Annotated in this window: 52 protein-coding genes and 1 pseudogene (2 of these 53 cut by a window edge); 42 read left to right on the plus strand and 11 right to left on the minus strand. The window is 70.7% G+C overall.

The window, feature by feature from the left end:
- On the minus strand, window positions 1–1994 hold the 5' portion of the coding sequence (locus ACZ3II_RS35265) for a DEAD/DEAH box helicase (RefSeq protein WP_465523924.1). Its footprint begins 973 nt before the window's first position; the window shows 1994 of its 2967 coding nt (coding positions 1–1994); it begins with the start codon at window positions 1992–1994; its stop codon lies beyond the left edge, outside the window.
- Window positions 1995–2097: 103 nt separating this feature from the next.
- On the opposite strand from ACZ3II_RS35265, the gene mqnC reads away from it, so the two are divergent.
- The 21 genes from mqnC to ACZ3II_RS35370 all read left to right on the plus strand — a co-directional run bounded on the left by mqnC (window position 2098) and on the right by ACZ3II_RS35370 (window position 25349).
- On the plus strand, window positions 2098–3336 hold the full coding sequence (gene mqnC / locus ACZ3II_RS35270; RefSeq protein ID WP_465523574.1) for a cyclic dehypoxanthinyl futalosine synthase: 1239 nt from the start codon (window positions 2098–2100) through the stop codon (window positions 3334–3336).
- 315 nt (window positions 3337–3651) lie between these two features.
- Window positions 3652–4347: a demethylmenaquinone methyltransferase gene (locus tag ACZ3II_RS35275; protein WP_465523576.1), complete on the plus strand. Its 696-nt coding sequence runs from the start codon at window positions 3652–3654 to the stop codon at window positions 4345–4347.
- Between the two features lie 49 nt (window positions 4348–4396).
- Window positions 4397–4657, plus strand: coding sequence for a hypothetical protein (locus tag ACZ3II_RS35280; protein ID WP_465523578.1), 261 nt, complete (start codon window positions 4397–4399; stop codon window positions 4655–4657).
- 119 nt (window positions 4658–4776) lie between these two features.
- Window positions 4777–6069, plus strand: a complete 1293-nt coding sequence (locus tag ACZ3II_RS35285; protein WP_465523580.1) for a geranylgeranyl reductase family protein — start codon at window positions 4777–4779, stop codon at window positions 6067–6069.
- Between the two features lie 94 nt (window positions 6070–6163).
- Window positions 6164–6529: an NADH-quinone oxidoreductase subunit A gene (locus ACZ3II_RS35290; RefSeq protein WP_465523582.1), complete on the plus strand. Its 366-nt coding sequence runs from the start codon at window positions 6164–6166 to the stop codon at window positions 6527–6529.
- A gap of 6 nt (window positions 6530–6535) precedes the next feature.
- On the plus strand, window positions 6536–7207 hold the full coding sequence (locus ACZ3II_RS35295; RefSeq protein WP_043522791.1) for a NuoB/complex I 20 kDa subunit family protein: 672 nt from the start codon (window positions 6536–6538) through the stop codon (window positions 7205–7207).
- Complete coding sequence (locus ACZ3II_RS35300; protein ID WP_465523585.1) at window positions 7204–7911, plus strand: NADH-quinone oxidoreductase subunit C; 708 nt, start codon at window positions 7204–7206, stop codon at window positions 7909–7911. The genes ACZ3II_RS35295 and ACZ3II_RS35300 overlap by 4 nt, the downstream gene beginning before the upstream one ends.
- Complete coding sequence (locus ACZ3II_RS35305; protein ID WP_465523587.1) at window positions 7908–9233, plus strand: NADH-quinone oxidoreductase subunit D; 1326 nt, start codon at window positions 7908–7910, stop codon at window positions 9231–9233. The genes ACZ3II_RS35300 and ACZ3II_RS35305 overlap by 4 nt, the downstream gene beginning before the upstream one ends.
- Window positions 9230–10387, plus strand: coding sequence for an NADH-quinone oxidoreductase subunit NuoE (gene nuoE, locus ACZ3II_RS35310; RefSeq protein WP_465523589.1), 1158 nt, complete (start codon window positions 9230–9232; stop codon window positions 10385–10387). The genes ACZ3II_RS35305 and nuoE overlap by 4 nt, the downstream gene beginning before the upstream one ends.
- Window positions 10384–11700, plus strand: coding sequence for an NADH-quinone oxidoreductase subunit NuoF (gene nuoF, locus ACZ3II_RS35315; RefSeq protein WP_465523591.1), 1317 nt, complete (start codon window positions 10384–10386; stop codon window positions 11698–11700). Before nuoE ends, nuoF begins: the two co-directional genes overlap by 4 nt.
- Entirely contained in the window at window positions 11700–14195 is a 2496-nt protein-coding gene (locus ACZ3II_RS35320; RefSeq protein ID WP_465523593.1) for an NADH-quinone oxidoreductase subunit G, read from the plus strand. Before nuoF ends, ACZ3II_RS35320 begins: the two co-directional genes overlap by 1 nt.
- 11 nt (window positions 14196–14206) lie before the next feature.
- On the plus strand, window positions 14207–15568 hold the full coding sequence (nuoH, locus tag ACZ3II_RS35325; protein WP_465523926.1) for an NADH-quinone oxidoreductase subunit NuoH: 1362 nt from the start codon (window positions 14207–14209) through the stop codon (window positions 15566–15568).
- 1 nt (window position 15569) lies between these two features.
- The gene (gene nuoI, locus ACZ3II_RS35330; protein WP_465523595.1) at window positions 15570–16130 is read left to right on the plus strand and encodes an NADH-quinone oxidoreductase subunit NuoI; all 561 of its coding nucleotides are present in this window, start codon (window positions 15570–15572) and stop codon (window positions 16128–16130) included.
- Complete coding sequence (locus tag ACZ3II_RS35335) at window positions 16127–16870, plus strand: NADH-quinone oxidoreductase subunit J (protein ID WP_465523597.1); 744 nt, start codon at window positions 16127–16129, stop codon at window positions 16868–16870. The genes nuoI and ACZ3II_RS35335 overlap by 4 nt, the downstream gene beginning before the upstream one ends.
- Window positions 16867–17166, plus strand: coding sequence for an NADH-quinone oxidoreductase subunit NuoK (gene nuoK, locus ACZ3II_RS35340; RefSeq protein WP_364703333.1), 300 nt, complete (start codon window positions 16867–16869; stop codon window positions 17164–17166). The genes ACZ3II_RS35335 and nuoK overlap by 4 nt, the downstream gene beginning before the upstream one ends.
- A gap of 11 nt (window positions 17167–17177) precedes the next feature.
- Complete coding sequence (gene nuoL, locus ACZ3II_RS35345; protein ID WP_465523600.1) at window positions 17178–19100, plus strand: NADH-quinone oxidoreductase subunit L; 1923 nt, start codon at window positions 17178–17180, stop codon at window positions 19098–19100.
- Entirely contained in the window at window positions 19097–20638 is a 1542-nt protein-coding gene (locus ACZ3II_RS35350) for an NADH-quinone oxidoreductase subunit M (RefSeq protein ID WP_465523602.1), read from the plus strand. The genes nuoL and ACZ3II_RS35350 overlap by 4 nt, the downstream gene beginning before the upstream one ends.
- Window positions 20639–20640: 2 nt before the next feature.
- Window positions 20641–22173: an NADH-quinone oxidoreductase subunit NuoN gene (gene nuoN, locus ACZ3II_RS35355; protein WP_465523604.1), complete on the plus strand. Its 1533-nt coding sequence runs from the start codon at window positions 20641–20643 to the stop codon at window positions 22171–22173.
- A 218-nt stretch (window positions 22174–22391) separates the two neighbouring features.
- Complete coding sequence (locus ACZ3II_RS35360) at window positions 22392–23420, plus strand: polyprenyl synthetase family protein (protein WP_465523928.1); 1029 nt, start codon at window positions 22392–22394, stop codon at window positions 23418–23420.
- A gap of 348 nt (window positions 23421–23768) precedes the next feature.
- Entirely contained in the window at window positions 23769–24563 is a 795-nt protein-coding gene (locus ACZ3II_RS35365; protein WP_043522768.1) for an IclR family transcriptional regulator, read from the plus strand.
- A gap of 126 nt (window positions 24564–24689) precedes the next feature.
- Window positions 24690–25349 carry an anti-sigma factor family protein gene (locus ACZ3II_RS35370; RefSeq protein ID WP_465523606.1) on the plus strand — a complete coding sequence of 220 codons (660 nt, stop codon included), beginning with the start codon at window positions 24690–24692 and terminating at the stop codon, window positions 25347–25349.
- Between the two features lie 3 nt (window positions 25350–25352).
- Here the strand turns inward: ACZ3II_RS35370 and rarD are convergent, their stop codons facing one another.
- From rarD to ACZ3II_RS35385, 3 genes are all read right to left on the minus strand, one after another.
- Window positions 25353–26276, minus strand: a complete 924-nt coding sequence (gene rarD / locus ACZ3II_RS35375; RefSeq protein ID WP_465523608.1) for an EamA family transporter RarD — start codon at window positions 26274–26276, stop codon at window positions 25353–25355.
- 112 nt (window positions 26277–26388) lie between these two features.
- Window positions 26389–26766, minus strand: coding sequence for a phage holin family protein (locus ACZ3II_RS35380; RefSeq protein ID WP_465523610.1), 378 nt, complete (start codon window positions 26764–26766; stop codon window positions 26389–26391).
- 168 nt (window positions 26767–26934) lie between these two features.
- Complete coding sequence (locus ACZ3II_RS35385; RefSeq protein WP_465523612.1) at window positions 26935–28704, minus strand: type VII secretion protein EccE; 1770 nt, start codon at window positions 28702–28704, stop codon at window positions 26935–26937.
- A 275-nt stretch (window positions 28705–28979) separates the two neighbouring features.
- On the opposite strand from ACZ3II_RS35385, the gene ACZ3II_RS35390 reads away from it, so the two are divergent.
- The 5 genes and pseudogenes from ACZ3II_RS35390 to ACZ3II_RS35410 all read left to right on the plus strand — a co-directional run bounded on the left by ACZ3II_RS35390 (window position 28980) and on the right by ACZ3II_RS35410 (window position 33918).
- Window positions 28980–29306: a WXG100 family type VII secretion target gene (locus tag ACZ3II_RS35390; protein ID WP_465523614.1), complete on the plus strand. Its 327-nt coding sequence runs from the start codon at window positions 28980–28982 to the stop codon at window positions 29304–29306.
- Window positions 29307–29323: 17 nt separating this feature from the next.
- The gene (locus tag ACZ3II_RS35395) at window positions 29324–29617 is read left to right on the plus strand and encodes a WXG100 family type VII secretion target (protein WP_465523616.1); all 294 of its coding nucleotides are present in this window, start codon (window positions 29324–29326) and stop codon (window positions 29615–29617) included.
- 237 nt (window positions 29618–29854) lie between these two features.
- Window positions 29855–30254, plus strand: a pseudogene (locus ACZ3II_RS35400) (SseB family protein); the annotation flags it as partial.
- 2108 nt (window positions 30255–32362) lie between these two features.
- Window positions 32363–33553 (plus strand): SseB family protein, encoded by a 1191-nt coding sequence (locus tag ACZ3II_RS35405; RefSeq protein WP_465523930.1) that lies wholly within the window; start codon window positions 32363–32365, stop codon window positions 33551–33553.
- A complete protein-coding gene (locus ACZ3II_RS35410) occupies window positions 33553–33918 on the plus strand; it encodes a hypothetical protein (protein WP_465523618.1) in 366 nt (121 codons plus the stop codon). The genes ACZ3II_RS35405 and ACZ3II_RS35410 overlap by 1 nt, the downstream gene beginning before the upstream one ends.
- Before the next feature lie 230 nt (window positions 33919–34148).
- On the opposite strand, the gene ACZ3II_RS35415 is transcribed toward ACZ3II_RS35410, so the two are convergent.
- The 3 genes from ACZ3II_RS35415 to acs form a co-directional block, all read right to left on the minus strand.
- Window positions 34149–35075 carry an alpha/beta fold hydrolase gene (locus tag ACZ3II_RS35415; RefSeq protein WP_465523620.1) on the minus strand — a complete coding sequence of 309 codons (927 nt, stop codon included), beginning with the start codon at window positions 35073–35075 and terminating at the stop codon, window positions 34149–34151.
- Window positions 35076–35144: 69 nt separating this feature from the next.
- The gene (locus ACZ3II_RS35420) at window positions 35145–35510 is read right to left on the minus strand and encodes a hypothetical protein (protein ID WP_465523622.1); all 366 of its coding nucleotides are present in this window, start codon (window positions 35508–35510) and stop codon (window positions 35145–35147) included.
- A gap of 79 nt (window positions 35511–35589) precedes the next feature.
- Window positions 35590–37551, minus strand: coding sequence for an acetate--CoA ligase (acs, locus tag ACZ3II_RS35425; protein ID WP_465523624.1), 1962 nt, complete (start codon window positions 37549–37551; stop codon window positions 35590–35592).
- 223 nt (window positions 37552–37774) lie between these two features.
- Here acs and ACZ3II_RS35430 point away from each other — a divergent pair, with 223 nt between their 5' ends.
- Complete coding sequence (locus tag ACZ3II_RS35430) at window positions 37775–38506, plus strand: Fic family protein (RefSeq protein WP_465523626.1); 732 nt, start codon at window positions 37775–37777, stop codon at window positions 38504–38506.
- Between the two features lie 19 nt (window positions 38507–38525).
- Window positions 38526–39002, plus strand: a complete 477-nt coding sequence (locus tag ACZ3II_RS35435; RefSeq protein ID WP_465523628.1) for a PH domain-containing protein — start codon at window positions 38526–38528, stop codon at window positions 39000–39002.
- Between the two features lie 276 nt (window positions 39003–39278).
- Here the strand turns inward: ACZ3II_RS35435 and ACZ3II_RS35440 are convergent, their stop codons facing one another.
- Both ACZ3II_RS35440 and ACZ3II_RS35445 read right to left on the minus strand, forming a co-directional pair.
- Window positions 39279–40079 (minus strand): HAD family hydrolase, encoded by an 801-nt coding sequence (locus tag ACZ3II_RS35440; RefSeq protein WP_465523630.1) that lies wholly within the window; start codon window positions 40077–40079, stop codon window positions 39279–39281.
- Between the two features lie 319 nt (window positions 40080–40398).
- Window positions 40399–40755, minus strand: coding sequence for an STAS domain-containing protein (locus ACZ3II_RS35445; RefSeq protein ID WP_465523632.1), 357 nt, complete (start codon window positions 40753–40755; stop codon window positions 40399–40401).
- A gap of 230 nt (window positions 40756–40985) precedes the next feature.
- Here ACZ3II_RS35445 and ssd point away from each other — a divergent pair, with 230 nt between their 5' ends.
- The 8 genes from ssd to ACZ3II_RS35485 all read left to right on the plus strand — a co-directional run bounded on the left by ssd (window position 40986) and on the right by ACZ3II_RS35485 (window position 46266).
- Window positions 40986–42038: a septum site-determining protein Ssd gene (gene ssd, locus ACZ3II_RS35450; protein WP_465523932.1), complete on the plus strand. Its 1053-nt coding sequence runs from the start codon at window positions 40986–40988 to the stop codon at window positions 42036–42038.
- Window positions 42035–43258 carry a TadA family conjugal transfer-associated ATPase gene (locus ACZ3II_RS35455; protein WP_465523634.1) on the plus strand — a complete coding sequence of 408 codons (1224 nt, stop codon included), beginning with the start codon at window positions 42035–42037 and terminating at the stop codon, window positions 43256–43258. Before ssd ends, ACZ3II_RS35455 begins: the two co-directional genes overlap by 4 nt.
- Entirely contained in the window at window positions 43246–43992 is a 747-nt protein-coding gene (locus tag ACZ3II_RS35460; RefSeq protein ID WP_465523636.1) for a hypothetical protein, read from the plus strand. The genes ACZ3II_RS35455 and ACZ3II_RS35460 overlap by 13 nt, the downstream gene beginning before the upstream one ends.
- The gene (locus tag ACZ3II_RS35465; RefSeq protein ID WP_465523638.1) at window positions 43989–44225 is read left to right on the plus strand and encodes a hypothetical protein; all 237 of its coding nucleotides are present in this window, start codon (window positions 43989–43991) and stop codon (window positions 44223–44225) included. Before ACZ3II_RS35460 ends, ACZ3II_RS35465 begins: the two co-directional genes overlap by 4 nt.
- Entirely contained in the window at window positions 44222–44923 is a 702-nt protein-coding gene (locus ACZ3II_RS35470; protein ID WP_465523640.1) for a type II secretion system F family protein, read from the plus strand. The genes ACZ3II_RS35465 and ACZ3II_RS35470 overlap by 4 nt, the downstream gene beginning before the upstream one ends.
- 280 nt (window positions 44924–45203) lie before the next feature.
- Entirely contained in the window at window positions 45204–45389 is a 186-nt protein-coding gene (locus ACZ3II_RS35475) for a DUF4244 domain-containing protein (RefSeq protein ID WP_465523642.1), read from the plus strand.
- A gap of 38 nt (window positions 45390–45427) precedes the next feature.
- The gene (locus tag ACZ3II_RS35480) at window positions 45428–45793 is read left to right on the plus strand and encodes a TadE family type IV pilus minor pilin (protein WP_465523644.1); all 366 of its coding nucleotides are present in this window, start codon (window positions 45428–45430) and stop codon (window positions 45791–45793) included.
- A 128-nt stretch (window positions 45794–45921) separates the two neighbouring features.
- Window positions 45922–46266, plus strand: coding sequence for an Rv3654c family TadE-like protein (locus ACZ3II_RS35485; RefSeq protein ID WP_465523646.1), 345 nt, complete (start codon window positions 45922–45924; stop codon window positions 46264–46266).
- 170 nt (window positions 46267–46436) lie between these two features.
- Here the strand turns inward: ACZ3II_RS35485 and ACZ3II_RS35490 are convergent, their stop codons facing one another.
- Together ACZ3II_RS35490 and ACZ3II_RS35495 are read right to left on the minus strand one after the other, a co-directional pair.
- Window positions 46437–47582, minus strand: a complete 1146-nt coding sequence (locus ACZ3II_RS35490; protein ID WP_465523648.1) for an acyltransferase family protein — start codon at window positions 47580–47582, stop codon at window positions 46437–46439.
- A gap of 68 nt (window positions 47583–47650) precedes the next feature.
- Window positions 47651–49984 (minus strand): DEAD/DEAH box helicase, encoded by a 2334-nt coding sequence (locus tag ACZ3II_RS35495; RefSeq protein ID WP_465523650.1) that lies wholly within the window; start codon window positions 49982–49984, stop codon window positions 47651–47653.
- Between the two features lie 112 nt (window positions 49985–50096).
- On the opposite strand from ACZ3II_RS35495, the gene ACZ3II_RS35500 reads away from it, so the two are divergent.
- The 6 genes from ACZ3II_RS35500 to topA form a co-directional block, all read left to right on the plus strand.
- The gene (locus ACZ3II_RS35500; RefSeq protein ID WP_465523652.1) at window positions 50097–50453 is read left to right on the plus strand and encodes an STAS domain-containing protein; all 357 of its coding nucleotides are present in this window, start codon (window positions 50097–50099) and stop codon (window positions 50451–50453) included.
- Window positions 50450–50890, plus strand: a complete 441-nt coding sequence (locus tag ACZ3II_RS35505; protein WP_043522733.1) for an ATP-binding protein — start codon at window positions 50450–50452, stop codon at window positions 50888–50890. Before ACZ3II_RS35500 ends, ACZ3II_RS35505 begins: the two co-directional genes overlap by 4 nt.
- A gap of 317 nt (window positions 50891–51207) precedes the next feature.
- Window positions 51208–53622: a sodium-translocating pyrophosphatase gene (locus tag ACZ3II_RS35510; RefSeq protein ID WP_465523654.1), complete on the plus strand. Its 2415-nt coding sequence runs from the start codon at window positions 51208–51210 to the stop codon at window positions 53620–53622.
- 102 nt (window positions 53623–53724) lie between these two features.
- Complete coding sequence (locus ACZ3II_RS35515) at window positions 53725–54255, plus strand: hypothetical protein (protein ID WP_465523656.1); 531 nt, start codon at window positions 53725–53727, stop codon at window positions 54253–54255.
- Complete coding sequence (locus ACZ3II_RS35520) at window positions 54246–55058, plus strand: hypothetical protein (protein ID WP_465523658.1); 813 nt, start codon at window positions 54246–54248, stop codon at window positions 55056–55058. Before ACZ3II_RS35515 ends, ACZ3II_RS35520 begins: the two co-directional genes overlap by 10 nt.
- Window positions 55059–55252: 194 nt before the next feature.
- Window positions 55253–57671 carry the 5' portion of a type I DNA topoisomerase gene (topA, locus tag ACZ3II_RS35525; RefSeq protein WP_465523660.1) on the plus strand. Its footprint extends 419 nt past the window's final position, so 2419 of the gene's 2838 nt are visible here — the first part of the coding sequence; the start codon lies at window positions 55253–55255; the stop codon falls past the right edge of the window.

The raw sequence follows: 57671 nt of genomic DNA on the forward strand, positions 1-57671 counted from the left end.
CGGGTCCGGGCCGGGATGGCCCGGACCGCCTGGGACTGCCGGGTCCCACTGTTCTTGATGGCTTGCGCCTCGTCGCACACCACCCGGGTCCAGGTCACGGTGCGGAGTGTCTCGAGATCACGCAGCGCGGTGCCGTAGGTGGTGACCACCAGGTCGGCCCCGGCCACCGCCTCGTCGAACTCCTCCCCGCGCCGCCGCGTGCCGCCGTGGTGCACGTAGACCCGCAGTCCCGGAGCGAACCGGGCGGCCTCCTTGAACCAGTTGCTGACCAGCGACATCGGGCAGATCAGCAGCGTCTTCGAGGGCTGGTCGGTGAGCAGCAGCGACAGGGTCTGTGCGGTCTTCCCGAGGCCCATGTCATCGGCGAGGATCCCGCCCAGCCCGAGCCGGCCGAGGAAGTTCAACCACGACAGACCCCTTTCCTGGTACGGCCGGAGCGAACCCTGGAATCCCTCGGGCGTCGGCAACGGCGTGAGCCGCTCGGCGGCCTGCCCGGACAGCAGATCGCCGAGATCACCGTCGGCGTCGACCTCGACCAGCGGCAGATCCTCCTCGCCGCCGTCGACCACCTGCTGCAGGATCTCGCCCGCGGTGATCTCGCCCTCGCGTCGCCGGCTGACCGCCTTGAGCGCCGCCTTCAACTGCCGGTCGTCCAGTTCCACCCACTGCCCGCGCACCCGGACCAGCGGAATCTTCGCCCGGGCCAGCTCGGCCAGCTCCTCGGCGCTCACCGCGCCGTCGCCGATCACCAGGTCGATCCGGAACTCGACCAGCTGCTCCAGGCCGAACCCGGAGTCCGCCATCGCCCGGGACGCCCCGGCCTTCGACTTCGGCTTCGACCGGGTGGTCAGTTTCAGTCCGACCGCCTTGCGGCCGGCCCACGCCGGCAGCTGCACCCCGAACCCGGCGGCCTGCAGCAACGGCGCCGTCTGCCGCAGGAACTCGTACGCCTCGCCGGTGCTCAGCGTCATCGCGGCCGGCCGCTGTTCGAGCAGGGCCACGTGCAGGGTCGGGAAGAGCCGCACCGCCCGGCCCAGCCCGGCCAGCAGCGTCTCGTCCGGCCGACGGGGCAGGCCGGGGAAGCGGTCGCCCGCCCACAGCGCTTCCGCGGTCAGATAGAGCCCGGGATCCTCGGCGGACTGCAGCGCGAACTCCAGCGCCCACTGATCGGTCTCCGGGGAGGGTTCGATCAGCCGGAAACCGACCCGGATCGGCCCGTTCGCCTCGTTCGCGGCGCGCATCCAGTCGTCGAGGGCCCGGCGCAGGTCACGCACGTCGCCGTCGGCCGCGTCGGGCAGCGCCGGATCGCCGGTGAGCGCGGACAGCCAGCGGTCCGGCAGAGCGGCCTTCGGGCCGGGGCGCTGACCGACCATGATCCGGTCCGGCAGGACGGTGCGGGCGGCGCTGTCCAGCAGGGCGTCGAGGGCGTCGCGCACCGTACGACCGAGGGGTTGGCCGTCGCCGCAAGCCCGGACCACCGGAGGCATCCCGGCGGCGAAGTCCCGGAAGGTCGCCGTGTCGGCGCCGGTGAGAACCGGCCGCCAGCGGGCCGCCGGAATCCCGTCCTCGATCACCAGCTGCGGCAGCATCCGGCCGCGCCGGGCCAGGTCACAGGCGTATCCGGCGAGCAGGGCGAGGTATCGCAGCGACGACCCGGCGATCCACTCCTGATCCGGTTCGGTCAGTTCGGCGAGGGCGGCCGCCGCCGCGGAGCCCGGAATGGTCAGTGCCGGAACCGTCCAGGCGCCCAGCTTGACGCCGCGGGAGGGCACGTCGGCGCCGGTCTCCGGCGAGGGCAGGGGACCACGGCCGGTGCCGGGCAGGGTGAGCGGGACCGTCCCGGCGACCGCCCCGGGCAGGTCCGGGAGATCGGCGGTGGCGAACGGATGTGGCCGGGATCGCGCCCGGGACGTCGACGTCGACGGCAGCCCCGGGTCCTCGGCCCAGATGATCAGCCCACGCCCGGGAACCCAGCCACCGTGCACGACGAGCACATCCACCCCCTGGATAATCGCGTCGAGCCTAGTGTCCGTCAGGGGCCGCCCCGGTGACCCTCGCCGCTGACGGTTGACGCCCGGTGGACGTACGCTTCAGATCGTGACCGCGAATCCGGAGATCGACAGCATCCTGCAGCGCGGTGCCGACGGCGGGCGGATCACGCCCGAGGAGGCGCTGCTCCTCTACACGGAGGCCCCGTTCCACGCGCTGGGCGAGGCGGCCGACGCGGTCCGGCGCCGGCGGCATCCGGACGGCATCGTCACCTACCTGATCGACCGGAACATCAACTACACGAACGTCTGCGTGACGGCGTGCAAGTTCTGCGCCTTCTTCCGGGCCCCGAAGCACCAGGAGGGCTGGGCGCACCCGATCGAGGAGATCCTGCACCGCGCCGGTGAGGCCGTCGACCTCGGCGCCACCCAGGTGATGCTGCAGGGCGGCCACCACCCCGACTTCGGCGTGGCCTACTACGAGAACCTCTTCTCCTCGGTCAAGCAGGCCTATCCGCAGCTCGCCATCCACTCGATCGGCCCGAGCGAGATCCTGCACATGGCCAAGGTCGACGGTGTCTCCATCGAGGAGGCGGTGATCCGGATCAAGGCCGCCGGGCTGGACTCGATCGCCGGGGCCGGCGCCGAGATGCTGCCGGACCGCCCGCGCAAGGCGATCGCCCCGCTCAAGGAGAGCGGCGCCCGCTGGCTCGAGGTGATGGCCACCGCGCACCGGCACGGCCTGTCCTCCACCGCGACCATGATGATGGGCACGGGCGAGACGAACGCCGAGCGCATCGAGCACATCCGGATGATCCGTGACGTGCAGGACCTGGCCGTCGCCAACGGTTATCAGGACGTCCCGGTCGAGCAGTCGCACGAGGTCGGGGGCTTCCGGGCCTTCATCCCGTGGACCTACCAGCCGGAGAACAACCACCTGAAGGGCCGCACCCAGGCCACCACGATGGAATACCTGCGGTTCATCGCGGTCTCCCGGCTGTTCTTCGACAACGTCTCGCACCTGCAGGCGTCCTGGCTCACCACCGGCAAGGACATCGGCCAGCTGTCGCTCCACATGGGTGTCGACGACCTGGGCTCGATCATGCTGGAGGAAAACGTGATCTCCTCGGCCGGCGCGAAGCACCGGTCGAACCTGCAGGAGCTGATCACGATGATCCGCACCGCCGACCGGATCCCCGCGTGGCGCGACACGTGGTACAGGCATCTCGCCGTGCACCACACGCCCGCCGACGACCCGACCGACGATCGTGTCGTCTCTCACTTCTCGTCCATCGCGTTGCCCGGCGGCGGGGTCCGCAAGGCGCTTCCCCTGGTCGAGGCGAGCTGAAAGCCATCCCTTCGGGGGGTGGCGATCGTCCGTTCGGCCAGGTTCGGGGGGTCAGACCGGTGAGGCTCGGTTGCTCCTTCGTAACGAGCCCGCCGGTTGGCTGTACCGGCTCGTTCCCGCTGGTTACGTTGCCTGTGTGAGGCGTTGGTAACTCGACGACCTCGGTAACTCGATACGTCGCCAGTCGCGGTCAGCGTCGGTGACGAGCAGTCGGACCCGACCGATGGCGGTCGTATATATAACGCACAAGGTGCGGGCGGGATGGGGTGACCCATCCCGCCCGTTCTGTTTGTGCGGGGTGGGAGAGTTGTCAGCGTGACGCGCGCAGATCTGGACAAGCAGCCCCATGAGGTCGCCGAGATGTTCGACGGCGTGGCCAACCGGTACGACCTCACCAACACCGTGATCTCCTTCGGGCAGGACCGTGGCTGGCGGCAGGCCACCCGGGCCGCGCTGGGCCTGCGGCCGGGCGAGCGGGTTCTCGACGTCGGCGCGGGCACCGGTGTCTCCACCGAGGAGCTGGGGCGGTCCGGCGCGTTCGCGGTCGGCGCCGACATCTCGGTGGGCATGCTGCGCGCCGGTCGCCGGGTCCGGGCCGAGGTGCCGCTGCTCGCTGGTGACGCACTGCGACTGCCGTTCGCCGACGCCACCTTCGACGCGGTCACCATTTCGCTTGCTCTGCGTAACGTCGTGGACACCACCGCTGCGCTGCGTGAGTTCGCGCGCGTCACCCGACCGGGTGGACGCCTGGTGGTGTGCGAGTTCAGCCACCCGACCAACAAGGCGTTCCGCACCGTCTACCTGCAGTACCTGATGCGGTCCCTGCCGGGCGTGGCCCGGGCCGTCTCCAGCAACCCCGAGGCGTACGTCTATCTCATCGAGTCGATCCGCGCCTGGCCCGATCAGCGGGGCCTGGCCGACGTGATCGCCGGCTCCGGCGTGTGGGATCGGGTGGGCTGGCGGAACCTCACCGGCGGCATCGTCGCCCTGCACCGCGCCACCCGGGTGTAAATCCGTCATTCCGCCTCCTCGGCGGCGAAAGCGCTGTTTAGCTCGGGTCATGACTGATATCGGACATCTCGATGACACCGACATCGACCTCGCGATCGACGAGGGGGAGGCCGGTGAGCGCCGTGCCACCGAACTGGCCACCCGTCTGCGGATGGTCGCGGCTCAGGACCCCGATCTTGCGCAGGACCTCGTCGAGGGCTTGATCGTTGCGCTCGACAAGGCGATGGGCGGGACCATCCGCGACCATCTGGACGGTCCGGCACTCGGCGTCGCGGACCGGGTCCTGCAGGTCCCTGAGCAGGGACGTTAGCGCTCACCCAAAGATTAGGCTGACCTGAGCGCAAAGATCTTCGATTGTCGGCCTACACTCCGATCGAGGCATGCTTGTGAACTAATTCACGAGCGCGCGGGCGAGACGGAGGTTGGACCGTGAGCGACCACGTGAGTGGACCGGTCGTCGACGAGGCGGACGTGATCGTGGTCGGAGCCGGCCCGGGCGGCTCCGCGGCGGCCTACCACCTGGCCCGGCACGGCGTGCGCGTGCTGCTCCTGGAGAAGACCGAGTTCCCCCGCGAGAAGGTGTGCGGCGACGGCCTCACCCCGCGCGCGGTGCGCCAGCTGATCCGGATGGGCATCGACACCTCGGAGAAGGCGGGCTGGCTCCAGAATAGGGGCCTGCGGGTCATCGGCGGTGGCGTTCGGCTCGAACTGGACTGGCCCGATCTCGCCAGCTTCCCGAACTACGGCCTGGTCCGGACCCGCATGGACTTCGACGACATGCTGGCGCGGCAGGCGGTCGAGGCGGGCGCCCTGCTGCGCACCGGGGTGAACGTCACCGGCGCGGTGCTCGACGACGACGGGTACGTGATCGGCGTCGAGGCCAAGGAAGGGCCCGGCAAGGAGCCGGTGGAGTTCCGCGCGCCGCTGGTGATCGCCGCGGACGGCGTCTCCGGCAAGTTCCCGCTCTCCCTGGGCCTGGCCAAGCGGGACGACCGGCCGCTCGGCGTCGCGGTCCGGCGCTACTACCGTTCGGCCGTCAAGGCCGACGACGACTACCTGGAGTCCTGGCTGGAGCTGCGCAGCGCGCAGGACCCGGGCCGGCTCCTCCCGGGATACGGCTGGATCTTCGGCCTGGGTGACGGCCGGGTGAACGTGGGCCTCGGCATCCTCAACTCCTCCGACGCGTTCGGCAAGACGAACTACCGCCACCTGCTCACCGATTGGCTGGGCAGCACTCCGGAGGAGTGGGGGCTGCGGGACGAGGCGAACGCGGACGGGCCGACTCTGGGCGCCGCGCTGCCGATGGGCTTCAACCGGGTGCCGCATTACACCCGTGGTGTGATGCTGGTCGGCGATTCCGGTGGCATGGTCAATCCGATGAACGGCGAGGGCATCGCGTACGCGATGGAGTCCGGCGAGATGGCGGCCGAGGTGGCCGTCCAGGCCCTGGCCCGTCCGGCCGGCCCGGAACGCGAGCGCGCGCTGCGGGCGTACCCCGCCGAGTTGAGTCTCCGGTTCGGTGGTTACTACCGGATCGGCGGGATCTTCGTGAAGCTGATCGGCAACCCGCAGATCATGCGGCTGGCCACCAAGTACGGCATGCCGCAGCCGCTGCTCATGAAGTTCGTCCTCAAGCTCCTGGCCAACCTCACCGACCCCCGGGGTGGCGACGCCATGGACCGCATCATCAACGGCCTGACCAAGGTGGCACCCTCCGTCTGAGTCCTGCGAATCAGTCAAATAGGGCACCCCGACCAAAGGACATCAGAACCACAGTAACTAGTGTTAAGCGGCTAACTGTCGTACGGGAGTAGACATGACGATCAACCCTTATGTCCCGATCGTCGGGTTGCTGATCCTCGGCGCCCTCTTCGCGTTGTTCTCGGTGTCCGTCGCGCCCATCGTCGGGCCCAAGCGCTACAACCGCGCGAAACTCGACGCTTATGAGTGCGGTATCGAGCCTGCGCCACAACCGATCGGTGGCGGGCGGTTCCCGGTGAAGTTCTACCTGACCGCGATGCTCTTCATCATCTTCGACATCGAAACCATCTTCCTGTACCCGTGGGCCATTCAGTTCGAGGCTCTCGGGCTGTTCGGGTTCGTGGAGATGGTCCTGTTCATCCTCACCGTCTTCATCGCCTACGCGTACGTGTGGCGACGCGGCGGCCTCAACTGGGACTGATGCGACGTGGGAATCGAAGAGAAGCTCCCGGCAGGCATCCTGCTGACGAGCGTGGAGAAACTGTCCAACTACGCCCGGAAGTCATCGTTCTGGGGCGCCACCTTCGGCCTGGCCTGTTGCGCCATCGAGATGATGGCCTCCGGCGGTCCCCACTACGACCTGGGCCGATGGGGGATGGAGGTCTTCCGCGCCTCACCGCGACAGGCTGACCTGATGATCGTGGCCGGCCGCGTCAGCCAGAAGATGGCCCCGGTGGTGCGGCAGATCTACGACCAGATGCCCGAGCCGCGCTCGGTGATCTCGATGGGGGTCTGCGCCTCGTCCGGCGGGATGTTCAACAACTACGCGATCGTCCAGGGCGTCGACCACATCATCCCGGTCGACATCTATCTGCCGGGCTGTCCGCCGCGACCCGAGATGCTGATCGACGCGATCCTCAAGATGCGCGAGAAGGTCATGGCGCAGCCGCTGGGCCCCAACGGCCGCAAGATGCTCGAAGCTCGGCAGGCCGAGGGCCGAGTTCCGACCGTCGCGCCGGGCGCCATGCCGTCGTCCTATCGCGTGGACAAGGTCCGCCGCGCGGAATGGACCCAGGCCGTGAAAGAGGGACGCGAAGAGCAATTGCGGATCGAGAACTGGATGAAGCTCCAGCCGCATTTGCGGGAGGAACACAAATGAGTATTCAACCCGGAACTGAGGGTAGCGCTCCAGTCGGTGCCGAATTGGGTGCGCCAGCACAGACCCCACCCAGCCCCGACAAAGGGATGTTCGGCGTCAAGGGCACCGGCGACGTCTCCGGCTTCGGTCGTCTGGTCCGCCAACGACCTGCTGTTTTTGACAGCCCACGGCCCTACGGCGGGTATTTCGACGACGTCTATGACGCGTTGGAGGAAGCTTATCCGGCCTTCTCCGAAGCTATCGAGAAAGTGGTCGTGGATAGGGCGGAACTCACACTTCACGTACGCCCTGAACGCATCGCCGAGGTGTGTCAGGTAATGCGTGACGACGCCTCGCTGCGGTTCGAACTCTGTTCCTCGGTCGACGCGGTGGACTATCTCGGCTCCGACGAGCGCCGATTCCACGTCGCTTATCAATTGACTTCGATGACCTATCGCCGCCGGGTGCGGCTGGAGGTCGCGGTGGCCGACGGAACGCCCGTTCCCAGCGTCACCCGGGTCTACCCGACCGCCGACTGGCAGGAGCGGGAGATCTACGACATGTTCGGCGTCGTGTTCGCGGGCCATCCGAACCTCACCCGCATCCTCATGCCGGACGACTGGGAGGGCCACCCCCAGCGCAAGGACTACCCGCTCGGCGGCGTGCCCGTCGAGTACAAGGGCGCCGAGATTCCGCCTCCCGACCAGCGGAGGGTCTACCAGTGACAACCTCTGAGTACGCGACCGAGCGCGAGACCACCGAGGGCCGGGTCTTCACGGTCACCGGCGGCGACTGGGACGACCTCACCGCCAGTGTCGACCCGCTCAGCAACGAGAAGATCGTCGTCAACATGGGCCCGCAGCACCCGTCCACGCACGGCGTGCTGCGGCTGGTGCTCGAGCTCGAGGGCGAGACGGTGACCGAGTGCCGCCCGGTCGTCGGTTACCTGCACACCGGGATCGAGAAGAACCTGGAGTACCGCAACTGGACCCAGGGCGTCACGTTCGTGACCCGGATGGACTACCTCTCCAACATGTTCAACGAGGCGGGTTACTGCCTCGCGGTGGAGAAGCTGCTCGGCATCGAGGACCAGATCACCGAGCGGGCGACCACGATCCGGGTCATGTTCATGGAGCTGCAGCGGATCGCGTCGCACCTGGTCTGGATCGCCACCACCGGCATGGAGCTGGGCGCGATCTCGATGATGCTGTACGGCTTCCGCGAGCGGGAGTACATCCTCGACATCTTCGAGGAGACCTCCGGCCTGCGGATGAACAACGGCTACATTCGCCCCGGCGGCCTCTCCCAGGACCTCCCGGAGTCCGCGGTCCGCAAGATCCGCGACTTCCTGAAGTACCTGCCGAAGAAGCTCAAGGAGTACGAGGCCATGCTGTCCGGCCAGATCATCTGGCAGCAGCGCACGCAGGGCGTCGCCGTGCTGGACGTGACCGGGTGCCTCGCGCTCGGCATCACCGGCCCGGTGCTGCGCTCGGCCGGCCTGCCCTGGGACCTGCGCAAGACCATGCCGTACTGCGGGTACGAGACGTACGAGTTCGACGTGCCGACCGCGACCACCGCCGACGTCTGGGGTCGTTACCTGGTCCGGATCGCGGAGATCCGGGAGTCGCTCAAGATCGTCGAGCAGGCCCTGGACCGCCTCAAGCCCGGGCCGATCTGGATCTCGGACAAGAAGATCGCGTGGCCGTCGCAGCTCGCGCTCGGCCTGGACGGGCTGGGGAACTCCCTGGAGCACGTCGCCAAGATCATGGGTCAGTCGATGGAGTCGCTGATCCACCACTTCAAGCTGGTGACCGAGGGCTTCCGGGTGCCGCCCGGCCAAGTCTATGTCGGCATCGAGCACCCGCGTGGCGAACTCGGCGTACACGCGGTCTCCGACGGTGGAACCCACCCGTACCGGGTGCACTACCGCGATCCGAGCTTCGTGAACCTCCAGGCCATCCCGGCGATGGCCGAGGGCGCCCTGCTGGCCGACGTGATCGCCGGCGGCGCCTCGCTGGATCCCGTGATGGGTGGGTGTGACCGATGACAACGGTGGAATTCTCGCCGGCCGCCGAACCGCTGGCGGCGAAGCTGCTGGAGCCGGCGCGGGAGATCCTCGCCCGTTACCCCGCCGGGCGTGAGCGCTCGGCGCTGCTGCCGCTGCTGCACCTGGTGCAGACCGAGGAGGGTCACGTCAGCCCGGCCGGGGTGGCGTTCTGCGCCGACATCCTGGGCATCAACAAGGCCCAGGTCGGGGCGGTCGCGACCTTCTACACCATGTACAAGCGCCGGCCCACCGGCGAATACCTGGTCAGCGTCTGCACCAACACGCTCTGCAACGTGATGGGCGGCCAGGAGGTGTACGACCAGCTGGTCGAGCACCTCGGCGTCGGCCACGACGAGACCACCGCCGACGGCCGGATCACGCTGGAGCACGCCGAGTGCCTCGCGGCCTGCGACTACGCGCCGGTGGTGACGGTCAACTACGACTTCACCGTCGACCAGGCGACCCCGGAGAGCGCTGTCGAGCTGGTGGAGAAACTGCGCCAGGGCGAGCGGCCGGCCCCCTCGCGGGGCGCGCGGATCTGCTCGCTGCGGGAGATGCAGTACCAGCTCGCCGGGTTCGCCGACCCGCGGGACGGCGCGGTCGCCGACGGGGTGGCCGGCGCGCCGACCCTGCGCGGCGTGCGGCTCGCCCAGGAGCACGGGGTCGCGGTGGCCGGGTTCGACCCGGACACCCCGATCACCAAGACCAAACCGGTCCGGGACGACAGCGCCCTGCCGCCGAAGACCGACGCGGCGGACAAGCCGGTCGAGAACCGTCCCGGCGTGATCGCCAAGGCGGCCGGCGCGGTCAAGGCCGCGGTGGGCGCGGTCGCCGACAAGGTCGAGGAGCGCCGGCACGCCGGGAAGACCACCGACACCGGCGACGTCAAGGACCCGGAGGTACGCGCGGCGGAGTCGCGCAATCCCACGGCCGCCGAGCCGGGCGCCCCGGAGACGACCACCCCGGCGCCGTCCAACGCGGCCGAGGAAGCCGGATCCGCGGCCAACGCGCCGGCCGGCGACGGCAAACCGGCTGGCGACACCAACCGCGGCGAGCGGATCGCCGCCCAGCGCACCGCCGAGCAGAAGCCGCCCACCGTCGACCCGAACCCGGGCTGGCAGAACGTTCCGCGTGCCACCGAGGAGGAGAAGTGACCCAGCCACGTCAGGAGGTCCTTCAGAAGCTCACCCCCGTGCTGACCAAGCGCTGGCTGTCGCCGGACGCCTGGCAGATCGGGGTCTACGAGCGACTCGACGGGTACGCGGCCCTGCGCAAGGCGCTCGACGTGCACCCGGACGACCTGATCCAGCTGATCAAGGACTCCGGCCTGCGTGGCCGGGGTGGCGCCGGCTTCCCGACCGGCCTGAAGTGGGGCTTCATCCCGCAGGGCGACGGCAAGCCGCACTACCTGGTGATCAACGCGGACGAGGGCGAGCCCGGGACCTGCAAGGACCTGCCGCTGATGACCTACGACCCGCACTCGCTGGTCGAGGGCGCGATCATCGCCTCGTACGCGATCCGGGCCAACCGGGCGTTCATCTACATCCGCGGTGAGGCGGTGCACGCCGCGCGCCGGCTGCGCCACGCCGTCGAGGAGGCGTACGCGAAGGGGTATCTCGGCAAGAACATCCTCAAGTCGGGATTCGACCTGGACCTGGTCGTGCACAGCGGCGCGGGCGCGTACATCTGCGGTGAGGAGACCGCGCTGCTCGACTCGCTGGAAGGCTTCCGCGGACAGCCCCGGCTGCGCCCGCCGTTCCCGGCGATCGCCGGGCTCTACGCCAGCCCGACTGTGGTCAACAACGTCGGGACCATCGCCAGCGTGCCGTACATCGTGCTGGGCGGCGCCGACTGGTGGAAGAGCATGGGCACCGAGAAGTCGGCCGGCCCGATGATCTACTCGCTGTCCGGCCGGGTGGTCAATCCCGGTCAGTACGAGTGCGGTCTCGGCATCACCCTGCGCGAGCTGATCGAGCTGGCCGGAGGCATGCAGCCGGGCCACAACCTGAAGTTCTGGACGCCGGGCGGCTCGTCGACGCCGATGCTGACCGCCGAGCACATCGACACCCCGATGGACTTCGAAGGGGTGGCGGCGGCCGGGTCGATCCTCGGCACCACGGCCATGCAGATCTTCTCGGACCAGGACTGCCCGGTCTACAACACGTGGCGGTGGCTGGAGTTCTACCACCACGAGTCGTGCGGCAAGTGCACCCCGTGCCGCGAGGGCAACTACTGGATGGTCCGTACCTACCGGCGCATCCTGGCCGGTCAGGGCACCCACGCCGACCTGGACACCCTCCAGGACACCGCGGACAACATCTTCGGCCGGTCCTTCTGCGGCCTCGGCGACGGCGCGGCGACGCCGGTCGTGTCGACGCTCAAGTGGTTCCGGGACGACTACCTCGGCTACATCGAGGGCCGCACCGCGCCGCGGCTCTCCGAGAAGTCCCTTGTAGGAGCGCACTGATGACCGACGTTGAGAAGAAGGCCGACACCGTCACACTGACGGTGGACGGGGTCGAGGTCGTCGCGGAGAAGGGCGAGCTGGTCATCCGGGTCGCCGAGCGGATGGGCATCGCCATCCCGCGGTTCTGCGACCACCCGCTGCTCGCCCCGGCCGGCGCCTGCCGGCAGTGCCTCGTCGAGGTGGAGGGCCAGCGCAAGCCGGTCGCCTCCTGCACCCAGACGGTGGCCGAGGGCATGGTGGTGAAGACGCAGCTCAGCTCGCCGGTCGCCGCCAAGGCGCAGGCCGGTGTGATGGAGCTGCTGCTGATCAACCACCCGCTCGACTGCCCGACCTGCGACAAGGGTGGCGAGTGCCCGCTGCAGAACCAGGCGATGAGCACCGGCCGCGCCGACTCCCGGTTCAAGGAGCACAAGCGGGAGTACGAGAAGCCGATCCACATCTCCAGCCAGGTGCTGCTGGACCGGGAGCGCTGCGTGCTGTGCCAGCGGTGCACCCGGTTCTCCGAGGAGATCGCCGGCGACAAGTTCATCGACCTGATGGACCGGTCCTCCGGCGAGCAGATCAACGTCTACCGGGACGACTTCTTCGGGGGTACGGGCACCGGCGACGGGCAGGTCGGTGAAGGCGAGGGGGACGTCCCGTTCAACTCGTACTTCTCCGGCAACACCGTGCAGATCTGCCCGGTCGGCGCGCTGACCGGCGAGCAGTACCGGTTCCGGGCCCGCCCGTTCGACCTGGTCTCCACGCCGAGCGCCTGCGAGCACTGCGCCTCCGGCTGCGCGCAGCGCACCGACCACCGGCGCGGGAAGGTGCTGCGCCGGCTGGCCGGCGACGACCCGGCGGTCAACGAGGAGTGGAACTGCGACAAGGGCCGGTGGGGCTTCCGGTACGCCACGGCCACCGACCGGATCATGACGCCGCTGGTGCGCGACGCCGTCACCGGTGAACTGCGCGAGGCCGCGTGGAGCGAGGCGCTCGTGGTGGCGGCGGAAGGGCTCAAGGCGGCGCGGGAACGCGGCGTCGGGGTGCTGCCGGGTGGCCGGTTGACCGTCGAGGACGCGTACGCCTACGCGAAGTTCGCCCGAACCGTCCTGGGCACCAACGACATCGACTTCCGGGCCCGGCCGATCCGCGGCACCGGGTCGGCGCTGACCGCGACCGAGGAGGCCGACTTCCTGGCCGCCGCGGTCGCCGGGGCCACCGAGGTGACGTACGAGCAGGTCGAGAACGCGCCGTCGGTGGTGCTCGCCGGCATCGAGCCGGAGGAGGAGTCACCGATCCTCTTCCTGCGCCTGCGCAAGGGCCACGTACGCCGGAAGCTCTCGGTGACGGCGCTCTCCCCGTACCTCAGCAGGGGTCTGGAGAAGTTGGGCGCCGCGCTCGTGGTGACCCTGCCGGGCGATGAGGCGCACGCCCTCGACACCGACCCCGCGCTGGCCGCCGCGCTCGGCGCGCCCGGCGCCCTGCTGATCGTGGGGGAGCGGCTGGCCACCGTGCCGGGCGCGCTCTCCGCCGCGGCCGACCTGGCCGCCCGCACCGGCGCCACCCTCGCCTGGGTGCCCCGCCGGGCCGGTGACCGGGGCGCGATCGACGCCGGCTGCCTGCCGAACCTGCTGCCCGGAGGCCGTCCGGTCACCGACGCGGCGGCTCGTGCCGAGCTCTCGCTGGCCTGGCGGACCGAGCCGGGCGTGCTGCCCACCGAGCCCGGCCGGGACATCGACCGGATCCTGGCGGCGGCCGCCGACGGCACCCTGGGCGCCCTGCTGGTCGGCGGTGTGGACCCGGCCGACCTGGCCGACCCGCGGCTGGCCGAGGAGGCGCTCGACGCGGTGCCGTTCCTGGTCAGCCTGGAGGTACGGCAGAGCGCGGTGACCCGGCGTGCCGACGTGGTGCTGCCGATCGCCCCGGCCGTGGAGAAGGCCGGCACCTACATGAACTGGGAGGGCCGGCTCCGCTCGTTCGGCGCGGTGCTGAAGAGCACCGCGATGACCGACGGGCGGGTCCTGGAAGCGATCGCCGCGCTGCTCGACGTCACCCTGAACACCGGTGACGTGACGGCGATCCGGCGGGAGCTGGGCGGGCTGCCCGGCAGCGCCGCGCCCCGGTCCCGGCCGTCCGCCGAGGTGGTCCGGCCCGCCGAGCCCGCCGCGGGCGAGGCGCTGCTGGCCACCTGGCACCAGCTGATCGACCTGGGCTCGCTGCTCGACGGCGACCAGGTGCTGGCCGGCACGGCCCGGCCGCCGGTCGCCCGGATCGGCAAGGACCTCGCCGAGTCGCTCGGTGTCGCCGACGGGGACCTGGTCACGGTCAGCACGGTCCGCGGCTCGGTCACGCTGCCGGCCGCGATCACCGACCTGCCGCCGAAGGTGGTGTGGCTGCCGACCAACTCACCCGGTTCGACGGTCCGCCGCAGTCTCGGCGTCACCGCCGGCGCGGTAGTCAAGCTGACGGCCGGCGTGCCCGGCCCGATCCTCGCCGAGGGAGCGGCCCGATGACCGATCTGGTGCTGGCGGCGACCGCCGTCGACCCGACCCTCGAGACGTTCGAGAACGACGTCTGGTGGATCGTCCTGATCAAGCTGGTCGGCGTCTTCGCGCTGCTCCTGCTGCTGACCCTGTTCACGATCAACTACGAGCGCAAGGTCGTGGCCCGGATGGCCGTCCGGCCGGGCCCCAACCAGGTCGGCCCCAAGGGCTGGCTGCAGAGCCTCACCGACGGCCTGAAGCTGCCGTTCAAGGAGGAGATCATCCCGAAGACCGCCGACAAGGTGGTCTACTTCATCGCCCCGGTGATCTCCGCGACGACAGCGTTCACCGCGTTCTCGGTGATGCCGTTCGGCGGTGTGGTCAACATGTTCGGCCAGCAGACCGCGCTGCAGCTCACCGACGTGCCGGTCTCGGTGCTGGTGCTGCTCGCCTGCTCGTCGATGAGCGTGTACGGCGTGGTGCTGGCGGGCTGGGCGTCCGGTTCGACGTACCCGCTGCTCGGTGGCCTGCGATCAAGTGCGCAGATGATCTCGTACGAGGTCGCGATGGGCCTCTCCATCGTCGCGGTGTTCATGACCGCCGGCTCGATGAGCACCTCGCAGATCGTCGCCGCGCAGGCCTCCGGCAGCCCGGTCGAGCTGTTCGGCTGGGAGGTGACCGCCCCCGGCTGGTACGCGGTGCAGCTGCTGCCCAGCTTCATCATCTACATGATCGCGGCGGTCGGTGAGACCAACCGGGCCCCGTTCGACCTGCCCGAGGCGGAGTCCGAGCTGGTCGGCGGCTTCCACACGGAGTACTCGTCGTTCAAGTTCGCGCTCTTCTTCCTCGCCGAGTACATCAACATGATCACCGTCTCGGCGTTCTGCACCACGCTGTTCCTGGGTGGCTGGCGGGCTCCGGCCCCGATCACCACGTTCTGGGAGGGCGCCAACTCCGGCTACTGGCCGCTGCTCTGGTTCTTCGGCAAGGTCCTGATCCTGCTCTTCGGCTTCATCTGGCTGCGGGCCACGCTGCCCCGGATGCGCTACGACCAGTTCATGCGGTTCGGCTGGAAGGTCCTGATCCCGGTCAGCCTGGTCTGGATCCTCTTCCTGGCGTTCTTCCGGGTCGCCCGCAGCGGCCAGATCTCCGACACCACCCGGTGGGTCATCACCGGCGCGATCGCGGTGGTGATCCTGGCCGTCGCCTGGGGCTGGCCGTCCACGAAGAAACCGAAGCAGCTGTCGATCGAGGAGGAGTTGCACCGGCGACCGCCGGGCAGCTTCCCGGTGCCCCCGATGGACCTCCAGGTCCCGCCGAGTCCCCGAGCCCGCCGAGCCGTGGCCGAACGCGAGCCGGCACCCGCCACCGCCGGCGGCGAGCCAGACACGAAGGAGGTGTGACGTGGGTACGTTCACCGGCTCCTTCAAAGGTTTCGGCGTGACCTTCGCGCACATGTTCCGCAAGGTGATCACCACCGACTATCCGTTCTCGCCGCCGAAGCCGGCGCCGCGCTATCACGGCCGGCACATCCTCAACCGGCACCCGGACGGCCTGGAGAAGTGCATCGGCTGTGAGCTGTGCGCCTGGGCCTGCCCGGCCGACGCGATCTACGTCGAGGGCGGCGACAACACCGACGAGCAGCGGTTCTCGCCGGGCGAGCGGTACGCGAAGATCTACCAGATCAACTACGCCCGGTGCATCTTCTGCGGGCTCTGCATCGAGGCCTGCCCGACCCGCTCGCTGACCATGAGCAACGAGTACGAGCTGGCCCGGGACAGCCGCCAGGACCTGATCTTCACGAAGGAGCAGCTCCTGGCTCCGCTGCTGTCCGGTATGGAGCAGCCGCCGCACCCGATGCGGCTCGGCGAGACCGACAAGGACTACTACGTCGGCGCGCTGGAGAACCCGGGCACCTCGGTCGGGGCGGAGAAGGCGCCGCTCGTCCAGGGAGGCACGGAATGACCGCCGTCTCCACCGGCGAACAGGTCGCCTTCTGGATCCTCGGCTCCCTCGCGGTGATCGGGGCGCTCGGCATGGTGCTGGCCCGCAATGCGGTGCACTCCGCGCTGTGGCTGGTCCTCACCATGCTCAACCTGGGCTTCTTCTACGTGATCAACGCGGCGCCGTTCCTCGGCTTCGTGCAGATCATCGTCTACACCGGCGCGATCATGATGCTGTTCCTGTTCGTGCTGATGCTGGTCGGCCGGGACGCGTCGGACTCGCTCATCGAGACCCTGCGCGGCCAGCGGGTCGCCGCGATCGTGCTGGGTGTCGGCTTTGCCGCGCTGATCGGCGCGGGCCTGGCCCGCTCGCTCGGCGCCGGTGACGCGGTCGGCCTGGAGCAGGCCAACGCGAACGGCAACGTCGAAGGGCTGGCCACGCTCCTCTTCACCCGGTACGTCTTCGCCTTCGAGGTGACCTCGGCGCTGCTGATCACCGCCGCGGTCGGGGCGATGATCCTGGCCCACGTCGAGAAGGCCAAGGAGGAGAAGCACGACCAGGTGACCCGGATGAAGGAGCGCTTCCGCCCGGGCAACTACCCCGGTCCGAAGCCCGGACCCGGCATCTACGCGAACACCATGTCGGTGGCCGCGCCGGCCCGGCTGCCGGACGGCAACGGCGCCGAGCGGAGCATCTCGCCGATCCTCCCGGTTCGCGAGCTGACGCCGAACGAGGTCGCGCCGAAGGGAACCGAGAAGTGACCCCCGATTACTACCTCGTACTCGCGGCCATTCTGTTCACCATCGGCGCCGCCGGTGTGCTGGTCAGGCGGAACGCGATCGTCCTGTTCATGTGCATCGAGCTGATGCTGAACGCGGCGAACCTGGCGCTGGTCACCTTCAGCCGGATCAACGGCGGCCTGGACGGCCAGATCATCTCGTTCTTCGTGATGGTCGTCGCGGCCGCCGAGGTCGTGGTGGGCCTCGCCATCATCATGTCGATCTTCCGTACGAGGCGCTCGGCGAGCGTCGACGACGCCAACCTCCTGAAGTACTGAAGGGGCCTGACGTGGAAAACACTTTCGCCCCGGCGACGGGAGTGCTGAGCAACATCTGGTTGCTCGTGGCGATCCCGCTGGCCAGCGCGGCGATCCTGCTGCTGCTCGGCAAACGGGCCGACAAATGGGGCCATTGGCTCGGCGTCGCCTCGGTGGCCGCCTCGTTCGTCCTCGGGCTGGTCTTCTTCTTCTCGCTGGCCGGCCTGGACGCCGGCAAGCGGTCGGCGGAGCTGAGCCTCTGGGACTTCCTCGTGGTCGGCGATCTGAAGGTCGACTTCGGACTGCTCTTCGACCCGCTGGCCGGCGTCTTCGTGCTGCTGATCACCGGCGTCGGATCATTGATCCACCTGTACGCGGTCGGGTACATGGAACACGACCCCGGCCGCCGCAGGTTCTTCGCCTACTTCAACCTGTTCGTCTCGGCCATGCTGCTGCTGGTCCTGGGCAACAACTACGTGATGCTGTACTTCGGCTGGGAGGGCGTCGGCCTGGCGTCGTACCTGCTGATCTCCTTCTGGTACACCAAGCCGTCGGCGGCCACCGCCGGCAAGAAGGCGTTCCTGATGAACCGGGTCGGCGATGCCGGCCTGGCGATCGGCATCTTCCTGATGTTCACCGAGCTCGGCAGCACCCAGTACGACGACGTCTTCAACGGCGTCGACTCGCTGGCCGCCGGAACCATCCTGATCATGGGGATCCTGCTGCTGCTCGGCGCGTGCGGCAAGTCCGGTCAGTTCCCGCTGCAGGCCTGGCTCCCGGACGCGATGGAGGGCCCGACCCCGGTCTCCGCGCTCATCCACGCGGCGACCATGGTCACCGCCGGCGTCTACCTGATCGCCCGGTCCAACCCGATCTTCTCGGCGAACACCACGCTTCAGCTGATCGTGGTGAGCATCGGCGCGATCACCCTGCTGATGGGCTGTCTCATCGGCGCGGCCAAGGACGACATCAAGCGGATCCTGGCCTGGTCGACGGTCAGCCAGATCGGTTACATGTTCCTCGGCGTCGGGCTCGGCGGCGGGGCGTACGCGCTGGCCATCATCCACCTGCTGGCGCACGGCTTCTTCAAGGCCAACATGTTCCTCGGCGCCGGCTCGGTCATGCACGGGATGCACGACCAGGTCGACATCCGGCGGTTCGGCGCCTTGGCCAAGCACATGAGGATCACCTGGCTGACGTTCATGATGGGCTGGCTCGCGATCATCGGCATCCCGCCGCTGTCCGGCTTCTTCTCGAAGGAGCCGATCATCGCGGCCGCCTTCGAGCGCGAGGTCGTCTGGGAGGCGTGGGTGTTCGGCGGCGCGGCGCTGCTCGGCGCCGGCCTGACCGCTTTCTACATGACCCGGCTGTTCGTGCTGACGTTCCACGGCCCGGCCCGCTGGACCGAGGACAACCAGCACCCGCACGAGTCTCCGGCGATCATGACGATCCCGCTGATTCTGCTGGCGGCCGGTTCGATCGGCGCCGGTTACCTGATGAGCACCACGGTGCCGGACTGGCTGACGCCGGTTCTGCCCGCCGGGGAGGGTGAAGCCCACGGGGTGCTCTCGCACACCGTCATCACCATCCTGTCGCTGCTGGTCACGGTGCTCGGCGCGGGCCTGGCCTGGGCCCTGTTCCGCAAGGGCACGGCGCTCGAGCCGCAGCCGGCCGGCGTGCTGGTCACGGCTGCCCGGCGCAATCTCTACACCGACGCGTTCAACGAGGCGGTGTTCGAGCGGCCCGGCATCTACCTCACCCGGGCCCTCGTCTTCCTCGACAACAAGGGGATCGACGGCGTGGTCAACGGCATCGCGGCCGCGGTGGGCGGCGGATCCGGCCGGCTGCGGCGCCTGCAGACCGGTTTCGTCCGGTCGTACGCCCTGTCGATGCTCACCGGCGCCATGCTCGTGGTCGGCGCCTTCCTCGCGATCCAGCTGGGGTGGTTGGCTTGAGCGACTTTCCGTTCCTTAGCGTCCTGACGCTCCTGCCGCTGGTGGGAGCGGGGGTGGTCGCCTTCATCCCACGGAGCCGGGCCCAGATCGCCAAACTGGTGGCGCTGGTCTGGTCGCTGCTGGTGCTGGGCCTGAGCGTGTTCATGTGGATCTCGTACGAGACCGCCAGCACGGACCGGTTCCAGTTCCACGAGTCGTACGCCTGGATCCCGTCCTGGAACGCCAACTTCACCTTCGCCGCCGACGGCATCGCACTCGTCATGCTGATGCTGATCGCGGTGCTGTTCCCGATCGTGATCCTGGCGTCCTGGCACGACGTCGACCAGAGCACCCGGTCGGCGCCCGCCTACTTCGCGCTGCTGCTGTCCTTCGAGTTCACCATGATCGGGGTGTTCGCCGCGGCGGACATCTTCCTGTTCTACGTGTTCTTCGAGATCATGCTGATCCCGATGTACTTCATCATCGGGTCGTTCGGCAGTGGACAGAAGCAGTACGCGGCGGTCAAGTTCTTCCTGTACAGCCTGGTCGGCGGCCTCTTCATGCTGGCCTCGGTGATCGGGCTGTGGGTGGTCGGCGGGCACACCTTCGACTTCACCGAGCTGGTCAAGGGCACCGCTCAGATCGACCAGAACACCGCGCGGTGGCTGTTCCTCGGCTTCTTCGTGGCGTTCGCGATCAAGGCGCCGTTCTTCCCGTTCCACACCTGGCTGCCGGACTCCGGTGGCGCCGCCCCGGCCGGGGCCGCCGCGCTGCTGGTCGGCGTGATGGACAAGGTCGGCACGTTCGGCATCCTGCGCTACTGCCTCTCGCTGTTCCCGGAGGCCTCGCGCTGGTTCGCCCCGGCCGCCATGGTCCTCGCGGTGATCGGCATCCTCTACGCGGCGCTGCTCGCGGTCGGGCAGAACGATCTGAAGCGCCTGGTGTCGTACACGTCGATCGCGCACTTCGGTTTCATCGGCATCGGCATCTTCGCGTTCACCACCCAGGCGGGCACCGGCGCGGTGCTCTACATGGTCAACCACGGGCTGGCCACCGGCCTGCTGTTCATCGTGGTCGGCATGTTCGTGGCCCGGCGCGGCTCGGCCCTGGTCAGCGACTTCGGCGGGGCCGGGAAGCTGGTCCCGGTGCTGGCCGGTGTGCTGTTCTTCGCCGGTCTGGCCTCGCTGGCGCTGCCCGGCACGGCGCCGTTCGTCAGTGAGTTCCTGGTGCTGATCGGCACGTTCAGCACGAACAAGGGCTTCGCCGTGGTGGCGACGCTCGGCATCGTGCTGGCGGCCGCGTACGTGCTGTGGATGATCCAGCGGACCGTCCAGGGCACGCTCAACCCGGCCCTCACCGAGGTGCCGGCCATGTCGCAGGACATCACGCTGCGGGAGAAGGTGGTCGTCGCCCCGCTGATCGCGTTGCTGCTGGTGTTCGGCTTCTACCCGAAACCGATCACCGACGTGATCAACCCCGCGGTGCAGTTCACGCTGCAGGACGTCGGCGCGAAGGACCCGGTCCCCACGGTGGAGGCCGGCGGAAAGGTGGGCGGCTGACCATGGAACCGTTGAAACTGCCCCCGATCGACTACGGCGCGCTGCTGCCGATGCTGATCCTGTTCGGCGCGGCCTGCCTCGGCATCCTGGCCGAGGTGGTCCTCCCGCGCCGGGCCCGCAACCTGGTTCAGCTCACGCTGGCGCTGCTCGCCGTGGTCGCGGCGCTGGTCGCGGTGATCCTGCAGCGCGGCACCCGGACGATCACCATCGGCGGCGCGGTCGCCGTGGACGGCCCGACCCTGTTCCTGCAGGGCGCGATCCTGGTGCTCGGCGGGGTGTCGCTGCTGCTGATCGGGGAGCGCTCGATCGAGCGGGGCGGCGCGTTCGTCTCGCAGGCCGCGGTCACCGTCGGCTCGCAGAAGGACGTCCAGCAGGCGAGCGGTCAGCCGGGCGCCACCGAGGTGTACCCGCTGACCACCTTCGCGCTCGGCGGCATGCTGCTGTTCGTCGCGGCCAACGACCTGCTCACGATGTTCGTGGCGCTGGAGGTCTTCTCGCTGCCGCTGTACCTGCTGTGCGCGCTCGCCCGCCGCCGGCGGCTGCTCAGCCAGGAGGCCGCGCTCAAGTACTTCCTGCTCGGCTCGTACGCCTCGGCGTTCTTCCTGTTCGGGGTGGCCTTCATCTATGGCTTCTCCGGCGGGATCCAGCTCGACGTGGTGCACGAGGCGGTCGCCAACCCGCAGCGCAGCTCGGTGCTGCTCTACGCCGGCCTCGGCCTGCTCACCATCGGCCTGCTGTTCAAGGCCGCGCTGGCGCCGTTCCACGTCTGGACGCCGGACGTCTACCAGGGCGCGCCCACACCGGTCACCGCGTTCATGGCGGCCTGCACCAAGGTCGCCGCGTTCGGGGCGCTGCTGCGGGTGCTGTACGTGGCGTTCGAGGGAGTGCGCTGGGACTTCCAGCCGATCCTCGGGGTCATCGCGGTGCTCACCATGTTCGTCGGCGCGGTCCTGGCGGTCACCCAGACCGACCTGAAGCGCCTGCTGGCGTACTCCTCCATCGCGAACGCGGGCTACCTCCTGGTGGGTGTGCTCGCGCTCAACGAGGAGGGCTTGAGCAGCACGATGTTCTACCTGGTGGCGTACGGGTTCTCGGTGCTCGCCGCGTTCGCCGTGATCAGCCTGGTGCGCGACGCCGACGGCGAGGCCACCCACCTGTCCCGGTGGGCCGGCATCGGCCGGAAGAGCCCACTGCTGGCCACGGTCTTCACCTTCATCCTGCTCGCCTTCGCCGGTATCCCGCTGACCAGCGGCTTCATGAGCAAGTTCGCGGTCTTCGGAGCGGCGATCGAGGGCGGGCAGACCTGGCTCGTCATCTTCGGGGTGATCACCAGCATGCTGCTGGCCTTCCCGTACCTGCGGGTCGTGGTGCTGATGTGGCTGTCCGAACCGGGCGAGACGACCCCGGCCGTCTCCATCCCGGGGTACCTCACCTCGGCGGTGCTCGGCCTCGGGGTGCTCGTCACCCTGGCGCTCGGCGTCGCCCCGGACCCGCTGCTCGATCTCACCCGGGACGCGGCCCAGTTCGTCCGCTGACGACCGCAGACGATCACTCAGGAGCCCCGGCCGCGCGCCGGGGCTCCTGCCTTTCCGCGTGTTGATTTCGGCCGTTATACGCGCCGCAACTCCACACGCGGGGGCGCCTCGGTGGGCCGTACCACCGCTGTCGGATTTTTGATCTTGTCGCGCGCCACCCTGGGACAGAAACCGTCACACCGGTATGGCAAGGTGAATGTGTGGTGAGCACCGGTGACATGACTGCGGGTGATTCCGCCAAACGCGAGCTGGCGCTGTCATCGCTGGGCCTCGACGTCGATCCCTTGCTGGACGAGTCGGTGTCGGCGACGTTGGCCGCTGTGGAGACTGCGTTGCGCGTCCATGTCTCCAGCGCCGACCCGCTGGTGGCGGAGGCCGCGCGCCATCTCGCCGACGCGGGCGGCAAGCGGACCCGGCCGTTGCTGGTCGCGCTGGGGGCCCAGTTCGGAGACCCGACCTCGACCAAGATCGTCGATGCGGCCAACGTGGTGGAGCTGACCCACCTGGCGACGCTCTATCACGACGACGTCATGGACGAGGCCGCCGTGCGGCGCGGCGCTCCCAGCGCCAACGCGCGGTGGGGCAACTCGGTGGCCATCCTGGTCGGTGACTATCTCTTCGCCCAGGCCGCCGATCTGGCCGCCACGCTCGGCACCGAGGCGGTGCACCTGCAGGCGCAGACGTTCGCGCGGCTGGTGCACGGGCAGATCGCCGAGACGGTCGGGCCGCGCGGCGCCGACCCGATCGAGCACCACCTGCACGTCATCACGGAGAAGACGGCCTCCCTGTTCGCCACCTCGGCCCGCTTCGGCGGCCTGTTCTCCGGCGCCCGGCCGGAGATCGTGGAGGCGCTCGCGGGTTACGGCGAGACCATCGGCATCGTCTTCCAGCTCTCCGACGACCTGCTCGACATCGCCAGCGAGTCGGTGCAGTCGGGCAAGACGCCCGGCACCGACCTGCGGGAGGGCATCCCCACCCTGCCGATGCTCTACGCGCTGGCCGGCGACGACACCGACGCGTCCGCGGTCCGGCTGCGGGAGCTGCTGTCGGCCGGTCCGCTCACCGACGACGCGCTGCACGCCGAGGCGCTGACGCTGCTGCGCGAGTCGGCGGCGATGAAACGGGCCCGGGAGACCGTCCGTGGCTATGCGGAGGATGCCCGGGCACGGCTGGCGCCACTGCCGGACGGGCCGGCCAAGCGGGCCATGGAGTCACTCTGTGACTTCATCGCCGACCGGACCGGCTGACTCCACTCCGCCCTCCGACCGCCACCGCGCGCCCACAGTGGACGCCGGTGGCGGTTTCGTATGTCGGCTCCCCTCTCCGGACCTCGGAACCGCCAGGAAGACGGATATCGAAACAGGGTCCGGCATGTTAACGCGAACTCATCGACGCTGCTGATGTCCGTGCTGGTCAGGGCCGTGGCGCGGAATTGTTCAAAGGTTTGCGTATTCAGCTTTTCGTGACCTTGCCTGATGCGGACAGTTCTATCGATCACACGCGCTGTGCAAATCGACCGTGATCCACACGTGTTTGGCATTCCGTCGACGCACGTTTCTTCATATGGTGTAAGTCCCTGGGCCTCGGAGGTAGCTGTGCGTGACCCCCTAGCGGAGCCGTCAGATCTCATCCGGAGCGTGTCGCGTGCCCTGCGCGTGCTGGAGTCGGTAGGGCGGGCCCCGCGTGGACTCACCGTCAAACAGATCGCGCGACGGTGCGAACTGACCGTCGCCACGACGTATCACCTGGTGCGCACTCTGGCGTACGAGGGCTATGTGATCCGCCGCGAGGACGGCACCTACATCGTCGGGCTCGAGATTGCCGATCGATATCGCGAACTCGTCTCCGCGTTCCGTGGGCCGCCCGCGGTCGGTGAGGCGCTGCGGCGCGCCGCCGTCGACAGTGGATACAGCCACTACCTGGGCCGTTTCGTCGGCGGGCGGATAGCGGTCACCGCATCCGCCGAAGGCGCCCGGTCCCCGTTCATGGACGACGTGGCGCCCGGCTTCGACGAGGGCGGCCATGCCACCGCGCTCGGCAAGGCGCTGCTCGCCACCCTCACACCCGACCAGCGGTCCCGTTACCTGCGCGACTACGGGATGCGGGCGTTCACCCCCGCCACCCTGACCACGCCCGAAGCCCTCGAAGCCGACCTGGCCGCCGGTGAGCGGCGCGGCATGCAGATCGAGATGGGGCAGTTCCGGCAGGGCCTGGCGTCCGCCGCCGTCGTCGTGGTCGCCGACCGGGACATGGAACGCCGGCTCGTCCTCGCCTGCTCGATGCCCGCCGCGGAGATGCTGACCTCGGCACGGGTGGTGCGGGCGAAACTCACCGCCGCCGCCCGGAACGTGGCCGAGGCCCTCTCCGGCGGCGAGTCCGCCACCGCCTGACCGGCGGTCGCTCTCCGGATTCGGGCCGCCACGGCGTGAGGTGGAGGTTTAAGGGTTCGTTGAACCTTCGCGCCCGATGCCGCGTACCTCCAACCGGGAAGGTCGACCCGGTGGGAGGCGGTAGGGATGCGATGCGAGGACGGGCACGACGACGCCGCCTACGTCCTCGGCGCGCTGTCGCCGATCGAACGGGCCGCGTACGAACGTCACCTGGCGACCTGCTCCTTCTGCCGGGAGGCGGTGGCCGACCTGGCGCAGATCCCGCACATGCTGGACCGGCTCGACACCGGCGAGTTCGAGAAACTGCTCGACCCGTCCTATACCCCCGCGCCGCCGTCCCGGCCCTCGTCCGCGAAGCGGGTGCGGGCCTTGCCGATCCGGGTGCTCAGCACGGCGCTCGCGGCGGTTCTGGTGCTCGTGATCGGCGGTGGGATCGTCGCCTGGGGACTCGGCCAGGAGAGCCCGGCCACGCCGCCGCCCGGGCCCGCCGTCGCCATGACAGCGGTCGAAGCCGGATCACCGATCGCCGCCACGGTCCGGATCACCAGCACCGAGGCCGGCAGCCGGGTCGAGATGCACTGCGAATACAGCAGTACGGCCAAGCCGTACACGTTCCGGCTCATCGCGTACGGGCCCGACGAGAAGACCGATCAGCTCGGCTCCTGGCTGGCGCAGCCCGGCGCGGAGTTCACCATGCCGGCCGCCACGTACCTCACCCAGGGCAACCTGACCCGGCTGGAACTCGTCCGGTACGACGGCAAGGTCATGCTCGTCCACCAGCTGTAATACTCAGTTCGCGGGCAGCATGTCGGTGGCTGCCGCCGCCCGGACCCGGGCCGTCGCACGGGCGCTGCGGATCCCGTCCACGGTGAAGACCACCAGCGCGATCCAGACCAGGCCGAAACCGGCGATCCGGGCCGGCGGCATCGGCTCGTGGTACAGCAGCACACCACAGGCCAGCTGGATGATCGGTGCGATGTACTGCAGCACGCCCAGACCGACCAGCGGCACCCGGTTGGCCGCGCCGGCGAACAACAGCAGCGGCGTCGCGGTCAGCACACCCGCGAACACCATCAGGACCGTGTGCGTCACCGACACCTGCCCGAACTCCGCGCCGCCGGACAGCGTCAACCAGGTCAGGAACACCAGCGCGGGCAGGGTCAGCACGGCCGACTCGACGAACAGGCCCTCGGCCGGCGGCAGCGACATCCGCTTCTTGATCAGGCTGTAGCAGCCGAACGAGGCGGCCAGAACGAGTGCGACGTACGGCAGATGGCCGTAGTCGACGGCCAGGATCGCCACCGCCAGCGTGCCGATCCCGACCGCCGCCCACTGCAGGCCCCGCAGGCGCTCCCGCAGCACCGTCACGCCCAGCAGAACCACGACCAGCGGGGTGATGAAGTAGCCGAGAGCGGTCTCCACCACCCGGGACGAGTTCACCGCGTAGATGTACGTCCCCCAGTTCACCGCGATCAGCACCGCGGCCACGGTGATCCCGGCGAGCCGGCGGCGGTCACGCAGCAGCGGCCCCAGGAACCGCCAGTTGCGCATCACGCTCAGCAGCAGAGCGACGAAGACGACCGACCAGACCACCCGGTGCGCCAGGATCTCCAGGGGCGGGGACGGCTTGAGCAGCTTGAAGTAGATCGGGAAGAAACCCCACATGGTGTACGCAGCAAGGCCGTACAGATATCCACGCCGCTCGTCGCTCATCCCCCCACGGTAAGGGCGGGGGGAATGAGCGGTCCTTGCATATGAACCAGGTCACGAGGCCAATCCGCTGGTCGCGGCCCCTGTCGGCGGGGTCAGGCCGTCGCCTGGTGGATCAGTCGTCGCCGTCCGGAACCAGCGCGTTGAGCAGCCAGCTCACCACGCCGACGAGCAGCGCGCCGAGCACGGCGGCCAGGACGCCGTCCACATGGAAGCCGAGGTCGAGTTTCCCGGCGATCCAGCTGGTGAGGAGCAGCAGCAGACCGTTGACCAGGATCGCCACCAGGCCGAGGGTCAGCACGTAGAGGCCACAGCCGATGGTTTTGATGATCGGCCGCAGGACCGCGTTGACCAGCCCGAAGATCACCGCGACGGCGAGCAGCGTGACGATCTCGCCGCCGGTGGTGGCGGCGTTCAGTTCGATGCCGTCGATCACCAGCGTCGCGATCCACAGCGATACGGCGGTGATCACCAGCCGGATGAGGATTCCCATGGCACGCGATCGTGCCACGGCCTGTCCACCAGCGGGTACGACACTCCGCGATCTTCCTGAGATCTATGCCGGGCTTAAGAATCCCGCCGTTCACCGGCGGCGCTTAGGGCTCTTGCTCTGCCTCGGCCGTCCACCGGCCGCGCTGGGCTCTTGCTTTGCCTCCGCTGCTCACCGGCCGCGCTGGGGCTCGCCGATCAGGCTCTGCTCGATCGGGGTCTGTGACCACACCGCCCAGCGGACCGCCCGCCGGTTGATCACCGCGACCATGTCGGTGCGCATCCGCGGGAAATACGTCGCCGTCTCGCCCAGGCCGAGCGTGTTGCCGAGCAGGGTGGCCTCCTCGGGACGCAGCCGCTGCAGCACCACCACGTCGGCCTCGGAGGCGTGCGAGACGTCGGCCGGGCCGAAGTCGTCCCGCACCACGAGAGTGGTCTGCCAGCCGGCGTCCCGCTCCTCCGGGCCGACCGGCGTGGTGCCGGTGTCGAGGATCGTCAGAACCGGGTGCCGCACCGAACCGGCGGGCGCGTCGAGCGGCCGGCCGGGTGGCAGCACCGTGATCGACTCGCCGGGGACGGCCGCGCCGCGGACGAACGGCTCCCACGCCTGTGGCCGGGTCGTGCGGACCAGCACCCGCGCCCCGACCGCCATCGACCGGAACGCCACCATCTGCGCCCCCTGGAGGCCGCCGACGAGCATCGCCCGGGTCGGCTCCGGCCGGAACAACCGGAGCAGCACCGCCCCGCCACCCTGGTTGCGGCCGATCATCAGCCCGGACGGGCTGATCGGCAGCGCGGGGACGCTGAACGCCGGGCCGTCCTCGCCGGCGCCGCCCAGGGGCAGCGTCGCCGCGAGACCTGGCAGATGCGCGCCGTCCCACCGGCGGACCCGGACCCGGTCGGCGGAGAGCAGGCCGCGCAGGGCCCGGGCCGCCGACTCGAGCGCGGTCGCGTCCTCGGCGGCGAGGCGGACGAAGAGAGCGGTCGGCGACATCGACACCGTGGTCGCGGCCGCCGGCAGGTGCAGGATGCGGGTCACCAGGTGGGCCGGCAGCTCGGTCCCGGCCGCCGGCTGGCACCGGAACGTCGCCTGCACCAGGCCGCCGAGACGCACCCCGGACCAGCTCTCCCGGCACGCGGCGGCGGCGCCGGTCTCGTCCGAGTTGGCCAGGTCGGCGATCGCCCGCAGGGCCGCGACCTCGCCCAGCGGACGCACCTGGGCCGCGCCGAGCCGGCGGGTCAGCCGGCGGGTCATCCCGGCGAGACTGCGGCGCAGCTCCTCCTCCGACCAGCCGCCGGCGCGGGCGACCCGCAGGGCGAGCACGGCACGGAGGTGACCGAGGGAACTGCCCTCGACAAGGGTGCGATAGGAGCCCTGGGCCCGGCTGGCGCCGGCCTGCGAGGACGGGGCGGACACGGCGCTCAGCACCAGCTGCGCGCGGACCCGTGGCTGGTCTCCACCGGGTGTCTGGTCGCGCCCGGTGGCCTGCATCAGCGCCGCGAACGACGGGATCGTGGCGGATTCGTCGGCCGGATCGCCCAGCTCGACCAGCACGGTGAGGCCCGCGTCGTCGGCGAGCGCCACGGCCGGGCCGCCCGGCAGGTCCAGCGTCGTCGCACGGACCCGGGGCGCCGCATAGGCGAGCAGCGCGGCGGGACTGTCGACGGAGGCCGCCCGCCGCCGGGCGGAGAACCGGGCCACGGCGCCGAGCCACTGGAACGCCCACCGGCCCCGCAGGCGCAGCCAGGTCAGCGCGAGCACGGCGACCGCGGCGGCCACGGCCGGGATCATCGCGATCCCGCCGGCGACCAGGCCGGTCAGCAGCAGCACGGCCGCGACCTGGGTGGCGACGATCTGCTCGGCCCGGACGCCGAGTAGGCGGCCGGTCCGGCGGGGCCGGACCAGGGAGTCGGCCATGGGGACCGCGACTTCGGTGCTCACGACCCTGCCCTTCGGTTGCCCGGCGATCAATTCACGGTGATGCGCGGCCCATCGTAGGACAGCGGGCGGCCGCGCTGGGGGTTGTCCACAGGGGGGCGGTGGGACTGCGGGCTTGTCCACAGGTTGGGGGCGGGGGCAGACGCGGCTCGCGCCGGGCGGCTAACGTCGTGGCCTATGCCGATCGAGAACGGGCAGTGCGCCTGATCACGACCGGCTAGCCTAGTGGCCCATGTCGATGCGACACGGGTCCATGTCGATCCTTAACGAGAGGGGTGATGTCCATGTCGCAGCCCACTGAAGCTCAATCCGCCATGATGGCGAGCACGGCCGCGAGGTTCGATGAGGTCAACGGCAGTCTGCAGAGCATGCTGAGCACGTTGATGTCCGAGCTGTCGATGCTCAGCGGCGCATGGAAGGGCATGGGCGCCAAGGCGTTCGAGGAGGTCAAGCAGCAGTACGCGGCCGACCTCAAGAGCCTGAACGACGCGCTGTCCGAAACCGCCGAGGGGATCCGCACGTCCGGCGTCAGCTACGACGCCTCCGACAGCGAGGCCGGATCCCGAATCGCCAAGACCGGCGGCACCTTCACCCTTCCGCTCTGACTTCTCGGAGGATCCTCATGAACGACGGTGTTCTGCTCGTCAATTTCGCCGCGCTCGGCCAGGCCGGCGCCGACATCGAGAGGGCGCTGCAGAAGATGCGCGCCGACCTCGACGAGCTCAAGGCCAAGGGCGGTGAGCTGACCGCGACCTGGTCCGGTGCGGCCAAGGACTCTTACCAGGAGCGCCAGGACAAGTGGACCAAGGCGTCCGCCGACCTGGAGGCCATCCTGCGTCAGATCCAGGGCGCGGTCGTGGACTCCCAGGAGGACTACGCCAACACCGAGCGTGCGGCGGCCCAGCGGTTCGCGTGAGCCCCCACGGGTCGCCCATTCGCGTAATGGCCACACCGTCCCCCGCGGCTACCATCGGTTATTGGATGATCGCTCCAAGTGATCGGTGCATGCCCGCGGGGCTCCGGTGATCTTGCGTTGAGCGTGTCGGCAGCGCTTCCCGGCTGTCAGCACGCCGCCGCCCATTGTGATTGTGGCCTGACCTTGTAGGTTATACGCGTTGAGTTGGCTCGTTGACACGCGTGGGGAGAGGTGGACGTGTCCGAGTGGGAACCGGCTACGGACGCCGAGGTTGCGATGCGCGACGCGTTGCGCACCGACGACCAGGAGTCCTACTTCCGCATTCTCGCCGGTGTCGACCTTCTGTTACCGGTCTCCGCTGACGTGCTCGCCGGCCTCGCGCCGATGGGCTGGGGCACCTGGAGCACCGGCGGTCGCACCCACGTGCTGGCGTTCACCTCGAACGCCGCACTGCGAGCCTGTCTCGCTGACTACACGGGCTCGGCGCGCCGTGTTCCGTACTCCGAACTCGCCAACACCTGGCCCAACCTCGAATGGTGGCTCGCGGTCAACCCGGGCCTGCCGATCGAGGGATACCTGCCGGCCTGGTTCGTCGCCCAGCTCGCCCGTGGCGATCTGCGACTGCCCACCCGGGGGCCCGGCCGCGAGGCGCACGGCACCTCGAAGATCCAGGAACTCGGCGCGGCTGCTCTGGCGGCGAGCCGGTCCGGCAGCGAGGGCACGGTAGGCGGGCCGACGTACGACCCGGCGCCGGCCGCCGCGGCCACCGGCCCGGTGTCGCCCGCGTCTCCCGGTGCCGCCCCGCCGCCTCTCGGGGTTGTCCCGCCGGTGGCTCCGGCGGTGGCGCCGATTCCGCCGGTCGGCGCGACCGCGCCGTCGATGGGTTCCCCTGCCGAGCCGGAGGGCTTCGCCCCGGCCCGGCCCGGTGGCCAGACTCCGATCGGGCCGGGTGGGCTGCCGATCCGGACACCGAGCGGCACGACGCCGAGCGGGCTCCCGGTGCGGAGTCCGGGAGCCTCGACCACGCCTGCTCCGTACCAGCCGCCGGCTGTCCCGCCGGGTGCGCCCTCTCCGGGTCTCGCTCCGCCTTCCGCCGTCCCGGCGTCAGGTGTTCCGGCGTCCATCCCGGCCTCGGGTGTTCCGGCGTCCGGGATCCCTGCTTCCGGGGCGCCCGTTTCCGGCTTTCCCGCGCCTGGCGTTCCCGGACCTGGTTTTCCTGGACCCGGCGTTCCTGGCCACGCGTCGGCGTTCCCCGCCTCGGGGATCCCTGCCTCCGGTGTCCCGGCCTCGGGCATTCCCGCCTCCGGTATTCCCGCGTCGGGGATCCCGGCCTCCGGAGCCCCGGCCTCCGGCGCTTCGGCGTCCGGCCGGGGTGCCACCGGAACCGGGATGGCGACTCCCGGGTGGGACAAGCCCGGGATGCCGTTCCGGCCGGAGGAGGACCCGCGCGGGCCCCTGCAGGACCTGAAGGCGCCCCTGCCCGTCCGGACCCCGATGGCGAACACGCCTCCGGTGCCCGAGCACGTCGCGCCGTACGACCCGGCCGAGGCCGCGGTCGACTCGCAGTGGGCGGTGAACCAGAGGGCCGAGCAGGCCCGGACCGCTCCGGCGAGCGCGCCGCCGATGGCCACCCCGTCCTCTGGCGTGGCGCCGACCAGCGCGTTCCCCGCCAGCGCCCCGCCGAGCAATCAGTTCTCGGCCGGCACCCTGCCCGGAAGTTCGCTTCCGGCCGGCGCGCCGCCCGGTAATCAGGTCTCGGCTGGTGCCCCGTCCGGGAGTCCACTTCCGGCCAGCGCTCCGCCCGGGAACCCGCTGCCGCCCAATGCGCCACTCGGCGGTCCGATGCCGGCCAGCGTTCCGCCGGCGGGTTCCGCTTCGGGAGGTGCGCTGCCGCGGCGGCAGCCCGGTCAGTCGACCGGTGGCGGCCCGATGACCAGTATGGCTGGTTTTGTCCCGGTGGGCTCGAAGGGCGGCAACACGCCTCCGCCGCCCGGCCCGGCCGTCCGGCCGGCTTCGCCCGCGCCGACTGGACCGGGTACTCCGCCCGGCTTCGGTCCGCAGCCCGGTCAGGGCCCGGGCGTATCCTCCGGACCCGGCTCGCAGTCCGGCCGAGGACCGGGCGTCTCGTCCGCGTTCGGCCCGCACGCCAGTCAGGACCCGGGCGCAAGCCCCGGTTTCGGTTCGCCGTCCGGTCAAGGGACGGGTTCGCCGTCGGGTCAGGGGCCGGGATTCGGATCGGCGGCGGCTTCCGGGCAGGATCCGCGGTCCGGTGCCGCGCCGACCGGCCAACCGGCTCCCTCCGCACCGTCGGGTGGCCCCGGTGGCGCTCTGCCGCGCCGTCAGGTCACCCCGCCCTCCGAGCGCCCCGCCTCGATGGCCGCCGCCGCCCAGGCTCTGGGCGCCAACCGTGCACCGGCAACCGACCCCACCGCCCCCGCGTGGGAGCGGGCCGCCCCACCCGCCGGCGACCGCCCCGGTCAGGCACCCAGCGGCGACCGGCCGGGTCCGGCGCCTGCCGCTCACCGGCCGGGTCCGGCGCCTGCCGCTGACCGCCCGGGTCAGCCGCCTGCCGCCGATCGGTTCGGCCCGTCCGGCCCGGCCCCGTCGATCGCCCCGCGCGTGGATCCCGATGAACACCCCGCGGCCACCACGCGAACGAACCTGCTCCCGCCGGTGATCCCGGGCGCGCCGGGAGCCAGCCGGCCGGTTTCCGCCTACCCGTCGGGTCCTGGCTACGGTTCCGCCGTGCCGGCCACCCCGCAGGCCTACAGCCCACCGGTCCCGCCCGTGGGAGGGGGCTACGGACTTCCCCCGCAGGGCAGCCCGGCCTCCGCCTACGCCACCCAGGCGTACGGGAGCCCGGCTTTCGCGACGCAGGCGCTGCCCGTCGCCCCCAGCAGCGGGTACACCCCGCCCGGCGCGAGCAACATGGGTGTCTCCGGTTCGGCGACCGGTTCCCGCGGCACGCCGGCGGTGGATTTCGTGCCGGCCAACGACGTCGAGCGGGAGTTGCAGGACGCGGCGGACGCGGGCGACACCGACGTCTTCCTGTCGACGTTGCTGCTGGCGAAGGTGCTGGTGCCGGTCGCGAGTCACTCCCGGCCGGGCAGCGCGCCGGGCGAGTCCGGTTTCGCGTTCCTGCCGGAGGAGGTGGACGGGGAGCGTTTCCTGATCGTCTTCACCAGCAAGGACCGGCTTTCGGAGCACTTCGGGGAGCCGACCCGGACGGTCGGGGTGCGGTTCTACGAGCTGATCCGGAACTGGCCGGATCCGGCCTGGTCGTTCGCGGTGAACCCGGGTACGCCGGTCGGCGCGAAGTACCCGGGCGCGCAGATAATCGCGCTGGCGAACTGGGCGACCGAGGCCGGTCTGGGCGCGGAGCCCGTCGACGGGCCGGTGGCGGAGCCGCAGCCGGCGCCGGTGCCTGCTCCGGAGCCGGCCAGTGACGAGGCGCAGCAGGCCACCGTCATGCAGAAGACGATCTCGGCCGAGCAGGTCGACTACTACCTGGACCGGGGGTACGACCGGGTCGCCGGTTTCGTGCACCGGGCTTCCGAGGTGGAGCACCTGCGCACGCCGGGCGAGTTGTTCTCCGCTCTCGGGCTGTTCTACGAGGCGTCGCCGTTCCAGCCGGACGCGAAGGAGGCGTTCGTGCTGCGCTGGCCGGCGTACCGGCCGAGTCTGTACCGGATCCCCTACGGCGGGCAGAACGAGCAGGCGCTCCGCGCCATGGACGGCTGGGTGATCGAGCGCCCGCCGTTCCGGGGCAACGGGTTCGCGCCGGGCGAGGGCCGGGACGTGATCGCCGAGTTCAAGGTGGACAGCGTCCGGCTGCCGCACGGCGCGCAGCTCTGGAGCATCGACGCGGACGGCACCGAGCGGATGATGGCGATCTTCGACGCGGACGGCCCGTTGTGGCGCCGGGTGGGTGAGTAGTGATGCGTGACGGCTACGTGGTCACCTGGCAGGGCCGGGAGTACGACGCGGCACCGGACGGTGACCGGGCGCGGATCTATTCCGGCTCGCCGGAGGACGGTTTCGAGGAGATCAAGCCGGGGCGGTACGTCCGGGTGCTGGAGCCGGACGAGTTCGACGAGATGTCGTACGTGCGGACCCTGTGCACCTGGCGCGGCGAGCCGTTCGTGGTTCTCGCCGAGGCCGATGCGTGGCTGCGCCTGGAGTACACGGGCGGTCGTGCCCCGGTCGCCCGCCAGCTGGGTCTGGAGGAGTTCGACTACGGCGTCTATCAGGGCTGGGCGCCGGCCAACGAGGTCCGCGACCGGTACGAGCACCGGGTCTGATCAGCGCGCTCACCCCGTACCACCGAAAGCTTGTGAAAGGGCTCCCCGCCAGAGGCAGGGAGCCCTTCGCCCGATCCGGAGCCGGTGACCGAGGAGGAGAGAAAGGGGAATGGCCACCGGGGGGATGTCGGGACGGGGAACGGCGTGACCGCGACGACGATGACGTTAGGTGAGAACCGGCCCGAAGTTGATCTTTTAAAGGAACGTTTAAGCAAGCGGTAAGGACCCGCTCAGGACGGGGTCTTGAGCCAGCGCAGGATCTCGCCGGTCACCACGTCGGGCGTCTCCTGGTGCAGGAAGTGGCCGGCCTCCGGGATGAGCCGCCACTCGTAGGGGGCGGTCACGTAACGTCCGGAGCCCTGCGCGGTCCGCGGCAGCACCGCGGTGTCCAGCTCGCCGTGCAGCTGCAGGGTCGGCACGCTCGACGGCCGCTGCATCAGTTTGACGAACCGGTAACCCTGCAGGCGCAGCGCGCTGCGGGCCACCCATCGGTACGCCTCGAGGGCGCAGAACGACGCCTGCGGGATCCGCATCGCCTCCCGGCAGCGGGCCGCGTAGTCCGCGAACTCCGGCGAGGCCGCCCATCGTGGACTGCTCCACTTCGCCATCAGCTCACCGACCAGGGCGGCGTCGTCACGGGTCAGCACGTGCTCGAACCGGGGCACCTGGAACCGCACCACGGTGGCCGACGCGGCGAGCTGGCCGCGCGGATCGGCGAAGACCGCGGCCCGCAGCCGCAGCGGGTGTGCGGCGCCGAGAACCACGAGCCGGTTGACCAGTTTCGGATGGAACGAGGCGGCCGCCCAGCCGATCATGCCGCCGGCTCCGGCCCCCACCACGGTCGCCGACCGCTCGCCGAGGGCCCGGATCAGGCCGGTCACGTCGGCGGCCATGGTGTAACCGTCGTAGCCGCGCGGGGGTTTGTCGCTCGCGCCGTAACCGCGCAGGTCGATGGCGGCGGCACGGAAACCGGCGTCCGCGACCCGGGTCATGATGTCGTGCCAGGCCCACCAGAACTCCGGGAAGCCGTGCAGGAACAGGACGAGCGGCCCGGTGCCGACCTCAGCGACGTGGAACCGGCTGCCGTTGGCGCCGACGAACCGGTGCCTCCACGGGCCCTCCGTCAGCACGCACGACTCGTCCACCTGACCGCCCATGTCGTCAGCCTATGTCCCGCTGTCACGCCCGATGCCGGGCAGTGGCGAAATGGGGCCGCACTGTGATCATCAGATCTGTTCCGCATCGGTCATCGCCATCAACGAGCCGGGACCGCAATAGATCCGCACCATGGTCGGTTCCAGCAGGACCCGTACCCGCGATCCCTGCTTCAACTCGATGCCGCCGGTGGAGTAGAGCGCGTATCGCTCGCCGTCGTCGGCGATCAGGCCGTAGCACGGGCCGCTGCCGCCGATCGTCACCATGCCGGCCACCCATCCGGTGCTCGGGGCCTGGTCACCGGGTTCGCGTGGCGGAGTGGCCGACGGGCTGGCGCTGGGGGATGGCGCGACGCTTCCGGCTTGATTCCCACATCCGGTCAGGGCGACCCCCACTGCCAGGGCCAGACCTATCTTGTACGGGGTACGCGTACGCATGAAAGCCATGATGCTGGGACGAACCGCCGCGGGTCCCGGTTCCGTGCGCGGGAGGCCCGCACACGGAACCGGTGACCGGTCAGTCCTCCGGCTTGGCCGTCTTCAGGCCGGACGAGATCAGGTCCATCACCGTCGAGTCCTGCAGCGTCGTCACGTCACCGAGGGACCGGTTCTCCGCGACATCCCGGAGCAGCCGCCGCATGATCTTGCCGGACCGGGTCTTCGGCAGCTCGGCGACCAGCATGATCTGCCGCGGCTTGGCGATCGGGCCGAGGGTCTTGGCCACGTGGTTCCGCAGGTCCTTGATCAGCTGCTCGCCCGCGTCGCCCTCGGTGTCCACATTGCCGCGCGGGATGGTGAACGCCACGATCGCCTGCCCGGTCGTCGGGTCGGTCGCGCCGACCACTGCCGCCTCGGCCACCGACGGGTGCGATACCAGCGCCGATTCCACCTCGGTCGTCGAGATGTTGTGCCCGGACACCAGCATGACGTCGTCGACCCGGCCGAGCAGCCAGAGCGCGCCGTCCTCGTCCTTCTTCGCGCCGTCGCCGGCGAAGTAGAAGCCCTCGAACCGCGACCAGTACGTGTCGATGAAGCGCTTGTCGTCACCCCAGATGCCGCGCAGCATCGACGGCCACGGCTCGGTCAGCACCAGGAAGCCGCCACCGCCGTTCGGCACCGACTGGGCCTGGTCGTCGATCACGTCGGCGCCGATGCCGGGCAGCGCGGTCATCGCCGAGCCCGGCTTCGTCTCGGTCACCCCGGGCAGCGGGGAGATCATGATCGAGCCGGTCTCGGTCTGCCACCAGGTGTCCACGATCGGGGTGCGCTCCCGGCCGACATGCTGCCGGTACCAGATCCACGCCTCCGGGTTGATCGGCTCGCCCACGCTGCCGAGGACCCGCAGCGACGACAGGTCGTACTTGGCGGGGATGTCGTCGCCCCACTTCATCATGGTGCGGATCAGCGTCGGGGCGGTGTACAGGATGGACACCTTGTACTTGTCGACGATCTGCCAGAACCGGCCGCGGTCGGGAGTGTCCGGGGTGCCCTCGTACATCACCTGGGTCGCGCCGTTGGAGAGCGGCCCGTAGACGATGTAGGAGTGCCCGGTCACCCAGCCGATGTCGGCGGTGCACCAGTAGACGTCGGTCTCCGGCTTGAGGTCGAAGACCGCGTGGTGGGTGTACGAGGTCTGGGTCAGGTAACCGCCGGTGGTGTGCAGGATGCCCTTGGGCTTACCGGTGGTGCCCGAGGTGTAGAGGATGAACAGCGGGTGCTCGGCGTCGAACGCCGGCGCGGCGTGCGAAGGGTCGGCCTGCTCGACGGTCTCGTGCCACCACTTGTCCTTGTCGGTCCAGGCGACCTCCTGGCCGGTCCGCCGGACCACCAGCACGTGCTCGATGCGCCCGGTCCGCGCCACCGCCTCGTCCACGGTGGGCTTGAGCGCCGACGGCTTGCCCCGGCGGTACCCGCCGTCGGCGGTGATGACGACCTTGGCGTCCGCGTCGTCGATCCGGGTGGCCAGCGCGTCCACCGAGAACCCGCCGAACACGACGCTGTGCGTGGCCCCGATCCGGGCGCAGGCGAGCATCGCCACCGCCGCCTCCGGGATCATCGGCATGTAGATCATCACGCGGTCGCCCGCGGTGACGCCCAGGTCGGTCAGCGTGTTCGCCGCCTGGCTGACCAGCTTCAGCAGGTCGGAGTACGTGACGGCACGGGTGTCGCCGGGCTCGCCCTCCCAGTGGATGGCGACCTTGTCCCCGTTGCCGGCCTCGACGTGCCGGTCCACGCAGTTGTAGGCGATGTTCAGCTCGCCGCCGACGAACCACTTCGCGAACGGCGGGTTCGACCAGTCCAGGACCTGGTCCCACGGCTTGGCCCAGGTCAGGCGTTCGGCCTGCTTCGCCCAGAAGGCCAGCCGATCGGCGGCGGCCTCCTCGTAGGCGTCAGCCTTCACATTGGCGTTCGCCGCCAGATCGGCGGGCGGCGGGAACCTCCGCGTCTCCGAGGACAGATTCTCCAAGGTCTCACTCATGAGGGCGGCTCCTCTGCCGTGACCGGGGTCTCTTCGTTTGCACACTAGTTGCGCCGGTGTGCCCGGCGAAGGTTTGCGCGTCACCTCGCGCCCGATGGCGTCGTGCGCGCGCCGACCGGCCGATTGATGATCGGTACTGCGCGAATCTTGCCAGTTCCAAGCTCATTTGTGCACCCCGTGTTTCCGCTGTTTTACCGTCGGCGGCGTTCACTACCGTGGTCACGTGGATCCACTAGCCCCGTTGCTCGACCTCGCCGAGGTCGCGCCCGCCTTCGCGGCCGCCCGAGAGTCCGTCGACGCCGCCCACCGGCACCGAGCCCTGCGCCGGCACGGCGGCCAGGTCGCCGCCGAGGCCAGCCTCCGCGCCGCGGTCGCCAGCGCGGCCCTCGAGGGCAGCCGGTACGACATCGAGGAGGTCCGCGGCGGCACCGTCACCGATCCCGTCGTGCAGGGCGCCCTGCGGGTCGCCGAGTCCCTCCCCGGCCTGGTCGACCTGTGGGGCCGCGCGCCCCGCCAGGTCCTCGCCAAACTGCACGTCCTGGCCGCCCGCGGCGTCGTCCACGACCACGACCTGGGCCGGCTCACCTCCGCCGCGGAACGGATCGACGCGCTGGCCGGACTGGTCGCCGGCAACGAGACCACCCCGCCGATGCTGCTCGCCGCCGTCGTGCACGCCGAGCTGATCACCCTGCGGCCGTTCGCCGGGCCGGCCGGGGTGGTGGCCCGCGCCGCGGCCCGCCTCACCCTGATCGGCCGCGGCTTCGACCCGCGCGGCCTAGTCGCCGTCGAGGTCGGGCACCTGGAGCGGGAACCCGAGTACACCGGGTCGGCCGGCGCCTACGCCACCGGAACCCCCGATGGCGTCCGGTCCTGGCTGCGGCACTACGCCGCGGCGATCACGGTCGGCGCCGGTGAAATCACCACCATCGGCGACGGTGTGCTCGCGGCGGCCTGACGCCTGCATACTTCAGGGCGTGGGTTCGTATTGGGTTCGCCCGTACACTCCGGGCACCGGACGCTGGATAGTGATCGGCTGGGAAGCCGCCGCGCTCGCCCTCCTCACCTGGGCCTCGATCCGTCAGTTCGATCTGATCGGGCACGGGGTCCGCGCGGTGGCCTGCGTGCTCGCCGCGGTCTGGGTGCTGGGCGCCTGGCGGATCATCGAGCACGGGGTCTACGTCAGCACCGAGGGCGTGCTGATCCGCGGCCTGGTCCGGTCCCGGCGGATGCGCTGGCCCGAGGTGGCCGGCGTGCACCTGCACCAGCGGATCCACAAGGTGGGGTGCTGGGAGCTCCAGAAGGACATGACCGTCCTGATCGAGCGGCACGACGGTGCGACGGTGAACACCGAGCTGTGGGCCCAGGGCGTCGACTTCCACGCCCGGCCGAAACTCTTCCGTGCCGTCTACCAGGAGATCCGCGACCGGCACCGGGCGGCGCACTTCCGCTGAACAGGAAAAGAGCCGGCGTCCCACTCGGGGGCGCCGGCTGTGCGCGTCCGGACCGGGTTATCAAGCGTGCACCTGGGTCGTTGTCGACGGTCCAGAACCCCGGAGGGCTGAGGTCCCGTCGCAACGTGCCTGCCGTGGCTGATCGCGCGTGGGTTCCCGGTGGCCGTGCACGGTGCCCGATTCAACGGGCCCGCGAGTTCTTTCTACGCCGCCCGCCGGCATGATCGCCAGGTTTCACGAAGAATGAGGACCCGAAAGGACAATGCTCAGACATTGTCAGGCGACAGCGGCGCGGGCCCGGCGGTGCCGGCCATAGAGAGCGACGCCGATGGCCACCCCGACACCCACGCTCAGGGCCGCGGCGACGGGCACGGCAGGGCGATCCCGGAGGCGCTTTCCGAGGGGTACGGGGTGACGGAACTCGAGGACCGGCCAGGACCGCAGCGCCGCTACCCGCCGTAGTGCCCGATCCGGGTTGACGGCACTCGGGTGGCCCACGGACTCCAACAGCGGAAGGTCACTGCTGGAGTCCGAGTACGCGTAACACTCGGTGAGGTCGTAGCCCCGCTCCTCGGCCAGCCGGCGCACCCCGACCACCTTGGCCGGGCCCGCCGAGTAGAACTCCACAGCCCCGCTGTAACGCCCGTCGACGATCGCCATCCGGGTCGCGATGACATCGGTGATGCCGAGCAGCGCGCCGATCGGGCGGACCATCTCGTCACCGGACGCCGAGACCAGCACCACGTCCCGCCCCGCCGCCTGGTGCTCGGCGATCAGCGCGGCTGCTTCCGCGTACACATAGGGGTTGATCAGATCGTTCAGCGTCTCGGCGACGATCTGCTGCACCTGCTCGACCCGCCAGCCCTTGCACAGGGCGGCCATGTAGTCGCGGGTGCGTGCCATCGACTGCTCGTCGGTGCCGCCGCCGAGGCGGAACATCAACTGGGCATAGGCGGTCTTCACCACGTCACGGCGGCTGATCAGGCCATCACGATAGAACGGCCGTCCGAAGGCCAGCGCACTGGACTTGGCGATGACGGTCTTGTCGAGGTCGAAAAAGGCGGCGCTCAGGCCCACGGGCCGAAAGTGTAGCCGCAACACCCCAGCAACGACTGCCCCGCCACCGGGACGCGCCCGCCCGTGACGCACGGTGAAAACGGTCAGACCGGCCGGACCGTCCCACGTGGCGATATTCGGTACTCGACGGGGACACTCACTCTGAGGCAAACTTGTGTTTGCTACCGGCTTAGTGACTACTCAGTGCGCTGAGTAATGACAGTTTCGATCGATTTCCGGTGATTGCGCCCCCCGCGATCGCCGGGCGATTCGGCTCGACCCCCCCGGAGCCGAATCCAAGGACGGCCCCCGTCTCCCCCGACGGGGGTCGTTCCCTTTCTCAGGCGCCGGTCGCCTGGGACGCCTCCGACGCGCTGTCGGACTCGATCAGGCCGAAGAAGTCGGAGAGGCCGGTCACCGTCAGGACCCGGCGGAACGTGTCGCTCGGATTGATCACCCGGAAGTCGGCGCCGTGGGCGGTGGCCGTGCGGTAGCCCTCGATCAGCGCGCCCAGACCGGTCGAGTCGATGAAGGCGGCGTCGGCCAGATCGACCAGGAGCAGCGGCGGCGACCAGTCGGTCACGGCGTCGTGCAGGCCCTGGGCCACCTCGTCGGAGTTCGAGAAGTCGATCTCGCCGAACACGGTGACGATCACCGTGCCGTCGTCGGCGAGTGTCGTCCTGATCGAAGTCTCCATGCATGGCTCCAACGGTCCGTATGAGCCATCAAACATACCCAACCCCCGGCGGGACCAACCCGGCGCGTAGCAGAACGGCCCCCGCCCGGGCGCCTCGTCCACAGACGGCGGTGGTCCACAGCGGGGCGTGGCCCTGGTTGGCGCCGCCGTCCGGACCCGGCGACGGTGGGCGCCCAACCCGCCGCTCCCGCTGGAGGTCCGTGATGCCCGCCCCGCGACGTCCGCTGCTCGTGACCGCCGATCCGGACCTGCTCGACGACCTGTTGCGCCTCGCCGCGCCGGCCGGCGCCGAGACCGATGTGGCACCCGACCCGGCCGCCGCCCGGGCGCGCTGGCACGGTGCGCCGTTCGTGCTGGTCGGAGCGGACCAAGCGGCGGCCTGCCTGCGCGCCCGGCTGCCCCGCCGCGCCCGGATCGTCCTGATCGGGCACACCGGCACGATCGCCCCGGCCTGGAACGTGGCCGACCTTATCGGCGCCGAGCACGTGGCGGTCCTGCCCGACGCCGACCTGTGGGTGGCCGACCTGTTCGCGCAGCGGCCCGGCGGCTCCGCCGTCTCCCGGACCCTCGCCGTGATCGGTGGCCGCGGCGGAGCCGGGGCGAGCATCCTCGCGGCCGGGCTCGCCACCACCGCCGTCCGCGCCGGGCACCGGACCCTGCTCATCGACGGCGACCCGCTCGGCGGCGGCCTCGACCTGGTCCTCGGCTGGGAGGAGGTGGGCGGGCTGCGCTGGTCCGCGCTCGCCGGAGCGGACGGGCGGGTGGATCCACCGGCCCTGCTCGGCGCCCTCCCGCACCGCGGCGACCTGGTGCTGCTCTCGTTCGACCGGGCCGAGCTGCCGGGCGTCCCGATCGAGGCGATGGCCGCCACCCTGGACGCCGCCCGCCGCGGCCGCGACGTGATCATCGCGGACCTGCCGCGGCAACTCGACGACGCCGCGCTGCTGGCCCTGCAGGCCGCCGACCGGACCCTGCTGGTGGTGCCGGCCGAGCTGCGGGCCACGGCGTCCGCGGTCCGGACGGCGGCGGTCGTCGCCGCGCACTGCGAGAACGTCGCCGTCGTGGTGCGCGGCCCCGCCCCGGGAAACCTGCGGGCCCGGGACATCGCCCACGCGCTGCGGCTGCCGCTGGCCGGGACACTGCGGCCGGAGTCCGCGGTGTGCCGCGGCATCGAGGAGGGCCGCGCCCCCACCGCCGACGGCAAAGGCCACCTCGCCGTCCTCTGCCGGCGTCTCATTACCGACCTGACCAGCACCCGGCCCTCCCCGGCGGTGATGGCATGACCGGGGTGGTCGACGACGCCACCGGCCGCGTCCGGCGGCGGTTCGCGCAGGAGGGCCTGGAGGCCACGCCCGCTGCCGTGGTCAGCGCGGTCCGCAAGGAGACCACGGTGCTCGGCGACACCGCCGTGCTGCGGCTGGCCGGACAGGTGCGCGACGAGCTGATCGGAGCCGGCCCGCTCGCGCCGCTGCTCGCCGACCCGCAGGTGACCGACGTGCTGGTGACCGACCGCCAGGTCTGGGTGGACCGGGGCGCCGGCCTGGAACGGGCCACCGTCCGGCTCACCGATGCCGGTGAGGTGCGCCGGCTGGCGCAACGGCTGGTCGCGGCGTGCGGGCGGCGGCTCGACGACGGGCAGCCCTACGCCGACGCGCGGCTGCCCGACGGCACCCGGCTGCACGCGGTGCTGCCGCCGGTCGCCGTCAACGGGCCGTGCCTGTCCCTGCGGACCTTCCGGCAGCGCCCGTTCACCCTCGACGACCTGGTGCGGCACGGAACCGTCGCCCCGGAGGCGGCGGAGGTGCTGGCCGCCGTGGTGCGGGCGCGGCTGGCGTACCTGGTGACCGGCGGCACCGGCAGCGGCAAGACCACCCTGCTCGCCACGCTGCTCGGCCTGGTGCCGCCGACCGAACGGATCGTCCTGGTCGAGGACGCGGCGGAGCTACGGCCGGTCCACCCGCACGTGGTGACCCTGCAGGCGCGGACCGCCAACGTCGAGGGCGCCGGCGCGATCGGCCTGACCGACCTGATCCGGCAGGCGCTGCGGATGCGGCCCGACCGCGTGGTGATCGGCGAGTGCCGCGGCGCCGAGATCGTCGACCTGCTCGGCGCGCTGAACACCGGCCACGAGGGCGGGGCGGGGACGCTGCACGCCAACGCGCCGGGCGACGTGCCGGCCCGGCTGGAAGCCCTCGGCATGCTGGGCGGCCTACCGCGGGCGGCGTTGCACGCTCAGGTGGTCGCGGCGTTGCAGGTGGTCCTGCACCTGCGGCGTACGGGCGCCGGCCGCACCCTGGACTCGATCGGCGTGCTCCAGCCGACCGGCCCCGACCGCCTGGCCACGGTCATCCCCGCCTGGCAGCGCGACCGCACCGCCGCCCCCGGAGCCGCCACCCTGGCCCGCCTCCTCCAGGACCGCGGCACCGCCGTCCCGGCCGCTCTGGATACCCGTACCCCCGCGGCCGTTGCGCCCGCCCCCGGGACCGGCCGGTGGCCGTCGTGAACTGGCTGCTCGCGACGCTCCTGATCAGCGCGGCAGTGCTGGCCGCCCGCCCCGGCTCGGCCGCGCGCACGCGCCTGCTCGGCCCGCGCCGATGGCCCGGCCTGTCCCGCCCGCGAGCGGCGATCCAGGCGGTGCTCGCCGGTCCCCGCTGGCGGCTGCTCACCGCCGCCACCGGAACCGCCGGCCTGGCAGCGGGCGTCACCGGCGGCCCGGTCGGTGCTGTGATCGCCATCACCTACGTAGGTCTGGCCCTGCACGAATGGAACCGAACCACCGGCCGCAAACGCATCGGCGCGCGTCATGCCGCCGCCCTCGACGAAGTGTCCGCTCTGGTCGCCGAGTTGCGTGCCGGGGTCCCTCCGCTCTCCGTGGCCGCGAACAGATCGCGCCACGGCGGCGAGCGCCTCGACCAGCTGACCGACGCGGTGTGGCGCCTCGCCGAACGTACCGGCGCCCCCGCCGCCGACCTGCTGGAACGGATCGAACGCGACGCCCGGTCCGCCGGCCGGTCCGCCAAGGCCGCCGCTGCCCAGGCCGCCGGGGCCCAGACCACAGCCGCCCTGCTCGCGGCGCTACCGCTGGCCGGGATCGCCCTGGGATCGGTGATCGGCGGCGATCCCGTCGAGGTCCTCCTGCACACCCCGTGGGGCGCGGCGTGCGCCATCACCGCCCTGGCCCTGCAGAGCGCCGGCCTGAAGTGGTCCCAGCACCTCACCGGAAAGGCGATCCGATGACATGCGGCCTCACCGCACTGCTGCGCCCCGGCGGCCCGGTCCGAGTACCCCTCCGCGAATGCTGCGTCGCCGCCCTCCTCGGCGCCGACGGCGTCACCACCTCGTGCGACGCGCTTGCTGACAACCCTTCCCCGGTACGGGTGGACCCGCACCCCGTCGCCACGGTCCCGGGCCGGCTGTCAGCGGCCGGCGAGATGTCGCCCACGGCGCCGGCCGTGGAGGCGCTGTCGTGACCGGTCTCGTCGTGGCGCTGTGCACGGTGGTGGCGGCCGGTGTGCTGCTGCTGCCCGCCGGACGGCTCCGGCTGCGGCGGGCCCGGCCGTCCGGCGAACCCTCCGGCAAACGGACCCGGCTGCTCCTCTCGGTGCTGCTGGGACTGGCCGTGGCCGGCCTGATCGGCACCGCCTGGGGAGTTCCGGCCGGAGTGGCGACCGGGGTCGGCGTGGACCGGTTCCTGCGCGGCCGGGAGCCCGCCGAGGTACGCCGTGAACGCGAGGAATCCCTGGCCGACCTGCCCCTCGGTCTGGACCTGCTGGCGGCGGCGCTGAAGGGTGGCGGCGCGGTGGACGGTTCGATCACCGCCGTCGCCGAGGCCCTGGGCGGCCCGCTCGGGGAACGCCTCGAACGCACCGCCCGCTCCCTGCGGCTCGGCGCGGACCCGGCCGAGGCCTGGGCACACCTGGCCGGGATCCCCCAGGCGGACCGGCTGATCGCCGCCGCCGTCCGGTCCAGCGCGAGCGGCGGCGCCCTCTCCGGCGCCCTGGAACGCCTCGCCGGCGACCTGCGCGCCGACCGCGCGGTGGCCGCGGAGGCCGCCGCCCAGCGTGCCTCCGTCCTGATCGTCCTGCCCCTGGGCCTGTGCTTCCTGCCGGCGTTCCTGCTGGCCGGCCTGGCCCCGGTCCTCATCAGCCTCCTCCAGGGCGCGCTGTGAGACCCACTGCGTGGCTCTCGAGAGGCCGAGACCTGCGGCGCGCTGTGCGACCCACTGCGTGGCTCTCGAGAGGCCGAGACCTGCGGCGCGCTGTGCGGCCCACTGCGTGGCATCGAGAGGGCCGAGACCTACGGCGTGCTGGGACAGGCGCTGGTGAGACCCGGCGGCGCTTTGCGTGAGCCGCCGCCCGTGAAAGACCCACGGCGCCATCCGGCGGCGCCGTGTCGTGAAACCCCCGGTGTGGCGTGACAGGCGCCGCACCAACGATCGAGGAGGTCCTGTGCACAAACTCATCGCCCGCTTCCGGCGGCTCCAGACCGAAGCCGGCGACGCCGGGATGAGCACCGCGGAGTACGCCGTGGGCCTGCTCGCCGCGGTGGCTCTGGCCGGTGTACTGCTCAAGGTGGTGACGAGCGGCTCGGTGCAGACGGCCCTCAGCGCGATCATCGGCAGGGCGCTGAAGTGAGGTGGCGCCGGCAGCCCGGTCGCGGCCGGGACCCCAGGGTGGGACGGTTCCGGCGGTCCGACAGTGATCGGGGCGCCTTCACCGCCGAACTCGCGGCCGGGCTGCCGGCGCTCATGCTGCTGCTCGGGGCCGGCCTGACCGCGGTCACCGCGGCGACCGCTCAGATGCAGTGTCTGGACGCCGCCCGGGAGGCGGCGCTGGCCGGGTCACGCGGCGAGTCCGCGGCTGCGGCGGCGGCGCGTCTCGCACCGGACGGCGCGGTCATCCGGACGGGCGGGACCGCGGACAGCGTCACCGCCGAGGTCGCCGTCCCGGTGCGGATGCTCGGCGCCGATCTGCCCGGCCTGATCGTCCGGGGCAGTGCGACCGCGGCCCGCGAGCCGGAGGAGGCGACCTTCCCATGAGACGCGTTGCGGCAAACGAGAGAGCAGGCCGCCCCGCGCGGAGCGAGATACGCGATGGCGATGCGGCCGCGGGAGTGCGGGACGAATGCGCGGTAGCCGGGATGCGGGACAACAGTGCAGCCGCTGGGATGCGGGACGACCGTGGGGCGGCGTCGGTTCTGGTGCTGGCGATGGGGTTGGTGCTGGTTCTGGTGGGGGCGGCGGGCGCGACCGTCGGCGCCGCCCGGATCGCCCGGCATCAGGCCCGGGTGGCGGCCGATTTCGGGGCGCTGGCCGGCGGTGTCCATGCCATCGAAGGCGAGGCGGCGGCCTGCGCGACGGCCCAGCGTTACGTCGAGGCCAACAGCGCCGCCATGACCCGGTGCACGGTGACCGGCCTGGAGATCGTCGTCGGCGCCGCGGTGCCGCTCGGATTCCTGCCGATGAGCGCGGAGGCGGCTGCCCGTGCGGGACCTGTCCCCGTGGCGCGGTGAGGGGTCCGGCTGGTTCTCAGGGCTGTCTCAGCGCCGCTGAGACAGCCCTGAGAACCAGCCGGGGGTGACCGGGACGGGCATGCATGACCCGCGGCCGGGGACGGCCGGGAGGGGACGCCTGCCGCAGCTACCGGAGGTCACGGGACGCTGCGTGGGCGTACCGGAGAAGCTCAGCGAGTGACGTCCTCGTAGAGGGCGGGGGATCGGCGCTGTGGGGTGACGGCAGCGGCCGGGGCGGCGTCGTCGGCGGAGACCTGCCGCACGTCCGCGATGGCCTTGCGCATGGTCCGGCGGAGGAGGCGGCCCAGGGGGCGTTCGACGTACCGGTGGACCAGCCACGCCACGACGAGCACCAGCAGGATCGCCCCGAGGATCAGCGACCACGCGGGGAGCCCGGTGTGCTGGTGGGCGTGCCGGACGACGCTGTATCCGATGCGCTGGTGGAGCAGGTAGAACGGGTAGGTGAGGGCGCCGGCGGTGGTGAGCCAGCTCCAGCGGATCCGGTCGGTCCAGCCCAGCGCGATGATCAGGATCAGCGCGAAGGACAGCGTGACGATCACGATGCCGGGCCAGGTCGGCACGTCGAAGCCGGGATCGACGTCGGCGACCCGGTCCTCGACCCGTTTGACGCCGACCAGCCAGGCGAAACCGATGATCGCGAAGAGGAGCGGGGAACGGCCGAACTTGTAGATCAGGAAAGCGGCGATTCCGGCGATGAAATAGGGCGCGTATTCCGGGATGGCGAGGATGGTGATGATCCGGCTGTCCAGGGTCGGGCCGATCACGGCGACGACCATCCAGGAGGCGCAGAAGATCACCGTTCGGCGATAGGTGAGACCGAATGCGACGAGGGCGGCGAACAGGAGGTAGAAACGCAATTCGACGAACAGCGTCCAGTACACGGTGTCGACCAGCGGGATGCCCAGCGGCTCCTGGAGCATGGTCATGTTGACCGCGATCTCCCGCAGGTCCGGCGTGCCCTCGACGGGCAGGCCGCCGGTCACCGGCAGGAAGGTGATCACCGCGGCGGTGATCAGGATGCAGGCCCAGTACGCCGGGTAGAGCCGGCTCACTCGGGACACGAAGAAGTCCCCGAGGCCCCGCCGCCAGCTGCTCATGCAGATCACGAACCCGCTGATCAGGAAGAACAGCTCGACACCGAGAAAGCCGTAGATGGCCAGGTGGGAGAAGCTCGGCAGGAAGTGAGCCGGCGGATGAACGCCGTCGATGCGCCACGCCACGCTGAGGTGGTAGACCGCGACCGTCACGGCGGCGATCAGGCGCAGCCCGTCCAGGGCCGCCAGGCGCGGTCCCACGGGCTTGACGCCGCCGTCGGCTGCTGTGTGTGCTTCGTCTCGGCTCATCGGGGAGGGAGGCTACATTCTCAGGGCAAGGGGTGCGATATCGCGGCGAGAACCGTGTCGAGAACCCGTACCGCGTCCTGTTTGTTCAACGGATTGTTTCCGTTTCCGCATTTGGGTGATTGCACGCAGGACGGGCAGCCGGTATCGCATCCGCATGACGCGATCGCCTCCCGGGTGGCGCCCAGCCAGGCGGTGGCGGCCCCGTACGCCCGCTCGGCGAACCCGGCGCCCCCGGGATGCCCGTCGTAGACGAAGACCGTCGGCGCCTCGGTGTCCGCGTGGTTGGCGGTGGACAGCCCGCCGATGTCCCACCGGTCGCAGGTGGCGATCAGCGGCAGCAGCCCGATCCCGGCGTGCTCGGCGGCGTGCAGCGCTCCCGGGAACTCGCCCGGCTCGATCCCGGCGGCGGTCAGGGCCTGCGGCGACACGGTGAACCAGACCGCGACGGTCCGCAGCTCGCGCACCGGCAGATCCAGCGGCCGGGTGTCGATCACCTCGCCACTGCCGAGCCGTCGCCGCTGGTAGGAGACGACCTGGTTGGTGACGTCGACGTCGCCGAGGAACAGCCCGACGGGGCCGGCGTCCACGTACGACCGGACGTTCACCACCGACAGGTTCGTGACGTCCCGGGCGTGTGTGGTCCAGTCCGGCTCCTCCTGGTGCACCAGCGCGATGGCGTCCTCCAGGTCGAGGTCGTCCACCACGTACGACACGCCCTGGTGCAGGTGCACCGCCCCGGGGTGCAGCATCGAGTGGGACGAGCCGTGGTCGACGGTGCCGAGCAGCCGCCCGGTCGCCGCCTCGACCACCGCCACCGGCGCCCCGCCGGTGCCCCGCAGGTCCACCTCGGGCCGCCCGCGATGGGTCCAGTACCACCCGGACGGGCGTCGTCGCAGCACCCCTTCGGTGACGAGCTGCTCGACGAGCGCCGGCGCCGGGTCGCCGAACAGTTCCAGGTCGGCGTCGGTGATCGGGGCCTCGGACGCGGCACAGCAGAGTTGCGGGCCGAGCACGTACGGGTTCCCGGGGTCGAGCACCGTCGCCTCCACCGGCCGCCCGAACACGGCTTCCGGATGGTGCACGAGGTAGGTGTCGAGCGGATCGTCCCGGGCCACCAGCACGGCGAGCGCCTCCCCGCCGGACCGCCCGGCCCGGCCGGCCTGCTGCCACAGGGAGGCGCGGGTCCCGGGGTAGCCGCAGATCAGCACGGCGTCCAGGCCGGCCAGGTCGACGCCGAGCTCGAGCGCGTTGGTGGAGGCCAGCCCGAGCAGCTCACCGGAGAGCAGCGCGCGTTCCAGCGCCCGCCGGTCCTCGCGCAGATAGCCGCCGCGGTAGGCGGCCACCCGCTCGCCCAGCCCGGGAACCGCCTCGTTCAGTGACTGCCGGGCCAGTGACGCGACCACCTCGGCCCCGCGCCGGGACCGGACGAACGCGAGCGTCCGGATCCCGTTGACCACGGAATCGGTGAGCAGGTCGGCGGTTTCTCGCAGGGCTGATCGGCGGACCGGGGAGGCGTCCTCGCCGTCGGCGGAGTGGTCGGGCAGCAGGGGCGGTTCCCACAGGGCGAACGTGACGGCGGCCCGCGGTGACGCATCCTCTGTGACAGATATCACTGGGACGCCGGTCAGGCGGGACGCGGACTCCGCCGGGTCGCCCGAGGTGGCCGAGGCCAGGATGAAGGTGGGGGAGGCGCCGTACCGGGCGGTGGCCCGGCGCAGCCGCCGCAGCACGTGCGCCACGTGCGAGCCGAACACGCCCCGGTAGGTGTGGCACTCGTCGATGATCACGTACCGCAGGCGGCGCAGGAAGACGCCCCACCTGCCGTGTCCCGGCAGCATGCTGTGGTGCAGCATGTCGGGGTTGGTGAGCACGAACCGGGAGTGCTGCCGGATCCATTCGCGCTCTTCACGAGGGGTGTCCCCGTCGTACGTCGCGGGCCGCACCCCGTCCACCCCGAGCCGGTTCAGGGCGCGCAGCTGGTCGGCCGCGAGGGCTTTGGTGGGTGACAGATAGAGCACTGTCGCTCGTGGGTCCGTGGCGAGCGCGCTGAGTGCCGGCAGCTGGTACGCGAGGGACTTTCCCGACGCCGTCCCGGTGGCCAGCACGACGTGCGTGCCTTCCCACGCGAGGGTTGCCGCGGCCGCCTGATGTTCCCACGGAGCGGTGATTCCCTGTGCCGAGAAGGCGTCCCGGACCCCGGGGCCGGTCCACTCCGGCCAGCGGGCTGTGCGACCCTCACGTGCGGGAACCCGTTCGACATGGGTGACCGGCGACACCGCCGAGGTGGCCGCCCGCGCCCGCAGCCGGTGCAGCAGTTCGGCGGGGCCGAAGGCGGTGGAGGTCACGCATTGCACTGTGACACCGGTTGGGCCCGAACCTCAAACGGGTAGGACGGTGGGTGCCACGCGCCGCCTCCGAACGGTCGGTGGTTAGATTTCGCGGGGGAGAGATCAGGGAGGAGGACCGATGGAGCTGTCACTCACGACCCGGACCGTCGCCGGGCACACCGTGCTCGAGGTCGGCGGTGAGGTTGACGTTTACACCGCCCCCCGGCTGCGCGAGCGCCTCATCGAGTTGGTGGACGGCGGCGCGCGCGACGTGGTCGTGGATCTGGAACGTGTCGACTTCCTCGATTCCACCGGCCTCGGCGTGCTGGTCGGGGCCCTGAAGCGGTTGCGTACGGCGCATGGCACCTTCGGGTTGGTCTGTGCCAAGGAGCCACTTCTCAAGATCTTCCGCATCACCGCGCTCGACCAGGTCTTCCCGATCTTCGCGAGTGTCGAGGCGGCCACCGAGCGCGACGGCAGCGGTCCCGCTTCGTGATGGCTACCGTTCGGCTCTCCTTCTCACCGGCTCCGGTGCACGTGCGCACCGCCCGCCTGGTCGGCGTCGCCGTCGCCCGGCGGGCGGGTGTCGCGGAGGAGTTGCTCGACGAGGTCCGGCTCGCCATCGGTGAGGCCTGCACGCGGGCGGTCGCCCTGCACCGGCAGTACGGTCTCACCGACCTCGTCACCGTGGAGATGTCCGACTCGGACTCGTACACGGTCCGGGTCATCGACCACGGCCCGCTCGAGGCGAGCGTGGGCCTGACCAAACTGCCGCCGGACGAGCTGGCCGACGAGTCGCTCACCGACGACGCGCTCACCACCGGCGTGGGCTTCGCGCTGCTGGCCGGCTTCGTCGACGACCTCCAGGTGCGTCCCGTCGAGGACGGTTCCGGCACCGAGGTCCGCATGGTCTGGCCGGTCACCCGCCGCTGACGCGGCCGGCGTTCCGTCAACAATTGCGCCACGCCCGATTTGGGCGATATTTCATGAAATAGTGTGGCGAAACGGGGATCCTGATCCCAGCCCGTGCGTCCGAGATCCTTTCCGGACTAACACAACGGCGATCATCATCGCGACACGGCTGGTGCTACATGTGACGACCGACACGTAAGCCCTATACAGTACGCGAGTTGACAGCTACTGCTGGTCCCGCGTCCGCGGGGCTGGCCGGTCGTTCCCCGGCCCCACGGGGAATGCGCCCGGGGTCTCGTCCGTCTCCCGGGCGCCATTCGGTGTACAGGAGGACATGGATGTCCGGGACCTCGATAGACCTCGCCGCCGAAGGTGGTGGCGGAGTGTCCCTGAGCGGGTCAAACATCACTTTCGTCGTCGTCGCGCTGGTGTTCGCCCTGGTGGCGCTCGGCTTCGCCGCGGCGTTCGTTCAATCGGTTCTGCGCGCCGGGCGCGGCACCCCGAAGATGCAGGAGATCGCGGGCGCGGTGCAGGAGGGCGCCTCGGCGTACCTGTTCCGCCAGTTCAAGACCCTCGGCATCTTCGTCGTCATCGCGGTGGTTCTGCTGTTCCTCCTGCCGGTGCACGAGACCGACAACGAGACCTGGGTACGGATCGGCCGCTCGCTGTTCTTCATCGTCGGCGCGGTGTTCAGCTCGTTCATCGGCGGCGCCGGCATGGCCCTGGCCACCCGGGCCAACCTGCGGGTGGCAGCGGCGGCCGGCGAGCAGGGCGGCCGGGAGAAGGCGATGGGCATCGCCTTCCGCACCGGTGGCGTGGTCGGCTTCCTCACCGTCGGCCTCGGCCTGTTCGGTGGCGCGCTGGTCGTGCTGATCTTCCGCGGTGACGCCCCGACGGTCCTGGAGGGCTTCGGTTTCGGCGCCGCGCTGCTGGCGATGTTCATGCGGGTCGGCGGCGGCATCTTCACCAAGGCCGCGGACGTCGGCGCGGACCTGGTCGGCAAGGTCGAGCAGGGCATCCCGGAGGACGACCCGCGCAACGCGGCGACCATCGCCGACAACGTGGGCGACAACGTCGGCGACTGTGCCGGCATGGCGGCCGACCTGTTCGAGTCGTACGCGGTGACGCTGGTCGCGGCGCTGATCCTGGGTTCGGCCGCGTTCGGCCAGGACGGCCTGATCTTCCCGCTGATCGTCTCCACGATCGGTGTGCTGATCGCGATCATCGGTGTCTTCATCACCCGGCTGCGGGCGAGCGACCGCAACGGTCTGACCGCCATCAACCGGGCCTTCTACATCTCGGCGGCGATCTCCGCGATCGCGGTGGCCGTGGTCAGCTTCGTCTACCTGCCGAGCACCTTCGCCGGCTTCGCCGACGCGGGCATCTCCGAGGAGGTCCTGAACAGCGGCCAGGACCCGCGCTGGGTCGCGGTCGGCGCGGTCGTGATCGGCATCGTGCTGGCAGCCGCCATCCAGGCGCTGACCGGCTACTTCACCGAGACCAACCGGCGCCCGGTGCGGGACATCGGCCAGTCGTCGCAGACCGGCGCGGCCACCGTGATCCTGGCCGGCATCAGTGTCGGCCTGGAGTCGGCGGTCTACTCGGCGCTGCTGCTCGGCGCCGGTGTCTTCGGCGCGTTCCTGCTCGGCGGCTCGTCGCTCACCCTGTCGTTGTTCGCTGTCGCGCTGGCCGGCACCGGCCTGCTCACCACGGTCGGCGTGATCGTGGCGATGGACACGTTCGGCCCGATCTCGGACAACGCGCAGGGCATCGCGGAGATGTCCGGCGACATCGACGAGCGTGGCGCGCAGATCCTCACCGAGCTGGACGCGGTCGGCAACACCACGAAAGCGATCACCAAGGGCATCGCGATCGCGACGGCGGTCCTGGCGGCCACGGCGCTGTTCGGGTCGTACACCAACAGCCTGGCCAGCGCGCTGACCGAGGCGGGCGTGGCGAACGTCGGCAACGAGATCCTGGCCCAGCTGAACATCTCGAACCCGCGCAGCCTGGTCGGCCTGCTGGTCGGCGCGGCGGTGGTGTTCCTCTTCTCCGGCCTGGCGATCAACGCGGTCTCCCGGTCGGCGGGTGCGGTCGTGATGGAGGTCCGGCGCCAGTTCCGGGAGTTCCCCGGGATCATGGACGGCACGCAGCGCCCCGAGTACGGCCGGGTGGTCGACATCTGCACCCGGGACGCGCAGCGTGAGCTGCTCACGCCGGGTCTGCTGGCGGTCATGGCACCGATCGCGGTGGGCTTCGGCCTGGGCCCGGGCGCGCTGGCGGCGTACCTGGCCGGCGCGATCGGCACCGGCACGCTGATGGCGGTCTTCCTGTCCAACTCCGGCGGCGCGTGGGACAACGCGAAGAAGCTGGTCGAGGACGGGGCGCACGGCGGCAAGGGCTCCGAGGCGCACGCCGCCACGGTCATCGGCGACACCGTCGGCGACCCGTTCAAGGACACCGCCGGCCCGGCGATCAACCCGCTGATCAAGGTGATGAACCTGGTCTCGCTGCTGATCGCCCCGGCCGTGGTGACCTGGAGCTACGGCAGCGACGCGAACCCGGCGCTGCGGATCGGCATCGCGGTCCTCGCGGTCGCGATCGTGACGGCGGCGGTGGTCTGGAGCAAGCGCAAGCCGATCGCGATCGGTGACGACAGCTCGTCGGCGGTGGCGGCCGGTGCGGCGGACACCGCGAAGGCGGTTCAGGACGCCCGTACCACCGAGTCGGCGCGGATCAAGGACAACGTCTGATCCGCTCCTACCAGGACGAAAGGCACCCGGTTTTCCGGGTGCCTTTCGCTGTGACTCGATCGAGGCGTGTGGCGGATCCGGCGATGGCCGTACCCTGCTTCCATGCGCGCGGTCCGACCGATCTCCCTGGCCCTCGTCGTCGTGCTCGCGGTGCCGCTGGCCGCCTGTTCCGGCCAGCCCGGCGCGCAGGCCTGGGCGGCGCTGGTGTGCACCACGCTGAGTCCCTGGCGTGCCGAGATCGACTCGCTGACCAGCCGCACCCAGCAGCAGATCACCGCCGAGACCAGCGCCGGCCAGGCGAAGGAGAACCTGGCCCGGCTCTTCGACGGCGCCGCGGTCGCCAGTGAGAAGGCCCGGGAAGGGGTGGAGAAGGCGGGGGTGCCCGACGTGACGAACGGTGCGGCCATCGCCACCGGCTTCCTCGACTCGCTGGCCGGCATCCGGGACGCCTACGGGCATGCCCGTACCGGCATCGAGGCGCTGGCCACGAACCCGCCGAAGGCGTTCTACGCCGAGGTCGGCAAGGTCGTCGAGCGGCTCTCCGCCGACTACGAGCAGAGCAGCCTGGACACCGAGACCCTGGAGTCGGTGGAGCTCAGACAGGCCTTCGACTCTCTTCCTGAATGCCAATGACGACTGATCCGGGGTGGCCGCTGATCCCGCGGGAGGTGCTTCCGCCGCCGGTTCCGGTGGTGCGGCGCGCCGTCCACCGTGGTTCGGCCGGTCCGCGGCCCGGCCATCAGCTGACCATGTTCGGCGCGGAGACCACCGAGCCGTCGCCCGCCGACCTGATCGGCCTGCTGGCGGGCCCCGGCGAGCTGGGCCGGATGGGCGGCACGGCCCGGGTCGCGGTCCGGGTGGACGCCGCCTGGCGGGTTCACGTGCTGGTCAGTGAGCTGGTGGCACGCGGTCTGAAGGCCACCTGGGCGCCGGTGGAAGAACAAGATCAAAACCCTGATGGGGTACGGGTCGACGCGCCCCACCCCTCGAAAGAGGCGAACGACACGTCGGAGAACCCGTCGTCGGACGACGAGCCGGGCCCCACGGAGCCGGATCCCGAGCCGGAGCAGCCCGAAGAGCCGACTCCGACGATCTTCGAGGTGCGTACGGCGTACTCCCGAAGATTGAATGCCCTCGCCCGGGCCTGGCCGGAGTCGTCCGCGCAACTTTTTCTCTCCGGACCGCGCCTGCGGCTGTGGGTGGCCGCCGCCGGTGGCCCGCACCGCGGCGGCTGGACGCTCGGCCTGGATCCGGCCAAGAACCCGGAGCCGGTGGACGCCGCGCTGGTCCGGGCCGGTCTGGCCGGCCGCGTGTCGGATGACGGACGCCGTTATGTGATCGCCGGCGCGAAACGGCTGCGGCGGCTCGCCGAACTGGTCGGGGACCGCCCACCAGCGGCGCCGCCCGAATCGTGGCCGAGTGTTCTGGTCGCGTGATCTTCACCGATTGTGTCCGACATTACAGTCACTTCCCGGTGTACGGTGTCGCGGTCAGACGCATGCGGTGGCCGGACCGTTACCATCCGACTGCGGGCTGCCCCGGGAATGTGGGCTCGTCCGGCGCGTTACGTTGAACGTCTGTGCTCCGCCGGAGGCGAGCGGGGAGTGTTGAGGGTCAAATAAGGAGTGCCGTGCCGAGTGACGCCAGGACGACCCGTCTGGTCATCGTCGAGTCCCCGTCGAAGGCCAAGACGATCGCCGGTTACCTGGGCCCCGACTATCTGGTCGAGGCCTCCGTCGGGCATATCCGCGACCTGCCGAAGAACGCCGACGAGGTCCCCGAGGCGTACAAGGGCCAGCCGTGGGCCCGGCTCGGCGTCGACGTCGACAACGGTTTCCAGGCGCTCTATGTGATCTCCGAGCGGCGCAAGGAGCAGGTGGCCAAGCTCAAGCGGATGGCCCGCGAGGTGGACGAGATCCTGCTCGCCACCGATGAGGACCGCGAGGGCGAGGCCATCGCCTGGCACCTGGTCGAGACGATCAAGCCCAAGGTCCCGATCAAGCGGATGGTGTTCCACGAGATCACCAAGCCGGCCATCCAGGCCGCCGTGGCGAACCCGCGCGAGATCGACCGTTCCCTGGTGGATGCCCAGGAGGCCCGCCGCATCCTGGACCGGCTGTACGGCTACGAGGTCAGCCCGGTCCTGTGGAAGAAGGTGATGCGCGGCCTCTCGGCGGGCCGCGTGCAGTCGGTCGCCACCCGGATCGTGGTGGAGCGCGAGCGCCAGCGGATGGCGTTCCGCTCCGCGGAGTACTGGGACATCCAGGCCCACCTGGCCATCCAGGGCCAGGTCGAGGGCCCGCGCACGTTCCAGGCCACGCTGATCGCGCTGGACGGCGACCGGATCGCCACCGGCAAGGACTTCGAGCCCACCACCGGGCAGCTCAAGGCCGGTTCGACGGCCGTGCAGCTGGACGGTGACGGCGCCCGCGGGCTGGCCGCCCGCCTGGAGGGCCGCCCGTTCACGGTGACCCGGGTCGAGGAGAAGCCGTACCGCCGCAAGCCGTACGCCCCGTTCATCACCTCGACGCTGCAGCAGGAGGCCGCGCGCAAGCTGCGGAACTCGTCGCAGCAGACGATGCGGACCGCGCAGAGCCTGTACGAAAAGGGTTACATCACCTATATGCGTACGGACTCGGTGAACCTCTCCGAGACCGCCGTGGCCGCCGCGCGCCGGCAGATCGCCGAGCTGTACGGGGCGAACAACGTGCCGCCGCAGCCCCGCAAGTACACGACGAAGGCCAAGGGCGCCCAGGAGGCGCACGAGGCGATCCGTCCCGCCGGCGACAACTTCCGCACCCCGGGCGAGGTCGCCAAGGAGCTGACCACCGACGAGTTCAAGCTCTACGAGCTGATCTGGCGCCGCACCATCGCGTCCCAGATGACCGACGCGGTCGGCAACTCGGTCAGTGTCCGGATCCGCGCGACCACCGCGGCGAGCGAGGAGGCCGATTTCGCCGCCTCCGGCAAGACCATCACCGACCCCGGCTTCCTGCGCGCTTACGTGGAGTCGTCGGACGACGAGAGCGCCGAGGCCGAGGACGCCGAGCGCCGCCTGCCGAACCTGGTGAAGGACCAGCCGCTGAGCGCCGACGCGCTGAACGCGCTGGGCCACCACACCTCGCCGCCCGCCCGGTACACCGAGGCGTCGCTGGTCAAGGCCCTGGAGGAGCTGGGCATCGGCCGCCCCTCGACGTACTCGTCGATCATGCAGACGATCCAGGACCGCGGGTACGTGGAGAAGCGCGGCCAGGCGATGATCCCGTCGTTCCTGGCGTTCGCGGTGATCGGCCTGCTCGAGGGGCACTACCCGCGGCTGGTCGACTACAACTTCACCGCCGCCATGGAGGGCCAGCTCGACGACATCGCGGCCGGCGACCACACCCAGCTGGACTTCCTCACCTCGTTCTACTTCGGGGCCCAGGGCGCCGGCGTGGACGAGGAGATCGCCAAGGCCGGCGGCCTGAAGAAGATGGTCACCGAGAACCTAAGCGCGATCGACGCCCGCGAGGTCAACTCGATCCCGCTCTACGTCGACGAGGAGAACCGGCGGGTCGTCGTCCGGGTCGGCAAGTTCGGGCCGTACCTGCAGCGCAAGCTGGTCGACGGCGGCGACGACGCGCCCGAGGACAAGGCGTCGATCCCGGACGGGCTGGCGCCCGACGAGCTGACCCGGGAGAAGGTCGAGGAGCTGTTCCTGGCCGGCAACGGCGACCGGACCCTCGGCGACGACCCGGCGACCGGTGAGCCGGTGCTGGTGAAGTCCGGCCGCTACGGGGCGTACGTGCAGAGTGGCGACCGCAGCTCGTCGCTGTTCGCCTCGCAGTCCCCGCAGACGCTCACCCTGGAGCAGGCGCTCCAGCTGCTCACGCTGCCCCGGCTGGTCGGCAAGGACGCCGACGGCAACGAGATCATCGCCCGTAACGGCAGGTACGGCCCGTTCATCCAGCGGCTCAAGGACTCCCGCTCGCTGGAGAACGAGGAGCGCCTGTTCACCGTCACGCTGGAGGAGGCGCTGGCCCTGCTGGCCGCCCCGAAACTGCGCGGGC

Source organism: Actinoplanes sp. NPDC019969 (assembly GCF_055562375.1).

What these genes read in the sequence shown, in the direction of transcription:
- ACZ3II_RS35280 (WP_465523578.1), top strand. Translation starts at nt 4,397, where the DNA reads ATGACTGATATCGGACATCTCGATGACACCGACATCGACCTCGCGATC.
- ACZ3II_RS35290 (WP_465523582.1), top strand. Translation starts at nt 6,164, where the DNA reads ATGACGATCAACCCTTATGTCCCGATCGTCGGGTTGCTGATCCTCGGC.
- ACZ3II_RS35300 (WP_465523585.1), top strand. Translation starts at nt 7,204, where the DNA reads ATGAGTATTCAACCCGGAACTGAGGGTAGCGCTCCAGTCGGTGCCGAA.
- nuoE (WP_465523589.1), top strand. Translation starts at nt 9,230, where the DNA reads ATGACAACGGTGGAATTCTCGCCGGCCGCCGAACCGCTGGCGGCGAAG.
- ACZ3II_RS35320 (WP_465523593.1), top strand. Translation starts at nt 11,700, where the DNA reads ATGACCGACGTTGAGAAGAAGGCCGACACCGTCACACTGACGGTGGAC.
- ACZ3II_RS35335 (WP_465523597.1), top strand. Translation starts at nt 16,127, where the DNA reads ATGACCGCCGTCTCCACCGGCGAACAGGTCGCCTTCTGGATCCTCGGC.
- nuoN (WP_465523604.1), top strand. Translation starts at nt 20,641, where the DNA reads ATGGAACCGTTGAAACTGCCCCCGATCGACTACGGCGCGCTGCTGCCG.
- ACZ3II_RS35360 (WP_465523928.1), top strand. Translation starts at nt 22,392, where the DNA reads ATGACTGCGGGTGATTCCGCCAAACGCGAGCTGGCGCTGTCATCGCTG.
- ACZ3II_RS35370 (WP_465523606.1), top strand. Translation starts at nt 24,690, where the DNA reads ATGCGATGCGAGGACGGGCACGACGACGCCGCCTACGTCCTCGGCGCG.
- rarD (WP_465523608.1), bottom strand. Translation starts at nt 26,276, where the DNA reads ATGAGCGACGAGCGGCGTGGATATCTGTACGGCCTTGCTGCGTACACC.
- ACZ3II_RS35380 (WP_465523610.1), bottom strand. Translation starts at nt 26,766, where the DNA reads ATGGGAATCCTCATCCGGCTGGTGATCACCGCCGTATCGCTGTGGATC.
- ACZ3II_RS35390 (WP_465523614.1), top strand. Translation starts at nt 28,980, where the DNA reads ATGTCCATGTCGCAGCCCACTGAAGCTCAATCCGCCATGATGGCGAGC.
- ACZ3II_RS35395 (WP_465523616.1), top strand. Translation starts at nt 29,324, where the DNA reads ATGAACGACGGTGTTCTGCTCGTCAATTTCGCCGCGCTCGGCCAGGCC.
- ACZ3II_RS35415 (WP_465523620.1), bottom strand. Translation starts at nt 35,075, where the DNA reads ATGGGCGGTCAGGTGGACGAGTCGTGCGTGCTGACGGAGGGCCCGTGG.
- ACZ3II_RS35420 (WP_465523622.1), bottom strand. Translation starts at nt 35,510, where the DNA reads ATGCGTACGCGTACCCCGTACAAGATAGGTCTGGCCCTGGCAGTGGGG.
- acs (WP_465523624.1), bottom strand. Translation starts at nt 37,551, where the DNA reads ATGAGTGAGACCTTGGAGAATCTGTCCTCGGAGACGCGGAGGTTCCCG.
- ACZ3II_RS35445 (WP_465523632.1), bottom strand. Translation starts at nt 40,755, where the DNA reads ATGGAGACTTCGATCAGGACGACACTCGCCGACGACGGCACGGTGATC.
- ACZ3II_RS35455 (WP_465523634.1), top strand. Translation starts at nt 42,035, where the DNA reads ATGACCGGGGTGGTCGACGACGCCACCGGCCGCGTCCGGCGGCGGTTC.
- ACZ3II_RS35465 (WP_465523638.1), top strand. Translation starts at nt 43,989, where the DNA reads ATGACATGCGGCCTCACCGCACTGCTGCGCCCCGGCGGCCCGGTCCGA.
- ACZ3II_RS35485 (WP_465523646.1), top strand. Translation starts at nt 45,922, where the DNA reads ATGCGGGACGACCGTGGGGCGGCGTCGGTTCTGGTGCTGGCGATGGGG.
- ACZ3II_RS35500 (WP_465523652.1), top strand. Translation starts at nt 50,097, where the DNA reads ATGGAGCTGTCACTCACGACCCGGACCGTCGCCGGGCACACCGTGCTC.
- ACZ3II_RS35510 (WP_465523654.1), top strand. Translation starts at nt 51,208, where the DNA reads ATGTCCGGGACCTCGATAGACCTCGCCGCCGAAGGTGGTGGCGGAGTG.
- ACZ3II_RS35515 (WP_465523656.1), top strand. Translation starts at nt 53,725, where the DNA reads ATGCGCGCGGTCCGACCGATCTCCCTGGCCCTCGTCGTCGTGCTCGCG.
- ACZ3II_RS35520 (WP_465523658.1), top strand. Translation starts at nt 54,246, where the DNA reads ATGCCAATGACGACTGATCCGGGGTGGCCGCTGATCCCGCGGGAGGTG.